Source organism: Commensalibacter sp. M0133 (genome assembly GCF_016101485.1).
Taxonomy (GTDB): Bacteria; Pseudomonadota; Alphaproteobacteria; order Acetobacterales; family Acetobacteraceae; genus Commensalibacter; species Commensalibacter melissae.
Map to the genome: position 1 here is coordinate 1 of NZ_JACFQI010000005.1, position 57503 is coordinate 57503.

At 37.8% G+C, this 57503-nt stretch carries 40 protein-coding genes and 3 tRNA genes; 33 read left to right on the forward strand and 10 right to left on the reverse strand.

Translation table 11 applies throughout. The annotated features are described in order from the left end of the window. Positions 1-278 precede the first annotated feature (278 nt). A complete protein-coding gene (locus H3T46_RS08990) occupies positions 279-1661 on the forward strand; it encodes a glucosyltransferase domain-containing protein (protein WP_255550364.1) in 1383 nt (460 codons plus the stop codon). Positions 1662-1733: 72 nt separating this feature from the next. Here H3T46_RS08990 and H3T46_RS08120 read toward each other — a convergent pair whose 3' ends face one another. Both H3T46_RS08120 and H3T46_RS08125 read right to left on the reverse strand, forming a co-directional pair. Continuing rightward, entirely contained in the window at positions 1734-2921 is a 1188-nt protein-coding gene (locus tag H3T46_RS08120) for an aldose 1-epimerase family protein (protein WP_155566242.1), read from the reverse strand. A 56-nt stretch (positions 2922-2977) separates the two neighbouring features. Continuing rightward, the gene (locus H3T46_RS08125) at positions 2978-4246 is read right to left on the reverse strand and encodes a hypothetical protein (RefSeq protein ID WP_198225993.1); all 1269 of its coding nucleotides are present in this window, start codon (positions 4244-4246) and stop codon (positions 2978-2980) included. 600 nt (positions 4247-4846) lie between these two features. Between H3T46_RS08125 and H3T46_RS08130 the strand changes: the two genes are divergently transcribed. Together H3T46_RS08130 and H3T46_RS08135 are read left to right on the forward strand one after the other, a co-directional pair. Further along, positions 4847-6052, forward strand: coding sequence for a pyridoxal phosphate-dependent aminotransferase (locus tag H3T46_RS08130; RefSeq protein WP_110439508.1), 1206 nt, complete (start codon positions 4847-4849; stop codon positions 6050-6052). Positions 6053-6067: 15 nt separating this feature from the next. Continuing rightward, a complete protein-coding gene (locus H3T46_RS08135) occupies positions 6068-7294 on the forward strand; it encodes a pyridoxal phosphate-dependent aminotransferase (RefSeq protein ID WP_232350034.1) in 1227 nt (408 codons plus the stop codon). A 52-nt stretch (positions 7295-7346) separates the two neighbouring features. Here H3T46_RS08135 and H3T46_RS08140 read toward each other — a convergent pair whose 3' ends face one another. Genes H3T46_RS08140 through H3T46_RS08150 form a run of 3 tightly spaced genes read right to left on the reverse strand, consistent with a single transcriptional unit; the run spans position 7347 to position 10932 of the window. Further along, positions 7347-9230 carry a cobaltochelatase CobT-related protein gene (locus H3T46_RS08140; RefSeq protein ID WP_198198188.1) on the reverse strand — a complete coding sequence of 628 codons (1884 nt, stop codon included), beginning with the start codon at positions 9228-9230 and terminating at the stop codon, positions 7347-7349. Positions 9231-9267: 37 nt separating this feature from the next. After that, positions 9268-10290, reverse strand: a complete 1023-nt coding sequence (locus H3T46_RS08145; RefSeq protein ID WP_198198190.1) for an AAA family ATPase — start codon at positions 10288-10290, stop codon at positions 9268-9270. 48 nt (positions 10291-10338) lie between these two features. Next, positions 10339-10932: a J domain-containing protein gene (locus H3T46_RS08150; protein ID WP_198198192.1), complete on the reverse strand. Its 594-nt coding sequence runs from the start codon at positions 10930-10932 to the stop codon at positions 10339-10341. Between the two features lie 183 nt (positions 10933-11115). Between H3T46_RS08150 and H3T46_RS08155 the strand changes: the two genes are divergently transcribed. Beyond that, positions 11116-11742, forward strand: a complete 627-nt coding sequence (locus H3T46_RS08155; RefSeq protein WP_155568766.1) for an outer membrane lipoprotein carrier protein LolA — start codon at positions 11116-11118, stop codon at positions 11740-11742. Here H3T46_RS08155 and lipB read toward each other — a convergent pair. Beyond that, complete coding sequence (lipB, locus tag H3T46_RS08160; protein WP_370552773.1) at positions 11720-12445, reverse strand: lipoyl(octanoyl) transferase LipB; 726 nt, start codon at positions 12443-12445, stop codon at positions 11720-11722. The genes H3T46_RS08155 and lipB overlap by 23 nt on opposite strands. A gap of 48 nt (positions 12446-12493) precedes the next feature. Between lipB and H3T46_RS08165 the strand changes: the two genes are divergently transcribed. Both H3T46_RS08165 and H3T46_RS08170 read left to right on the forward strand, forming a co-directional pair. Further along, a tRNA-Leu gene (locus H3T46_RS08165) sits at positions 12494-12580 on the forward strand. A gap of 121 nt (positions 12581-12701) precedes the next feature. Then, entirely contained in the window at positions 12702-14984 is a 2283-nt protein-coding gene (locus H3T46_RS08170; RefSeq protein ID WP_198198194.1) for an NADP-dependent malic enzyme, read from the forward strand. 169 nt (positions 14985-15153) lie between these two features. Here H3T46_RS08170 and H3T46_RS08175 read toward each other — a convergent pair whose 3' ends face one another. Continuing rightward, positions 15154-15972, reverse strand: coding sequence for a toll/interleukin-1 receptor domain-containing protein (locus H3T46_RS08175; RefSeq protein ID WP_198198196.1), 819 nt, complete (start codon positions 15970-15972; stop codon positions 15154-15156). Between the two features lie 730 nt (positions 15973-16702). On the opposite strand from H3T46_RS08175, the gene galU reads away from it, so the two are divergent. The 16 genes from galU (at position 16703) to H3T46_RS08255 (ending at position 42726) form a co-directional block, all read left to right on the forward strand. Continuing rightward, positions 16703-17587, forward strand: a complete 885-nt coding sequence (gene galU, locus H3T46_RS08180; RefSeq protein WP_110439516.1) for a UTP--glucose-1-phosphate uridylyltransferase GalU — start codon at positions 16703-16705, stop codon at positions 17585-17587. Continuing rightward, positions 17587-18975: a phosphoglucomutase/phosphomannomutase PgmG gene (pgmG, locus tag H3T46_RS08185; protein WP_198198198.1), complete on the forward strand. Its 1389-nt coding sequence runs from the start codon at positions 17587-17589 to the stop codon at positions 18973-18975. The genes galU and pgmG overlap by 1 nt, the downstream gene beginning before the upstream one ends. A gap of 96 nt (positions 18976-19071) precedes the next feature. Continuing rightward, positions 19072-19920 (forward strand): methyltransferase domain-containing protein, encoded by an 849-nt coding sequence (locus H3T46_RS08190; protein ID WP_155571561.1) that lies wholly within the window; start codon positions 19072-19074, stop codon positions 19918-19920. A 328-nt stretch (positions 19921-20248) separates the two neighbouring features. Beyond that, complete coding sequence (locus tag H3T46_RS08195) at positions 20249-21478, forward strand: argininosuccinate synthase (RefSeq protein ID WP_198198200.1); 1230 nt, start codon at positions 20249-20251, stop codon at positions 21476-21478. A gap of 24 nt (positions 21479-21502) precedes the next feature. Continuing rightward, complete coding sequence (locus H3T46_RS08200) at positions 21503-21985, forward strand: FKBP-type peptidyl-prolyl cis-trans isomerase (RefSeq protein ID WP_110439519.1); 483 nt, start codon at positions 21503-21505, stop codon at positions 21983-21985. Between the two features lie 23 nt (positions 21986-22008). Further along, positions 22009-23022 (forward strand): tryptophan--tRNA ligase, encoded by a 1014-nt coding sequence (gene trpS, locus H3T46_RS08205; protein WP_198198201.1) that lies wholly within the window; start codon positions 22009-22011, stop codon positions 23020-23022. A gap of 3 nt (positions 23023-23025) precedes the next feature. Continuing rightward, positions 23026-23442 (forward strand): secondary thiamine-phosphate synthase enzyme YjbQ, encoded by a 417-nt coding sequence (locus H3T46_RS08210; protein ID WP_198198203.1) that lies wholly within the window; start codon positions 23026-23028, stop codon positions 23440-23442. A 20-nt stretch (positions 23443-23462) separates the two neighbouring features. Beyond that, positions 23463-24194, forward strand: coding sequence for a ComF family protein (locus tag H3T46_RS08215; protein WP_198198205.1), 732 nt, complete (start codon positions 23463-23465; stop codon positions 24192-24194). 90 nt (positions 24195-24284) lie between these two features. Then, on the forward strand, positions 24285-24539 hold the full coding sequence (grxC, locus tag H3T46_RS08220; protein ID WP_198198207.1) for a glutaredoxin 3: 255 nt from the start codon (positions 24285-24287) through the stop codon (positions 24537-24539). A 48-nt stretch (positions 24540-24587) separates the two neighbouring features. Then, positions 24588-25070 carry a DUF2147 domain-containing protein gene (locus H3T46_RS08225; protein WP_198198209.1) on the forward strand — a complete coding sequence of 161 codons (483 nt, stop codon included), beginning with the start codon at positions 24588-24590 and terminating at the stop codon, positions 25068-25070. Positions 25071-25425: 355 nt separating this feature from the next. Next, positions 25426-25767, forward strand: a complete 342-nt coding sequence (locus H3T46_RS08230; RefSeq protein WP_198198211.1) for a DUF6616 family protein — start codon at positions 25426-25428, stop codon at positions 25765-25767. 82 nt (positions 25768-25849) lie between these two features. After that, positions 25850-30913, forward strand: coding sequence for a Hint domain-containing protein (locus H3T46_RS08235; protein ID WP_198198213.1), 5064 nt, complete (start codon positions 25850-25852; stop codon positions 30911-30913). A gap of 93 nt (positions 30914-31006) precedes the next feature. Continuing rightward, positions 31007-32479 (forward strand): class I adenylate-forming enzyme family protein, encoded by a 1473-nt coding sequence (locus tag H3T46_RS08940; RefSeq protein ID WP_198198215.1) that lies wholly within the window; start codon positions 31007-31009, stop codon positions 32477-32479. 75 nt (positions 32480-32554) lie between these two features. Then, the gene (locus H3T46_RS08245; RefSeq protein ID WP_198198217.1) at positions 32555-39097 is read left to right on the forward strand and encodes a type I polyketide synthase; all 6543 of its coding nucleotides are present in this window, start codon (positions 32555-32557) and stop codon (positions 39095-39097) included. A gap of 60 nt (positions 39098-39157) precedes the next feature. Next, positions 39158-41203: an AMP-binding protein gene (locus tag H3T46_RS08250; RefSeq protein ID WP_198198219.1), complete on the forward strand. Its 2046-nt coding sequence runs from the start codon at positions 39158-39160 to the stop codon at positions 41201-41203. A gap of 230 nt (positions 41204-41433) precedes the next feature. After that, positions 41434-42726: an autotransporter strand-loop-strand O-heptosyltransferase gene (locus tag H3T46_RS08255; RefSeq protein WP_370552774.1), complete on the forward strand. Its 1293-nt coding sequence runs from the start codon at positions 41434-41436 to the stop codon at positions 42724-42726. Between the two features lie 142 nt (positions 42727-42868). Here H3T46_RS08255 and ubiG read toward each other — a convergent pair whose 3' ends face one another. Beyond that, positions 42869-43621 (reverse strand): bifunctional 2-polyprenyl-6-hydroxyphenol methylase/3-demethylubiquinol 3-O-methyltransferase UbiG, encoded by a 753-nt coding sequence (ubiG, locus tag H3T46_RS08260; RefSeq protein WP_155566263.1) that lies wholly within the window; start codon positions 43619-43621, stop codon positions 42869-42871. A gap of 158 nt (positions 43622-43779) precedes the next feature. On the opposite strand from ubiG, the gene H3T46_RS08265 reads away from it, so the two are divergent. From H3T46_RS08265 to H3T46_RS08305, 9 genes are all read left to right on the forward strand, one after another. Next, positions 43780-45039: an aspartate kinase gene (locus tag H3T46_RS08265; RefSeq protein WP_122122905.1), complete on the forward strand. Its 1260-nt coding sequence runs from the start codon at positions 43780-43782 to the stop codon at positions 45037-45039. Next, complete coding sequence (locus H3T46_RS08270; RefSeq protein WP_198185426.1) at positions 45032-46096, forward strand: nitronate monooxygenase family protein; 1065 nt, start codon at positions 45032-45034, stop codon at positions 46094-46096. The genes H3T46_RS08265 and H3T46_RS08270 overlap by 8 nt, the downstream gene beginning before the upstream one ends. Positions 46097-46123: 27 nt before the next feature. Continuing rightward, positions 46124-47323: a helix-turn-helix domain-containing protein gene (locus tag H3T46_RS08275; RefSeq protein ID WP_198198221.1), complete on the forward strand. Its 1200-nt coding sequence runs from the start codon at positions 46124-46126 to the stop codon at positions 47321-47323. Between the two features lie 144 nt (positions 47324-47467). Continuing rightward, complete coding sequence (gene ispG / locus H3T46_RS08280) at positions 47468-48592, forward strand: flavodoxin-dependent (E)-4-hydroxy-3-methylbut-2-enyl-diphosphate synthase (protein WP_110439535.1); 1125 nt, start codon at positions 47468-47470, stop codon at positions 48590-48592. A 36-nt stretch (positions 48593-48628) separates the two neighbouring features. Next, complete coding sequence (gene hisS / locus H3T46_RS08285; protein WP_198198222.1) at positions 48629-49879, forward strand: histidine--tRNA ligase; 1251 nt, start codon at positions 48629-48631, stop codon at positions 49877-49879. A gap of 3 nt (positions 49880-49882) precedes the next feature. Beyond that, positions 49883-50965, forward strand: coding sequence for a peptide chain release factor 1 (gene prfA, locus H3T46_RS08290; RefSeq protein ID WP_198198224.1), 1083 nt, complete (start codon positions 49883-49885; stop codon positions 50963-50965). Between the two features lie 110 nt (positions 50966-51075). Next, entirely contained in the window at positions 51076-51939 is an 864-nt protein-coding gene (gene prmC, locus H3T46_RS08295; RefSeq protein WP_155568784.1) for a peptide chain release factor N(5)-glutamine methyltransferase, read from the forward strand. A gap of 205 nt (positions 51940-52144) precedes the next feature. Continuing rightward, a complete protein-coding gene (locus H3T46_RS08300; protein ID WP_198198226.1) occupies positions 52145-52663 on the forward strand; it encodes a DUF4167 domain-containing protein in 519 nt (172 codons plus the stop codon). Between the two features lie 82 nt (positions 52664-52745). Continuing rightward, positions 52746-52820: transfer RNA gene (locus H3T46_RS08305), tRNA-Met, on the forward strand. A gap of 294 nt (positions 52821-53114) precedes the next feature. Here the strand turns inward: H3T46_RS08305 and H3T46_RS08310 are convergent. Beyond that, a tRNA-Thr gene (locus H3T46_RS08310) sits at positions 53115-53189 on the reverse strand. Between the two features lie 217 nt (positions 53190-53406). Between H3T46_RS08310 and H3T46_RS08315 the strand changes: the two genes are divergently transcribed. Beyond that, positions 53407-54993: an efflux transporter outer membrane subunit gene (locus H3T46_RS08315; RefSeq protein WP_230873006.1), complete on the forward strand. Its 1587-nt coding sequence runs from the start codon at positions 53407-53409 to the stop codon at positions 54991-54993. 93 nt (positions 54994-55086) lie between these two features. After that, positions 55087-56154 carry an acyltransferase gene (locus H3T46_RS08320; RefSeq protein WP_198198228.1) on the forward strand — a complete coding sequence of 356 codons (1068 nt, stop codon included), beginning with the start codon at positions 55087-55089 and terminating at the stop codon, positions 56152-56154. A gap of 1089 nt (positions 56155-57243) precedes the next feature. Here H3T46_RS08320 and H3T46_RS08945 read toward each other — a convergent pair. Beyond that, positions 57244-57503 (reverse strand): hypothetical protein (locus tag H3T46_RS08945; RefSeq protein ID WP_232347582.1); only part of this gene is annotated, 260 nt, incomplete at its 5' end.

A 57503-nucleotide genomic window follows, 5' to 3' on the forward strand; every position in this document is an offset into this window, starting at 1 on the left:
TCGCATGCCCACCTCTCATATACCGTAAAAAAACAAATAAATATCATAACTTAATAAATATAAAAATTTTTTATAGAATAATTAAATTAGATTGGCTTGTTTTCAGATCAAGATTAATATTTTAACATTAAAATAATTTCAACATATGTAATTTAAAAAATAATATTAAACTGATGTCTATAACCATTCATAAAAAACATTATGTTTTATTAACATCTATTATTACTTTTATTTATTCTATTCCTTTTTTATTGTCTCCTTATGATTTTGTTGATGATATGTATCGGGCATCTAATGGTGACCTTTTTGTATGGTTCCTTAATGTAAGACCGTTTTCTGTTTGGTTGATTCGTTTATTAAACGGAAGTGCAATAGTTTCTGACCCTTATCCTTTTTCATTTATCATTGCTTTCTTAGCTTTGTATTTAATTTTTCTTTATACAACAGATAAAATAATTCGATCAGAAAATTATTTATTAAAATTAACTATATTTATTTTTCTTTTATGCAATCCATTTTTTTTACAAAATTTATCATATAAATATGATTGTATAATCATGACATGCAGTGTTGCATTGGCATGTCTATTTGTATTTAAAGAAAATAATCAAAATGTGTGTATTGATTATATAATTCGTTCATGCCTATTATTTTCTTTATATTGTTTTTATCAATGTGCTTTGACATTAGTTATTGGACTATTGGCTGTAAAACTATTGAATGATAGTGATCAGGTAGCATTTTCCGGATTGTTCAGGGAACTATTTCTAAGATTATGCAATATATTAACTACATTTTTCATTTATAAAATATGCGTTGTAAATTTTTTGATTACCAACGATTATGGTCCATTAGGAAAGATTATTGTTTTAAATGAATATATATTCATTCATCTTATTGAGAATATAAAAATATATCTATTACTGTTTTTATTGTATATTCAGGAAAACTATATAATAGTATCTTTGATTATTTCATCTGTATTTTTTTTATATACAGTGATAAAAGATCTTTTCAAGAAAAATTATAAAAGAATTTGTGTTTTATGCCTGTGTTTTCCTTTATTGCTGGTTGCCTTAACGAGTTCAAATATTATATTAAATATACCCAGTGGTAATACACGTGAAATGATGGGTATATCAGCCTTTTTCATTTTTATATTTCTGTATGTTCAAAAGGCTGGTTGTCATTCAAAGATAATGCTTTTGGTTCCAATTTGTTATTTATGGACATCTTTGCTTTTGTCATCAGCATTATGTAATCTGAAAAGAATAGATCATCAGAAAAATGCATTAATAGTACAGGAAATTTTACAATCTATTTATCATTTTGGTAATAAGAAAGTGGAGGGGATTACATTTATCCGCGATGATTTGAGGTTTTCTTCTCAACAAACCATTATGAAAACACATCCATTAACAAGGAAAATTTTTGATTTTGTTGGATTGTCAAACCCTTGGTATGTAAACGGTTTATTAAATGGAGAGTATTACATGCATAAAAATGTTATTGGCAGGGCCTCTCCAGATTTTCCAAAAGATGCTAAAGATATTTTTTCTGGCTGTTATATTCAATCGACTTTATATGGTGTTATTTTGTATGTTAAAACAGGCTCTTATTGCGATAGTATTACCAAAAATTATAATCCAGGAACTTTTTAATCCATATATCAAATATTGGATAAGGATTGATTGAATAAGGGATATGTCAATTAATCCCTTATTTTAATTCTGTTATTCTTGTGCGACTGGTTTTTGATTGATTTGGGTTTCTTGATTGCCCTGAATATTGGTAATTTCCTTTTTCATGATTTCAACAGCTTGCCGATCAAGTAAGGCGTTATATCTCAATTTAAATTCAACTGTTTTTCCGGCATGAAGTTTTTTAAGTCTACCTTGTTCACGTTCAATTGTCATAGGATAGGCAAAATTGGTTCCTGGTTCTATGCCTGTGACATATCCCTGTTTTTCGGTATCTGTGTTCTTCCATAAAGTTAGAAAGGGAAGTTGCTTAGTATTGAATTCAATGGAAACTCCTTTATTTTCGCTTTTATTATGCAACGCGGCCATGGTGCTTCCATCTTTTTTGGTATAGGGAATGATATTAAATACCATTTCATCAAAATCTTTGGTAGGTTCACGATAAGTTTGCCAATTATCTAGTCCATTTTGAGCATAGTTGTTAAAAGGACTTATTTCTTTAACAGGGGCGATAAATTTTGCATCTTTTTCTAATAGAGGTTTACCGAAATTGCTATGGTAAATAATTTGATAGGGATGCGAGTAATCGGCATGATTGGTCAAGCGATCATGAAGGGTAAAACTGTGGGAGCCAGGAATATAGGATAGCTCTGTTAGAACACGTAAATCGGTTTTTTTGAAAGTGCTTTCTTTAATTAAGCCTTTTATCTTGATTTCGTATGGAAATAGAGTATCGATCTCAACAATAACTTCAGATGCTGGTGTATTTGCTGCTTTTCCATGAAGGCTATAAAGCTCACCATTGGTGTCGGTAAAAGGATGCCCAGACCATTCATAACCGCAACGCACCATCATTTCGTTAAAACCTTCCAACCATCCGGTGCCATTGCGACTTTGAAGATTTATGAAAGTGGGGTTGACTATCTCCTTTACAGGTGAATCCCAACCCAGGCGAATGCCAGGAGCTGTTGCTTCAATCACATTCATTCCTCGTGTTGGGCTCAGGGTGATGGTCAATCCATCAGGACATTTAATTATAATCAGTCTAGAACCTTCCTGTTTTCCTCCATGCAGACAAATTTGCTGAATAGAAAATAAAACATCCTCAATGCCAAGCTGGTGATTGTTAATCTCCCAATTGCCTAATTCAATGTTATGGGCTGCGCTGGTTAGTGTAAAAGATTTGGTCTGATTTTGAGATAATGAAAATTCTAGTGTCATTTTATTCTCCCGGATTTACAAACAGCACTCATGCATTATTTTGAAGATTTATATAATTAATGCAATAATAATTGAATTTGTTCCTTAAAATTATTTTCACTGATGTAGGGGGATTGATAATAAAAATCGTTTTTTGATTTAAAATAATTGGATAGATCAAATAAATTCTCTTGATCGATATCTCTTATTACCAAATTTTTCCAGGAAGGGCGTATAAATTGCTCGACAGCTTGTGACAAAGCACATTGATCAATACACCAATTGGTAAAATTATGAGGATCATAAGCCCATTTTATATAATGTCCGATAAAATGAAGAATTTTAGGGGTGATTTCTGAATGGTTTAGATATGTAATTCCGGCTCCCAAACACCAAGGTGCCCCCACGAGCTGATCACCATTTTTATCAAAAGCAAAAAGTCTCAAACCAAAATCATAATTACCAAATAAAGGGAATTTTTTACTGAAAAAATCCTCTGTAACGGTGAGATCAATATCAAGAATAAAGGTTTTTGTAGGATAACGTTGATAAAGTTTTTCCGCAAAAAGAAAACGTAAACAGGTAAAATAGGCTGCATCCCGATAAAGTGAGGAACCATAACCATAGGTAATATGCATATTAGGAATGGTGTTATGAATAAATTCAGAGATCTCTTTTAGAAATTCTTTTTGTTGAGATGATGGATTTTCCAATGCAAGAGCAAGAACGATTTTACTTTGAAAATCTACCCTTTTATGTGCTTTTACAAGAGTAAAGAGAAATTTGGGTAAATATTTTAAATATCGGGAATCACAACCCAGAATGAATAGTAAATCGGCCTGTTGATCTTTTAGATCAGCATATGACCATTGCCATTTTTCCAGATGAAATGGATCATCATGTTTATTAGCCTGTTCAAAATTTTGGTATCTCTTTTCTGTTAACCAACTATATACACCACTATCTTCATTGTCGAAATAAACGGAAGTTTCAGGGGCCAGTTCTTTGGATTTTTGAAAGTGATAATCTGCCGAGGGTCTATTATGGAGAAGCCACTGCAATTTTCCTGCATTTAGATGATACCAGGTTGTATCTCCATTTAATTCATATTCCTCATCCAGTAATCCTTTTAACAGATCTCTAAAATGTTCTTGAAGTCTGTCACAATAATAGCCCAGATAAATTGCATAACGCTGTTGAATTGTTTGATTTGCGTCGTGCATTGAATAAGGAAAAAGATAAAGGTTAAATTCGGAGGTTGGAATTGGCAATTTATATCTTTGTAAGATATTGGGTAAAAAAAACATATAATAATTGGTAATTTCACCTTTTTCCAATTCGGACATGATATCCCTTGTTAAGAGGTCAGAAGAACAAATGAAATTGAGATACTTTTCCAGTTTTTCTAAAGAAGCATCTATATTTTTTTTCAAGAAAAGGATAGTTGCCTTAAAAAAATAGTAGTCTTTATTGTTTGAATCTATCTCTATAAGAAAATTTATTAACGCTTCAGCCAATATATAATTTTTAAAAGTAAGGCAATATTGGCAGAGCTCTTTTAATATTGTTTGGTTAGCCAGGTTATTTTTAAAATTTTCAGTAATTTGCGTTATATTTTTCAATCCGGGATATATTTTTGCTGGAATCGGTTTTGCTTGATTTTTTTTTATGAAATCTAGAACATGATATTTAAGAATAGCCATTTCCATTGGTTTTATAATCTTTCTTGTTTTAATAAATTTGTTTAAATGAGTTCGTTCGATATAGATTTTTCAAAAGAGAAAAATTAAATTCAATGATCGTTTAAAAGTTAAATGGTCTTATAAAAAATAAAATTATTATAATTAATTAAAACATGATCTATATTATATAAAGTTTTTTATAAATATTTTATATAATGATAAGCTTTATATGAATGAATTATTTACGTAACTGGAATGGTAATAATGGATATTCTATCTGCTCGATTGAAAAAAATACAGCCTAGTCAGACGCTGGTGATTAGTGCAAAGGCGCGTGCCATGAAAAGTAAGGGTCAGGATGTGATCAGCCTTTCGGCTGGTGAACCTGACTTTGATACGCCGATCAATATTAAGAACGCAGGCATAGCAGCCATTCAGTCCGGACAGACAAAATATACAGATGTTGGAGGGACCCCAGCTGTCCGCCAGGCAGTTGCCCAACGTTTGAAAGCCGATTATAATATTGACTACCAACCTGAAGAAATCATGGTTTCCAGTGGTGGAAAACAGGTTATATTCAATGCGATGATGGCCAGTCTTAATCCAGGAGATGAGGTTATTATCCCTTCACCTTGTTGGGTTTCTTATCCCGATATTGTAACATTGGCTGGTGGAACACCAGTTATCATTCCTTGTAAGGAGGAGCACGCAGGTTTCAAGTTGCAGCCCGAACAACTGAGTGCAGCAATTACGTCTAAAACGAAATGGCTGATTTTGAATTCCCCTTGTAATCCCACAGGTGCTGTATACAGTAAAGAAGAATTGCAGGCTTTATGTGATGTCTTGATGCAATATCCAAATGTATGGGTTTTGACGGATGATATTTATTCCAAGCTGGTTTACGATGGGGTGGTTGCCCCAACAGTAGTCCAGGTTGAACCACGCCTTAAAGAACGCACAATTACAATGAACGGTGTTTCAAAAGCCTATTCGATGACGGGATGGCGTATTGGATATGCTGCCGCCCCTGTAGAATTTATCAAGGCAATGATAAAGTTGCAGGGACAGTCCACAACCAATCCCTGTTCCATTAGTCAGGCGGCAACCGTTGAGGCCTTGACTGGTTCACAGGATTCAGTTGCCGATATGGTGGCTACTTATCAAAAAAGGCGAAATCTGGTTTTGGATAACCTAAATGGTGCACCGGGTCTATCCTGTTTAAAACCCATGGGGGCCTTTTACCTGTTTGTTTCAATGAAAAATTGTTTGGGTAAAACAACCAGTAAGGGGACAAAAATTAATAGTGATCAGGATTTCGTAACGGCTTTACTGGAAGAAGAGGGTGTAGCCACAGTTCATGGAGCAGCTTTTATGATGGATGGATATTTCCGTATTTCCTATGCGACAAATACAGAGTTGCTTAAGGAAGCCTGTTTACGGATTAAACATTTCTGCATGAATTTGAGCTAGGGCTAGATATTGGTTATGAATAATGAGGAAATTGCAATTGAACCCGCTCTTGCCTCAAGAATGAGCGGGTTTGAAGCTCCTGCAACCATCGCTATGTCAATGCGGGCAAGGGTTCTGAAAGCAGAAGGAAAAAATGTTATTTCCCTAGCCCTGGGACAGCCTGATTTTTTAACACCCAAAATAGCTATTGAGGGAGGTTATCAGGCGGCTTTGGAAGGAAAAACGAAGTATCCTCCTATAGACGGTTTTTTATCGTTGAAAAAGGCCATACAAAAAAAATTTAAGGAAGAAAATGGTGTCGATTATGCATTGGACGAAATTATGGTTGCAAATGGGGTTAAACAGATTTTGTTCAATGCCTTGATGGCGACTTTAGATCTGGAAGATGAAGTCATTATTCCGGCACCCTATTGGACCAGTTATCCAATTATGGTACGATTTCTAGGAGGGAATCCGGTTCATGTTGTTTGTCCTGAAAAAGATAATTTTGTCTTAAAGGCAAGGCAATTAAAAGCCGCTATTACGCCTAGGACTAAATGGCTGATTTTGAATTCCCCCAGCAATCCAACTGGTGCTGTCTGGACAAAAGAAGACTTGCTGGCATTGGTTGAGGTATTGAGGATTAATCCTCAGATATGGATTTTTGCTGATGAAATTTACGAACATTTGATTTTTGACGGGCAACGCCATCATTCATTGGCGGCTTTGGCACCAGAATTAAAAGATCGTATTTTAACGGCGAATGGGGTTTCTAAAACTTTTGCAATGCCAGGTTGGCGTATAGGTTATGCCGGTGGGGTAAAGCGTTTGATTAGAGCGATGCTTAAAATTCAAAGCAATTCAACCTCTGGTGCCTGCAGTGTCAGTCAGGCAGCTGCTACTGCGGCTTTGCAATATGCGCAAAAAGAAGTTGAATCAATGAAACTGGCTTATGATCGACGTCGTAAAAAAATGACGGCCGCCTTTTCAGCAATGAATGGTATAAGCTGTAATATTCCACAGGGGGCCTTTTATATATATCCAGGTATTGCCAGCTGTATTGGAAAAAAAACAGCTCAGGGAAGGTTGATTGCCAATGATCAGGATTTTGCTGAAGCATTATTGGAAGAGACTTATGTTGCGGTTGTTCCCGGATCAGCGTTTGGTTTAAGTCCCTACTTGCGTATAGCTTATGCCGCTGATGATGTCGTTCTTGAAGAGGCCTGTCAAAGAATTTCCCAGTTTGTGCAAGGGTTATCCTGATCGTATTCATTAATGCTCCGGTTTTCTTGAGTATTAATGAAGGGGTTGAAAATTATTTAGATTGAATTTTGTCTTTTTCATCAAATAGTTTGGTGAGTTCGTGAATCATTGTTCCCCCCAATTCTTCTGCCTTGGTGATTGTCACGGCATGTTTGTAGTAACGTGTTACATCATGCCCAATTCCAATGGCTACAAGCTCGATTTCAGCACGATTTTCGATTTTGCGAATCATGCGTTTAAGATGATTTTCAAGATATTCTGATCCATTCGTCGATAAAGTGCTATCATCAACAGGTGCTCCATCAGAAATAACCATTAAAATTTTACGTTTTTCTACACGGGTTTTAAGTCTTTGCCATGCCCAAAAAAGAGCCTCTCCATCAATATTCTCTTTTAACAAGCCATCCTTGAGCATAAGGCCTAAATTACGTTTGGCTCGTCGCCATGGCTGGTCGGCAGCTTTATAAATAATATGGCGTAAATCATTTAACCGTCCTGGATTCTGGGGACGTTTGTCAGCCAGCCATTTTTCACGACTGCGTCCACCTTTCCAGGTCTGGGTTGTAAAACCGAGAATTTCTACCTTAACGGAACAACGTTCAAGAGTTCTGGCCAGAATATCTCCACACATTGCCGCAATGGAAATAGGGCGTCCTCGCATGGATCCAGAATTATCGATTAACAGTGTTACAATCGTGTCCTTAAAATCGGTTGATTTTTCTTGTTTAAAACTCAGAGAATTGGTTGGGTTGGTGATTATTCTTGTTAATTTGCTGGCATCGAGAAGTCCTTCCTCCTGATCAAAATTCCAGCTTCTGATTTGTTGCGACATCAATTTGCGTTGTAAACGATTGGCCAGCTTGGATATGATATTTTGTATTTCCTGTAATTGTTGATCAAGCTGGTTTCTTAGGAAGCCTAGCTCGTTTACGTCGCAAATCTGTTCAGCGGTAACTACCTCATCAAATAATTTTGTGTAAATGTGATAGGATGCATCTTCAACATCAGCTAGGGTATCCGGAGGTTGTTGTGAGGGGCCACCAGCTTTTTCAGATTTATCACTTCCCATGACTGAATCTGGTTTTTCTTGATCCTCCATATTCAGGGGAATTTGTGAAATTTGCTGTTCAAGTTCGCTTTCTTGCTGTTCTTGTTTTTCTTCAGGGTAATCTGGATTGCTATCTTTGTTTTGATTCGCGGTATCTTGAGAGGATTCTTCCTTGCCATTATCGGATTTTTCCTCTTCTCCTTCTAGTAAACTATAGGCTTGAAGCAATTGTTTGGTAGCTTGTGCATAATGATCCTGGTCAGTCAAAGCCTCTTTCATGGCCTTGAGAGCTTTTTCACCCTGGGGTGTTAATTGATTGCGCCATAATTGCAGAATTTTACGAGATGCTGTTGGTACTGTTTTTCCAGTCAATGTTTCATAAACAAGTAAAGAAAGGGCTTTTGCAGGAGATAATTGTTCCGCCTTGTCCATCCTTGCATGCCCTTCTATATGACTGTTATGTTCCATAACTGCCTGTAAATTGGCGGCAACCCCTGCCATCTTTTTGCTTCCTAATGCCTCCACACGGACTTGTTCCAGGGCATTGAAACTATTTTGTGCGTCCCCTGATGTTAAGTCTGGTGGTGAAGGAAGATCATTATCATGATATTTTAGATATAGGGCCAGTGCATCAGCTTGTCCCCTAATGAATTGCAAGGTTTTTGCATCTTGTATTTCTGGTGGTTGTGGAAGATAGACGTTTTCCTTATTGTTTTTGGATTGATATTGACGATTGTTGACCGTGTTTGAACAGAAATTGATATTGGTTGCCGTATAACCACTTAAAGTATGTATGGTACTAATCAGGGCTTGTTTGAAACGTTCAGGATTATAAGCGGTTTGAAAATTGAGTAAATCAGTCTGTCTGTTCTTCTGATTTTTAGGCATTATAATCCTCTTGTTAAATCGGATAATTCAATATTGTTTAAACTGTTTTAGGATCGGTTGTTAAAAGGTCAACATTAAAACAGCGTTGGTAATATTCTGCTACAATTCCGTGTTCTGACAGGTCACATTTATTTAGGAAGGTTAGGCGGAAAGACAATGCAAGATCATGAAAGATTGTATAGTTTTCAGCCCAGCTGATGACAGTGCGAGGAGACATTACAGTAGACAGTTCCCCTTCGGCAAATCCAATTCGGGTTAAATTGGCCAATGCTACCATTGATTCAATCTGTTTTTTTGTTTCTGCGTCCTGAGGCTGTACATTCATTTTTGCCATGATTATTTTAATTTCTTGTGGAGGGGGTAAATAATTCAGTGCGGCAACAATATTCCAGCGATCCATTTGCCCCTGATTGATTTGTTGAGTACCATGATACAGCCCGGTCGTATCTCCCAATCCAATGGTGTTTGCAGTTGCAAAAAGACGAAAGGATGGATCAGGGCGAATAACTCGATTTTGATCCAGCAAGGTCAGTTTGCCTTCTGTTTCAAGCACACGTTGAATGACAAACATAACATCAGGACGGCCAGCATCATATTCATCAAAAATAAGTGCGCATGGATGCTCTAAAGCCCATGGAAGTAAACCCTCTTGAAATTGTGTAACTTGTTTTCCGTCCTTTAGGATGATGGCATCCTTTCCAATCAAGTCAATACGGGAAATGTGGCTATCGAGATTGATGCGAATACATGGCCAGTTCAGGCGGGCAGCGATTTGTTCGATATGGGAGGATTTTCCTGTTCCATGAAATCCCTGTATCATGACCCGTCGATTATATCGAAATCCTGCAAGAATGGCATGAGTGGTATCTAGATCAAAAAAATAGTTTGGATCCAGATCGGGAACCAGTGAGGTTTTTTTTGAAAATCCCTTGACCTCCATATCAAGATCAATATCAAATGTTTTTCTTACGTTAAACAATTTATCTGGTTTTGATAACATAGAAATGTCAGGTAAATCGGTTTTATCGGGATTAGTTAGGTTTGAAGTTGATCTGGACATAGAAATTATCCTGTGTAGAAGAGTTATTTTAATGATCTAAATGATTTTTTATTTTGCTTCAATCATATTTGTCAAATATGTTCGGAGTAGGGAATAAGCTGCATTAATCTTTTTAAATTTTTCTTCCAAATCCGCGTCACCACCATTTGTATCAGGATGATATTTACGGGCAAGCTTGGTATATCTTTTTTTTAAACTGGCCAACGAAAGTGGCCAGCTAATTTCCAGTAATTGCAAAGCTTTTTGTAATTCTTGGGGGATATTGGGTTTCTGTTCGGTATCATGATGTGTTTTTGTTCTTGTTTTTTGAAAAAGCCGTAGCGGATCATGGAATGATTGCTCATTTAAAAGATTTTTTTTTCCTAATCTACCAAGCTTCCACGAAGGTTTATCCCATACAGCGGCGGAACGCATGTGTTCCTCTATTTGCGCAGTATTCATTCCCCTGAAATAATCCCAGTTTTTGTTATATTCCCGAATATGGCTAAAACAGAACCAATAATAGTCATGTAACTGGTGACGGGATTTTGGTGCCCGATATTCTGCTGGTTCTCTGCATCCTGGCATGTCACAATAACGGTGCGGTGTTGTTTTTGCATTGTTGGGATCAAACATTGTTGCCCATTTCTTTTTAAACATCATAAGTATTTTGATTTCATAAGAAATAGAATAGAAAAGTAAGGAACATTGTTCTTGGAAGAATATCACAAGAATTGGGGAAAAATGAATTATATTCCAAAAAACGGTTATAATTCAAAGGGCATATTAAAGATATTTTATAATTCTGATATAGAATTAATCATCTTGATATAAAGAGGTAAGGCGATGAGAATAGATAAAATCATGAATGGGATATGCAAAAAAATAATATTGCTTTTTCCGTTTCTATTAATGGCATGTCAGGCTAATCAGAAAGCAAGACCTACTTGCGAGCTCGTTTCAATTTCAAGGGTTGAAAGTGCCCTGAACGATCCAAGGGGATTTGAGGGACAATTCACGCAAATTTGGTCAAATGGTAATCAATCTGAAGGACGTATCGTATATATACCTGGAAAATTACGTTTAAATTATGAAACCCCTTCCACAATGATCGTTGTTGCAAAGGGTAAAAAAATGGTGGCAAAAAATTTTGACGATCATTCTGTTACACATATTGGATTGGCAAGAAACCCTTTGGGATTAATGCTAAATAGTCCTGTTCATTTATCATCACCCATTCTTGTAACGGCAATACAAAAGGGAACACAGGCTTTGCAAATTTCATTGGCAAGCGGGGATAATCCATCCCAAGGTTTGTTAACTCTACGGTTTCAAGATGTAAATGGTCAGTTAACTCTTGATCAGATGCAAGCTATAGATGTGCGTAAACGGCAAACGATCATGAATATTTCAAATGTTCATATGGGTTTAAGTGTTAAAAATAATTATTTTAACTATCCTGATCAACCATAAGGTCAGAAGGTGGTGACCGCAATTTTAAAGAATAGACAAACACTTGCTGCCAGGCTTGACAGAGGACTTGGTCTACCATATCAAATGAAGTATTAATTCCTAGTTCATGCATGCTCGTAATTCCATATTCCTTCAATCCACAGGGGACTATTCCGGAATAATTTTCCAGTTTGGGATTAATATTCAACGCAATTCCATGCCAGCTGATCCAATGGGATAGCTTAATTCCAATTGCGGCAATTTTTTTCTCTTTTTTTGTAACAGGATCGGTAACCCATAATCCGACACGCCCTTCTTTTTTTTCTGCTGCGATATTGAATTGTTGAAGGGTGAGAATGATCCAGTCTTCAAGTTTGTGAATGAATGCGCGAATATCATGATCGGGAAAAGTGGGATGGGGTTTACGTAAATCCATCATTACATAGATGATTCGCATTCCTGGACCATGGTAAGTCCATTGTCCACCCCGATTAGTATGAAAAACAGGAAAATTCTGTGGATTGAACAAATCGCTCTCTTTTGCCGATGTTCCCGCAGTGTAAAGCGGAGGATGTTCCAAAAACCATAGGCATTCTGCCGCTTTCCCATCAAATATTTTTTGAACGTAATTTTTCATCCATTGAATTGCTGTGGGATAGGGAACAACTTTTTTGCTTTTTTGCAAAAATATTGGTGTGATAGCCATTGCTAGAAACTCTTTCATCGGTTATAGAGAAAGCATATTGGATTGAATTATGAAAATCAATCCCGTGCGACCGTGGCGGAATGGTAGACGCGCAAGCTTGAGGTGCTTGTGGGGAAATACCCCGTGGAAGTTCGAGTCTTCTCGGTCGCACCACATTCTTGTTGCGACTTGAATATAGAACCTATTTTCTTTTCATTTGCCTTTGATATATAATTTTACCAATTTTACAAAGATTTATTTGTAAAAATGTCATGATTGCAATGAAGAGGAAATTATGGATCATAAATTTAAGCAAGATGCGTTGGATTATCATGAATATCCAATACCAGGGAAATTAACAATAACACCAACAAAAAGAATGGCGACTCAAACTGATTTGTCCTTAGCCTATTCCCCAGGGGTGGCGGCACCATGTTTGGAAATTAAAAGGGATCCTAGTTTGGCTAGCAAATACACGGCCAAAAGTAACCTGGTTGGGGTTATTTCCAATGGTACGGCTGTTTTGGGGTTGGGAAACATCGGGCCCTTGGCGGGAAAACCCGTTATGGAGGGCAAGGCGGTTTTATTCAAGAAATTTGCTGGTATTGATGTTTTTGATATCGAAGTTGATGCCAATGATCCGGAACATTTCTGTAATGTTGTCGCGGCGCTTGAGCCAACTTTTGGCGGAATTAATTTGGAGGATATCAAGGCGCCTGAATGTTTTATTATTGAACAGAATCTAAAATCCAGAATGAATATTCCGGTTTTTCATGATGATCAACATGGAACGGCGATTGTCGTAAGTGCGGCTACCATTAATGCCTTGCGAATTCAGAATAAGAAAATTGAAGACGTTAAATTGGTCACTTCTGGGGCTGGGGCGGCAGCTATTGCATGTGTAAATTTATTGGTAACTCTGGGATTAAAACCTGAAAATGTCATTTTAACGGATATTGATGGAGTGGTGTGGCAAGGCCGCGATCCAAATATGCCAGAAAATATGGCACGTTATGCCAAAGACACGCAGGCTCGCCGTTTGGAGGATGTTATAGCGGGTGCGGATATTTTTCTTGGTGTTTCTGTGGCTGGAGTTCTGAAAAAAGAATGGGTGGCAAAAATGGCATCCAATCCTTTGATTCTGGCATTGGCAAATCCGGAACCTGAAATCACTCCAGAAGAGGTTGGTAGTATTCGATCAGATGCGATTATGGCAACAGGTCGTTCTGATCATCCAAATCAGGTTAATAATGTTTTATGTTTTCCTTTTATATTTCGCGGAGCCCTAGATGTTGGGGCAACCGAAATAAACGAGGAGATGAAAAAAGCCGCCGCTTATGCATTAGCAAATCTGGCGACACAAGAAGCCAATGAGGTTGTCGTGGCCGCTTATGGCGGTCAGGCACCTGCTTTTGGTCCTGAATATATTTTGCCAAAACCTTTTGATCCGCGATTAATTTTGGAAATTGCGCCAGCGGTTGCAAAAGCGGCCATGCAAACAGGGGTTGCCTTACGTCCGATTGATGATTTTAATGGATATCTGGAGCATCTGATGCAATTTGTGTTCAGAACCAGTCAGGTTATGCAACCTGTATTTGCAGCTGTTCATCAACATAAAGGACTGCAAAAGGTTGTCTTTTCTGAAGGCGAAAATGATAGGGTTTTACGTGCTATTCAAACTATGGTTAATGAACAGATGGTTTTACCTTATGTTATTGGAGATCAGAAAAGGATTCATGAAAAAATTACTCAATTGGGGTTAAGCTTAAAAATTGGTAAGGATTTAACAGTTTATGATCCCCAAAAGGATAACCCATTTTTGCAAACACTGGAAAAACCTTATCAGAGATTGGTTGAAAGAACGGGTGTTCCTCCGTCTTTGGCGTATGAACAGCTCTATAGAAGAAAATCAATTCTAGCAGCGATGCTTTTAAGGGAGGGGCATGTTGATGCAGCACTTGTTGGTGGATTTGGTGAATGGTATCGTCATTTTAAGGCATTGAAAAATATTATCCCCAAACAGGATGGAGTAAAGGAATTCCATACTATTTCTGCTATGATTCAGTCAAATGTAGCGCTTTTTATGGGGGATACTTATTTACATCTGGACCCTACGGCTGAGGAAATTGCTGAATTAACTTTATTGGCTTCTGAAATGGTATCTATGTTTGGTATGGTACCAAGAGCCGCTTTATTATCTTATTCTTCTTTTGGAACGGGAAAATCTGAATCAGCATTAAAAATGAAAAAAGCCCTGGCCATAATACGCGAAAAGAATCCTTCATTGGAAATTGACGGGGAAATGCAGGGTGATGCTGCGTTAAGTGAAACCTTGCGTTCGAGATTAATTGATGATTCACCCTTGAGAGGAAATGCCAATTTGTTAATTATGCCCAGTCTTGATGCGGCAAATATTGGATTTTCCTTGAGTCGTGTGGTTGGAAATGGACTGCAGATTGGTCCTATAACGCTTGGCACAACAAAGCCGCTTCATGTTCTTACGGAAAATACAACGGCACGAGGTATCGTGAATCTGACAGCTATTGCCATTCGCCAATCATTAAGAAAAAAACAATAAATTTGATTGCAATATTAGGAAAATATTGTAATCTTGTTCAAGATTACTGAATTTACTGTGTATAAAAGAGTGAGAAATCCATTTTTTCACTCTTTATTTTTTCATTAAAAATTGCATATTCGCGATTGCTTGTAAAACACGCATTAAAATTTTGGATAAAATATAAAAATTATAATTCTACAATTAATTGTTTAACTTCAGGGGAAACAGTTAAAATTAGATTTCCGTAAGGGTTAAATGTGCCTGAATGAGATGGTACATTATAATTGAAATGAAAGTTATTGTCGTGTTTGCGTAATTCGTACAAGTGGCATTTTAAAGATTTGTAGCTATAATAAATTAAAGGAACCGGGGGAAGCGTTAATCCCATTTTTGGATCTTTATACATTGTTTTGAGTCTTTCAAAAAAACCGGGATTTATTTTTTTGATTTCCAATAATATTTTTGAAATTATAGAAGACAACGGGCTTCGTTGAGGTTGATCTATCGTATTTTTATTATTTGCTGGAAGATATTTATTTTCAAATTCATTTATTTTTTTAAATAATGAATCGAAGTCTATGATAGGTAAACGGTTAAAGCCGATTTCATTTTTAATGATCTCAAATATATCTGTTATCTTATTCTTATCTGAAATGTTGCCGCCCTCAAGCAAATTTAATGGGCTCGGTAAGGTGTCAACGGTTAATCCAGAGTGACAAAGTGGAATAACATTGATATTTTTTTGCCATCCTGCCCCACATTCAAAACTGATCCAGGGACGTTGAATACTTTTGGGACTGCAAAATACAATCATGATGGCACTATTTTTTAAATTTTCTTCAATTTCATCAAACCATCTTTGACCCGGTTTTATGGAGAAACTGGACGTGAAAACATGGACTTGTCCAAAAAAACTGTCTTCGATTAATTGTTGAAATATACATGTAAGTTCTTTTTCTTCTGTAATATGACTTAGGAAAATCGTTTTTTTGATTAATTCTGGCATTTATAAAGTGACCTTGTTATAAACCCTTTTTTAACATTATGATTAATAATGACAAATTTAGGAAAGTATACATTAATATTAACAAAATGAAATAAAATAAATTGATCAAGTGGAAGCTGATAAATTGTGTAATAAAATTATACACATGAACTAATATAAATTTTATAAAATATGATTTTCTTCATATGACCAAAAAATTGGCTAAATATATCCAGGATTTTATTCCATATATTGTTTTCACGATAGATTAGCTGTAAAAAGAAAGTATATTTAAATTATTTAAGCTTTTTTAAATAATATTATTTAAAAATAATTTAAGTTATTTAAATAGTAATGGTTTTTTAATTAAGTATAATCTTCCAAAGATGTGTATTTTATTCATCTTTGGTTTTTTTGATTCACATTATATTTAAATATTATCAATTAGATAAATTTAATTTGATATATTTGTAATAGCAATCATTTCTGGGAAGTTTGAAAAAACAAATTTTTCTGTTAAAATTTAGTTTTACTATGGTAGCATTATTGCGCGTAAATTATTAGACATAATTTGATTAAGATTCACATATAGGTATTTAATTAAAAGGGAATTCCGCGCTTAATTATTGAATGTGGCCTCCTTATCATAATTTTTACATATTCTTATCAAATTGTGAAATAATATTTGTTTTGTTCTAAATTAGACATTAACATATTTGTTTTTTATTATTAAATTTCAAGGTAGAGTTCTGTGATTAAACCTTTAAAAAAAGCTGTATTACCTGTCGCTGGCTTAGGAACCCGTTTCTTGCCTGCAACAAAATCAATGCCAAAAGAAATGTTGCCTGTTGTTGATCGTCCATTGATTCAATATGCACTGGATGAGGCGCGTGCGGCAGGAATTGAACAGTTTTGTCTGATTACAGGTCGAGGAAAAGATTCTCTAATTGATTATTTTGATGTTGCTTATGAACTTGAGGATACACTGCGACAAAGAGGTAAAAAAGAGTCTCTAGAGGCTCTCTATCCATCTAGTATCGAGGCAGGTTCTTTAACCGCTTTGCGTCAGCAGTCTCCATTAGGGTTGGGGCATGCAATATGGTGTGCTCGTACATTTGTTGGCGATGATCCATTTGCCATTTTATTACCGGATGATTTGATTATGGCGACGCCAGGATGTTTGGCGCAAATGGTTGAAGTTTATAATGAATATGGTGGAAACGTCGTCGCTGTTACCGAGGTTCCTCGTGAAAAGACATCCAGTTACGGTATTGTGGATATTGAAAAGGATGATGGAAAACTGGTCACGATTTCCGGGGTTGTAGAAAAGCCGGAGCCCGAACAGGCTCCCTCTAATCTTTCAATTATTGGACGTTATATTTTGTCACCTGAAATTATGAAATATCTTTCTAAAATGGAAAAAGGTGCAGGAAATGAAGTTCAATTGACAGATTCTATGGAAAAATTGATTGGACAAATGCCTTTTCATGGGTTGAGATATAATGGGGTTCGGTATGATTGTGGAAGCAAATCTGGATTTCTAGAAGCTCAGGTTGCCTTTGCTTTGAAACGTCCCGATCTAGCTCCGGCCATGCGTAAGATAATACAGAAATATGCCCATGAAGAGGTTAAATAATGGAACATCAACGTGTAATTAATTCGACAATCCTGCGAGAATATGATATTCGCGGCATTTATGAACAGACTTTTTTTGTCGAGGATGCCTATGCGATCGGACGGTCCTTTGGCAGTTTGGTCGCAAGGAAAAATGGAAAAAAAGTTGTTGTTGGTTATGATGGTCGGGTTAGTTCGCCTGATTTAGAGGCCGCTCTGGTAAATGGATTAAAGAAAAGCGGTTTGGAAGTTGTCCGTATCGGTCGTGGTCCGACCCCAATGCTCTATTTTGCTTCAACAGTTATGCAGGCTGATGGTGCTGTTATGGTTACGGCCAGTCATAATCCCAAAGAATATAATGGGATGAAATTCATGCTGGGTGGCAAACCGTTTTTTGGTAAGCAGATTCAGGATTTAGGGGCACAGGTTGCGGCTGGTGATGTGGTTCCAGAGGGTAATGGTACGGTTCGCAAGGTTGATGTTTCAGAAGATTATATTAATCGGCTTTTGGAAGATTTTGGGGGAACTGAACGGAAATTACGTGTTGTCTGGGATAACAGTAATGGGGCTGCTGGTGATATTCTAACCCGTTTGGTTCAGAAGTTGCCCGGTGAACATATTGTTCTGAATGGAACGATAGACGGCGATTTTCCCGCTCATAGTCCAGACCCTACTGTTCCCAAAAACCTTGTTCAGCTTCAGAAAGAGGTGGCCAATCGCAAGGCTGATATTGGTATTGCGTTTGATGGTGATGCCGATCGTATTGGCGTGATTGATGACAAAGGTAATATCCTTTGGGGTGATCAGCTTATGGTTATTTTTAGTCGTGATATTCTTGCAAGTAATCAAGGGGCAACAATTGTTGCCGATGTTAAAGCAAGCAAAATTCTTTTTGATGAAATTCAAAAAGCGGGTGGAAATCCTTTGATGTGGTGTACTGGACATTCCTTGATCAAGGCCAAAATGGCTGAATCAAAGGCTGTTCTCGGTGGGGAAATGTCTGGTCATATTTTCTTTGCAGATAAATGGTACGGGTTTGACGACGCATTATACGTTGCAGTCAGAACGCTTGATATTGTCGCCCGGTTAAAGGGTCCTTTATCAGAAGTAACAGAGTCTTTACCCAAAGCAATTTCTACTCCTGAAATTCGTTTTGATTGTTCCGATGAGCGTAAATTCACTGTTGTCCGTGAAGTGGCTGAACGGTTAAAGGAAGAGAAGGCCAATGTCGTGACGATTGATGGTGTAAGGGTGAATACAGAAGATGGATGGTGGCTTTTAAGGGCTTCCAACACTCAAGCTGCTTTAGTGGCACGAGCGGAGAGTACATCTGATGAGGGATTGGAGCGATTGAAAAATGCTTTAAAAGCTCAGTTAAAGGCTTCTGGTGTGGAATTTCCAGAAGTATAAATTGAGATTAGAATTTTAACTGGTTTCTATTTTTTTATAAAAAGGATACAGTCTAGCGATTGTATCCTTTTTGTTATCTATCAAATGATATATGCCATGAATGTTCCATTATTATTTAACCGTTCTCTTCTGAAATTGCATCGAGATAGATCTGTTTTATATCATTTTGAAATACAGGATATCTTTCAACAATGTACGGATCGGTTACTGGAACGACTTGACGATATAAATCGTTCCTTTGAATTTGCCTTAGAAATCGGAGGGCGAGGGTATGTTTCTTCCTATTTAAAAAATAGAAAAATAAAGGTGATATCGGCTGATTTGTCGGCAGGTCTGGTTTCAATGAATGTAAATTCGAAAATCTGTATGGATGAAGAATTCTTGCCTTTTAAATCAGGATGCTTTGATCTGGTTATTGCGAATTTTAACTTGCATTGGGTTAATGATTTGCCTGGTACTTTATTACAAATTCGAAGAATTTTGAAGCCTGATGGTCTTTTCCTGGCGGCAATTCCTATACTTCCGACTCTTTCTTTATTACGAACCGTAATGGCTGAAGTTGAAATGGAATATTGTGGTGCTGTTTTGCCGCATATTTCTCCATTACCTGATTTAAGATCATGTGCAAGTTTGATGCAACGGGCTGGTTTTGCCTTACCCACTATTGATAAGGAGGCGATTGAAATTGTTTATCGCTCTTCATTGGCTTTATTTCGGGATTTGCGTTGGGCAGGGGAAACAAATTCCTTGCAAATGCATCAGGCTTATTTTGCAAAAAAAACTTTATTTGCCGAATTTATTGCACGTTTGGAAACTTTTAAACCTATTAAAGTTGATATAAATTTTGCCATTTTAACAGGTTGGTCTCCCGACGCGTCACAACCTCAACCTTTAAAACCTGGTCAATTCAAAATGTCTTTGGAAGAAGCGTTGCGAAATAAATAGAATCAGTTTTAATTTACGAATAATATAAAATTTTTATTTTGGAATTTAATTTTTAGATTATATGAAAAAAATCTGATTGTTAATTTTTTTAGAATAAGAAAAAGTTCTGCATAATTTTAAATTTATTGATCTATTTATTATTGAACAATAGTTGTAATAATTTAAGTTATATAAATCAAATAGTTATTAAATATACATTTTTATTCATAATATATTTTTTTTAAAATTTTAATTTTAGGGTTCTTGCAAAGAATGATGATTTAAAAAGCTTTATATTGATGATATAACCGATCGTAATTGTAGAATTTTGATATGAAAAGTAAGCGGTATGGCACATAAGAATGTAAAAAAAGTTGTTCTGGCCTATTCGGGAGGGTTGGATACTTCTGTTATTTTACGGTGGTTACAAAAAACATATGAATGTGAGGTTGTAACCTTTACGGCTGATTTGGGACAAGGGGAAGAATTGGGTCCAGCCCGTAAAAAAGCGGAAATGTTTGGTGTAAAAGAAATTTTTGTCGAGGATTTGCGTGAAGAATTCGTAAGGGATTATGTCTTTCCAATGTTTCGTGCCAACACGCTTTACGAAGGACAATATTTATTGGGAACCTCAATCGCGCGTCCACTTATTTCTAAAAGACAAATTGAAATTGCCGAACAGGTGGGGGCTGATGCCGTTGCGCATGGGGCAACGGGTAAAGGGAATGACCAGGTTCGATTTGAGCTGGCCTATTATGCATTAAAACCCGATGTCACTGTTATTTCGCCTTGGCGTGAATGGGATCTCACTTCTCGTACCCGTTTATTGCAGTTTGCTGAAGAAAATCAGATTCCGGTTACGCATGACAAACGTGGGGAAGCTCCCTTTTCGGTCGATGCCAATCTTTTACATTCATCTTCGGAAGGGAAAATTTTGGAAGATCCTTCCCTTCCTCCTGATGAAGCTGTTTTTCAGCGAACAATTTCACCGGAAGATGCTCCAGATAAGGCGACTGAAATCAGTATTGATTTCAAAGCTGGTGATCCTGTAGCGATTAATGGAATTGTAATGTCCCCGGCAACTATACTGGCCCGTTTGAACGAGTTGGGTAAGGCCAATGGTATCGGGCGTCTTGATCTGGTTGAAAATCGTTTTGTTGGCATGAAATCCCGTGGAATTTATGAAACACCGGGTGGAACGATCTTATTATTTGCCCATAGAAACATGGAATCGATCACTCTTGATCGTGAGGCCGGGCATTTAAAGGATAGTATTATGCCTCGTTATGCGGAATTAATTTATAATGGTTTTTGGTTCTCACCAGAGCGCCGAATGCTGCAGGCCCTGATTGATGAAAGTCAGCATTTTGTTACCGGTCGTGTAAAATTGAAGCTGTATAAAGGTAATATTATCTTGATGGGACGTGAAAGTCCGAATAGTCTCTATGACATGCGTGTTGTAACATTTGAAGATGATGAAGGTGCATATAATCAAATGGATGCACAGGGCTTCATTAAATTAAATGCGTTACGACTACGTTTGGGAGCACAGGCAGGTCGACGTGGCGGTGCCTTGTAAAATTTGAATTATCAGGAGTTGAAAATGAAAAAGATGCTTTCTTGGATAGTTCCTGCGGTTTTGGCAATTCCCTTGGTTGCTTGCGCCGGTAGTAAAAAGGAGCAACTAACCCCCGAACAGTTTATGCAAAAGGTTGAGGCTGAACCGGGAGTGAAAACATTACCCAGTGGATTGGCTTACCGTATTATCCAGTCTGGAAACCCTAAGGAAGCCTCTCCTGCTCCAGGGGATCTAATTTTGGCGGAATATGAAGGGCGTTTGCCAGACGGTGTCATATTTGATTCATCAGATCGGCATGGTGGTGGTTTAATGCAAATGCCTGTCGAGGGATTAATACCTGGCTGGATGGAAGCCCTGCCTAAAATGCATCCTGGCGATGTTTGGCAGCTTTATGTTCCGCCTAAATTAGGGTATGGAGAAAAATCTATGGGGATTATTCCTTCAAATAGCCCATTAATTTTTAAGATTCATCTTGTTGGGGTAACCAAAAACCAACCGGATAACTAATAAATAAAGGATCAAGGTGATTTATGAGTGTCAAGCCGTCAGGTAAGCGCGTATTTTCAGGAATTCAACCAACTGGTATCCCGCATTTGGGAAATTATCTGGGGGCCATTCAGTACTGGGTTGATATTCAACAGGATAATGAATGTATCTATTGCCTGGTTGATATGCATGCCTTGACGGTTTGGCAGGAACCCGTATCCCTACGAAAACAGACTTTGGAACAGACAGCTGTTTTATTGGCTGCTGGTATTGATCCCAACAAGCATATCTTATTTAATCAATCAGCTGTATCCGCTCATGCGCGTTTGGCGTGGATTTTCAATTGTGTTGCGCGAATTGGCTGGATGAACCGGATGACACAGTTTAAAGATAAGGCGGGCAAAAACAGGGAGGCCAATTCTGTAGGATTGTATGTTTATCCTAATTTAATGGCCGCTGATATTTTGGCATATAGGGCAACGTGTGTACCTGTAGGTGAGGATCAGCGTCAACATCTGGAATTAACAAATGATATTGCCCAGAAATTCAATCATGACTACAAAACTGGTTTCTTTCCTGTTGTCGAGGGATTTATTCCAAAAACAAGCGCCCGTGTAATGAATTTAAGGGATGGTAGTAAAAAAATGTCCAAATCGGATCCTTCCGAACAGGGGAGGATTGAATTACTGGATGAGGATGATGCAATTACGAATAAAATTAAACGGGCAAAAAGTGATTCTGAACCCTTACCGTCTGAACAGGAAGGGTTGTCACACCGTTTAGAGGCGTTAAATTTAGTGTCAATTTATTCGGTTTTAGCCAAGCAATCGATTGAACAGGTGCTCCAGGATTTTGGCGGACAAGGATTTAGTCCTTTTAAATCCGCATTGTCGGATCTTTTAATTCAAAAAATTGCACCAATCAGAGAGGAAACAAAGAAATTGTTGGCAGATAAACAATATCTACAGACAATTTTGAAACAGGGTGCCGAGAAGGCATCAGCAATTGCTGATCCTATTGTGTCTGAAGCGGAATATATCGTGGGGTTTTTAAAATAAAGAATGAAACAGCAGGTTGGTAAATTGAGTGTTAAAACGCAAGGTCAGGGATTAACCATGATTACGGCTGACCTGTCCAGTTGGATTTTGCGATCAGCCATCAATACTGGCCTGTTAACGATATGGTGTAAACATACTTCAGCTTCTTTAACCGTTCAGGAAAATACGGATATTTCGGTAAGAAATGATATTCTAAATTATTTTAATGATCTCGTTCCAGAAAAGCGCTCCTATCAGCATGCTGATGAGGGGAGTGACGATATGCCCGCCCATTTAAAAACGATGTTGACCGAAACCTCCTTGTCTATTCCTGTCATTGAGCGGAAATTAAGTTTAGGGCCATGGCAGGCCGTTTATTTGTTTGAACATAGAAAAAGGCCACATATTCGAGAACTGGTTTTACATGTAATGGGGAACTAGAGAATGATGATATTAAGAAAATGCTATCGAAAGCTTATCTTGATATAATTGATTTTTTATTTCCGCCACGCTGTATTTTATGCGGTGTTCATATTCAACGATCTGGATATTTATGCTCTGACTGTTTCAAACAGCTTGAATTTATTGTGGAGCCCTGTTGTGAACAATGTGGAACGCCTTTTCTTTCTGATTCAGAGGCGGGAGAGGATCATCTTTGTTTGAGTTGTCGGGAAAAGCCATGTTTATGGGAGAAGGGGCGGGCAGCTTTTGTATATAACGAAGGGATTAAAAAGTTGGTTTTACCCTTAAAATATGCAGATCGGTTGAATGGCTTGAACTTTTTAGCAGGTTCTATTTGGAATATTGCCAATCCCTTTTTTGATAATGCTGCATATATAATTCCTGTTCCGTTATACAAGAAACGTTTGCGGCATAGAAAATACAATCAATCGGCCCTGCTGGGAAAAAAATTGGCCAAAAGATCAAATATTCCCCTTTTATTATTGGCCTTGAAAAGAATTAGGGATACACAGTCCTTGGGACATTTGAATAAACAGGAACGACAAGATTTACTGGAAAATGCATTTCAGGTTAATCCAGCCTATTCAAAAATTCTTCAGGGTAAGACAATTATATTGGTGGATGATGTTATGACCACGGGCAGTACCCTGATGGCCTGTAGCAGAATATTACTGGAAGCGGGTGTAAAACGCATATTTGTGGTTGTTATTGCAAAAGTAAGTTATTTCTGAAAATAAAATTATTCATTTATAGTTTATAAATTATAGATTATCATAAATAAGATATATTATTTGTAATTAAATGTTTTTGGGAGAAAAACTATGGCAAAAGTTGAAATATATACACAACCAGGATGTCCTTTTTGTCAAAAAGCTCTGACGCTCTTAAATTCAAAAGGCGTGAAATTCAATCAGATTAATGCTCCTAAAGGTACGGCAGAACGAGAAGAGGCAATAAAACGTTCGGGGGGTAAGATTACTGTTCCGCAAATTTTTATAAATGGTCAGTCAGTGGGTGGATGTGATGATTTGTTAAGGATGGAAGAGACCGGGAAGCTTGATGCATTATTGAAATAAATCAATAAATATTGATTTATTTATTAATAAATGGAGATAATTAAGCAAGTGTTAAATAAAAATAAAGTTATAACCAAGATTTTAGGTGCTGTAATAGGCGGAATGTTCTTATGTTGTCCCTTTTATGTAAATTATGCGCAGAATCTGAATGAAACTAGATCCATGCCAGAAATTGGATTATGGACAACCAAGGCAGAAGACGGTGTTTTTCAGATATATAAATGTGGTGAGGGTCTTTGTGGCAAATTTGTAGGGATGCAATATAAAGGACCTGTTGCTCCCGTGAGTTCTAAAGGAACTTCCCAGTGTAATTTTTTAATGTTGCGTAATTTTATGCATAAGGAAAAAAGTAAATATTGGGTAGGAAAAATTATAGATCCCCGAAATGAAAAAATTTATGATGCCAAAATCTGGATAGACGATCATGATCAATTAAAAATCCGGGGTTTTATGGGGATCAGTCTATTTGGTGAAACACATGTTTGGCATCGGTATAATCATGTGATCGATAGAGGTTGTAGAATTAAATAATATTATTTTATTTCTACAAATAATTATTTTTTATTATTTCAATTGTTATCAAGAGCGTAATTAATAAATCGTAATGATTTATAATAATTACGCTCTTAATTATTATTATATTTTATATTTCGAATAAATTATTATTAAATCAAAGAATAGATTTTATAAATATTCGTTAAATTATATCAATAATAAATAAATCGTATTAAATTAATGATTTATTCTTTGTATTTTTATTGATATTATTAAAGATAAATTTTATTTGTTGAATCAATTACATATTTTTTATCTTATTTAAAAAATTTTTTATATAAAGATTAGGAAACTAATTTTATATAAAAATGGCGAATTAAAAGGAAATATTATGGCCTATGTATTTACCCAGGTTTTTACCGGTAGGGAAAAATGGATAAAGCTTACAAAGGCAATCAAAGAACAAGTTTTGCAACGCATGATTTCAAGTCTATCAACCTTGGCAGGTGAAAATCGGGTCCAGTTAATCGCTATTGGTCAAATAGACGGAAAAGTTCCTTGTGCAGTGGATGCGGAATTTTATGTAACCTGGTCTGTACCAATAAATGAATTGACCTCATATATAGTTAGGCATTTTCAAGAAAGTGAATGGAATGAATATTTTGAATTGGTCAATATTGGAGGAAAAGCTTTGACTATACCTCAATTTGCGGAAGTTATTTTAAGAGAATAATGCCAGATATATTTAACTAGATCATATTAATCAATTGAACAATATTTAAAAATACCATTGACTTTAATTAAGGATGAAATTAATGCAGCCTACACGTGTACAAGATGCAGCCACATTAAGAAGTGGTGAAGATTCAGTTCCCGTATCTGACGATTCTTCAGTAACTTCCTCCTTAATTTCTTCCTCAAGTTTTGATCATACGTCAACGTTTGCCATGCTTCAGCCAATTCCCGGTGCTACAAGCAACTCTATTGAATATGATCCATCTCAGGCGCATCCTGAATGGGGATCGGGTTATGAACCTGATCCTAATGGGTTTAATGATAATACATTTGCCTTTAATTTTACATCTTTGACATTTTCCATGACAGATCCTACCGACATGATGAGCACGATTGCAGCGGCGGCTGGACAAGGCTGGGATTTGTTTGCAAACGCACTTGATCCTGATTCCTCCAGGATTGTTATCAATGATCCGGGTCAAGGTAATGACCTGTTGATAGGTGATGGATTGCAACTTGTTGTTGGAGCCACGCTTAGGGATCTATTAAAAAAGAATGGGGTTGATATCACTAATCCCATCGTCAGAAAACTTATAAAAGAACAGGATTGGGGGCAAAAATTTCTAAGCCAGATTGATAATTTGATCAGTGCCCAGAATGGTCCAGGACACATGATTATCTGGAATAAAACCGGCGTTATGGTTAGTGCGGGTGACAACAAGGCAACCATGGAAGTGAGGGCTGGCAACAAACTTTATGTGGGAGACACAAACAGTTCAGGATATGATGCCTTTGGAACGGGAAATTTACAGTTAGGTTATAATGAAAAAAGTGCAACGGGTTCCGCATCGCTGATCCTGGATGAAGGGTCATATCTAAGTGTTAATGGATTTTTGGGTGGAGCGGCGGATAAATCCTATGCAGGTCAATCCATTGGTTCAGGTATGGAAAACCAGAGAACAGGTGCTGTTTCAACCCAAAATCATGTAAAAATGGATGTTGATGGAAATTGGGGGCTTGTTGGTGATATTCGACCCGATAAACCAGCCAATTGGACACGTGTAGGCAATAATAACAAGATTAATGTCGGAGGCACGTTGGGGGTTTATATGTTGGCCTCCATGACAATTGGAAGTGATACAGAGATAAGTGTTGGATCCAATGGTTGGGCCCATACAGGAAGTGGTGTGTTTGTCGGTTCAGGTGGGTATATGTCCACTGGCTTGGGAAACAGGTTTACCATTGCTGGTGGTATGGGTGCCGGTTATATGGATCTGTCCGCTTCGGGGAAGGCGGCGCAGCTGATAATTGGTGATGATAATGTCATTCATCTTACCAACAGAAATGCCGGCATATTTGCAGCTGAGGCAGGGGCATCCGTTACAGTGGGGGATAGTTTGACCCTAACAGGGGCTGAAATATCAGTCGGTTATGGTCAAAATAGTATGGACCGAATTATTGATGAGGATTCCAAGTACCGTACTGCCTATATGTCTATCGGTAACGATGCCAACATTTCTCTAGGTTATGAGAATTTGTATCCGATGGCCAATGCTCCATCCTTTGCGGAGGATGGTGTGATAAGATTAGATGCCAGTAATTCACTTTTACAGTTTGGAACAGGACTTGCACTTGAAGCGAATATAATTTCCCTGGGACATTATTTAAAAGATACTTCCAATTCAAATTTTATAGACAGTGATGGTAATGCCCTGGCTGAATTCAGGGTTGGTTCAAATAATAGCGTTGTCATTGGCTCAGGGGCAAATATCAGTTTGGGTTCTGGTATTGTTATTAATGAAAACCAGGGATATGTCGATTTGCAGGGAGGTGTTCTGAATGCTGGATACATTCGTATGGGTCGATATTACATTGAAAATCTGGAAGTTCCCATAAACGGATCCAGTTATATATACCGGAATAATTCAAGTGCGTCGATTCATATTGGGGACGGTTATCAAGTTAGCTTGACCCAAGATATTACCATTGATGGCAGCTTTGATCGGTTAAATATTGGTGATAATGTCGGCATTCAAGGAAACGGGATGTATCTTGGTGATTTTAGAGGGATTGGTTCAGAAACCAATCATCCTACATCAAGATCATTGATTTCTGCCGGCAATCTAACCTCAATGACAATAAGTGGTGACATCAATCTGAATGGTAATGCAAATTCAGTGATGTTGGGGAGCCAATCTTTATTGGAAACTACTGACGGCAATTTAAATATAGATGGAATAAACCAGCTGTTGACTATAGGAAATGGGGGGATTTTATCCGCTGCAAAAACGCTACTTCAGAATGGTAGTAAAAGCATTATTTCTATTGGCAATGAAGGTAGGATTGTCGCGAGTACTGTCCAGCTAATAGGTAATGGTGAAACATTCACTATCGGAGATAATGCTGGTATTTCTGCAGACCGAATTATTATCGGTTATCGCGGGGGTTCTTTAACGATAGGAAAAAATGTTGATTTTGATGTTCACTATTTTGATGTTAATGTATCCCGAACGGTAACATTAGGGGATGGAGCTACAGGATATATAGGTGATACAACCACGGTTGATAAAACGGTTTTCAATACTGGTAATGCGAATAATCTTGAGTTTGGCAATATATCCCTTGGCGATAATAACAAATTTAATGTTTCAGGATCAATCAAGGGAGCTGGTATAAACCTAGGTAGCAATACATCGTTTACAGCAGCAACAAATGCATCGGTTAATTTTGGTAGTGGTAATGTCACGTTATCGGATAAAAATAATAGTTTTAAATTAAATGATAATGTTACTTTTACGGCTGGAACAGTCACTGCTGATTTGAATACGAACAATTTTATCCTAGGATCGAATGATTTTTATGATCTAAGAGGTTGGAATTTATCAAATACGTCAGGCTCTGCAAAAACTTTCACTGTCGGGAATGGAGCTACCGGTAATTTTGGTAATATAAATTTATTGGGTGAAAATGTCACCTTCAATACAGGTAATGCGAATAATCTTGAGTTTGGCAATATATCCCTTGGCAATAATAACAAATTTAATGTTTCAGGATCAATTACAGGAACTGGGATAAGTCTGGGTAGCAATACATTATTTACAGCTGTAACGAATGCATCGGTTAACTTAGGTAGTGGCAATGTCACGTTATCAGGTACCGGTAATAATTTTATACTAAATAATAATGTTGCTTTTACGGCTGGAACGGTTACTGCTGATTTGAATACGAACGACTTCACCCTGGGTTCGAATGATATCTATGATGTGAAAGGATGGAATCTATCGAATTCATCAAGTCTAGCCAAAACATTTGCTGTCGCGGATGGTGCTACCGGCAATTTTGGTGACGTGAATTTAACGGGTACGGTTAACTTTTCTACTGGTTTGGCAAACAATCTTACCTTAGATACAGTGATGTTGAACAAGAATGCATCCATTAATCTGGATGGGACGTATGTCACTGTTCATAACTTGGACATGAGTAATGGTGGTGTCGCTAATTTGAACTATAACAGTGCAGAGTCCAATGTTGTTTCTTTATCCCATGTAATATTGAGCGGTAATGGTCGGATAAAAATCGCACAAAATTCTGAAGTTGATATTGGTTCTCTAACAATGGACGGTATAAATCCGGGTGTTATAGAATTGGACAATGATGCAGTTTTGAATATCCGTTCAATCAATGCCACCAATGTTGGTACAGATATGCCGACAATCATTATTCATAATGGTGCCCGTGTTATCGTTAATGGTCAACAAATAACAAGGTCAAGTTCTTCAAATGATTTGATTGCTGATTTTAATAATGAAGCCAATGGTGTTTATGAATATCATGGTAGCATTGAAGATGTCGATGGTCATTTGGTGATCAAGAATTTTAAACTCGATGATCATCTGTTATTTGAAAATGATACTGGGTCATCGGATGTTAACACTTTTTATACAAGTTATAAGGACGGTATTTTATCCATTATTCACAATGATGGAAAAACATCCAAAACTATTGCCTCTTTTCGTTATGATGCAGGGGACAGCAATCAGGCATTGCCTAATGTAAATATTGTTCGGGGTTCTGATGGCAATTCCTATTTTGATATAACAAAATGCTTCCTATTGGGAACAAACATTCTTACATCTAAAGGTGAAAAACCGGTAGAATCTCTTTCCGTTGGTGATGAGGTTGTGGCTATTTGTAATAATGGAAGGATAAACCGTAAAATTGTTTGGATTGGTAAAATGGATATTTCCGTGGATCAAGGTAAAAATAGATACGATTTGTATCCAGTTTGTATCAAAGCACACGCATTTGGTCTGAATAAACCGCATCGTGATTTATATTTAACCCCTGAACATACCGTGTATATTGATGGTGGTTTGATTCCTGTCCGTATGTTGGTTAATGGCCGTTCGATTGTTATTGATAAATCCCGGGACAAATTCCAGATTTATCATGTTGAAACAGAACAACACTCGATTTTGCTATCAGAAAATCTGATGACTGAATCTTATTTAAATACAGATGATAAGTATCTATTTGATAACGATATTGTTAATTTTGGTCTGGAGTTTAATGAGCATGCAGGTCATAAAAGCTGGGAAAATGACGCAGCTGCACCATTGACTGTTTCCAGAAGTAAGGTTGAACCGATTTGGAATCGTTTGGATCGCAGGGCAACTCAGCTGGGGTATAAACCTGTCATAAAAAGAGCAATAACCCGTAATCCTGATTTATGCCTTATTACTGATAAGGGGAAAAAGATTAAACCTGTTCATTTCAAGGATAATATTTACAGTTTCTTTATTCCTGATGGTACTTATGTTGTAGCCATGAATTCAAAAACATCTTTACCTTCAGATGTTATTGGACCCTTTATTGATGATAGACGGACACTAGGTGTTTTGGTTTCGAAAATTAGCGTGATTTCTAATAGAACCCTGATCATGTTCCCGACTGATATTTCGGAACTTTCAGGTTGGCATGGTATTGAGCCCGATAGAACAGATCGTTGGACAATGGGATTGGCACAATTGCCAATTGAGATAACAAGATTTGGCACTGGGAAAAAATTGATCCGGGTTGAGCTGACAGATACAGCTTCTTATTTTGTTGAAGATGATATCAGTGAAATGATGAAACTGGCATAAAGCAATTTGTTGATTATCCAGTTAAATAGGGTTAATAGAGCTTTCCTTTTATTATAGCTAAAAGGGAAGCTTTTATTTAAGGGAAAAACAGACGTGTTTGATCGCTTCATAGATTATGTTGCAAAAGTTGCACCGGATAAAATTGCTATCCGTTCATTCGAAGGCTCAATTACTTTTGCGGCAATGAATAGAGACATAAATCGGCTTGCACATGCTTTATTGGACGTTATTGATAATAGTTCCAAAATTGTGGCTGTTAATTATAAGCAAGTACATATTCACTGGATGCTTTTAATGGCGCTAAGCCGAATTGGTGTCGCTTCAGCGTCAGTATCCAGTAATAGCGAGGTTGCTGAAAAGGAGATTGCCATATTGCAGCCTGATGCAATTATTAGCGATACGCTTTTTGATATTGATACGGCAGCTAAAATACACGTGCTTGATTTGAATTGGTATGATCAGGCTATGAAGCGTTTCAAACCTGACCCTATTTATACGCTCTATGAACAGGATCGTATTGTACGTGTTTCAATTGCGGCTGGAACGTCTTACATGCGGCATAGAATTGATTATACAGCCTCAATGATTGAATCATCTGTCATAAGGATGATTACCCAGGAAAAAATCAGCTGGTCTCTTATGTCGGAAATTCCGAAATATCCAACATTGCTACCCACATTAGCTTTTGGCAGTTTTCATGGATTTTTATGCTATCTAAGCATCTGGTCAATCGGCGGGACAATTATTATGGCTGATCGCGAGCAGTATTTTGCCGCTATTGCCATGTTGTCACCTGATTTGATGGTTATTTCGCCTGCACAGCTTCAATTGATTGCAGAAAATTTGCCAGAAGATATACCCAGACAGGATCATTTAAGATTAATTGTCGTTGCTGGTAATTTTCCTAATGGTTTACGTCATTTTGTTCAGCAACGTCTAACAAAAAATCTGAATGTTACCTATGCGACAAGTGAGGCAGGGGTTATCGCTTCGATCAATATTGATCAAATCAACCATGATGACACTGCGGGGTGGATCATGCCATGGATTGATGTGCAGGTTGTTGATGATCAAGACCATCCACTAAAATATGGTGAGATAGGTAATATCCGAATTAAAAGTCCAAATATCGTACAGAAATTTTTCCAAAATATTCAGGATACTCATAAACAGTTTAAAAAAGGTTGGTTCTATCCCGGCGATTTAGGAATATTGAATGAGGAAGGTCTTTTAAGGCTGATTGGTCGTGTGGATGAACTTTACAATTTTGGAGGTGATAAATTTTACGCCAATAAAATTGACGCAGTAATTTGCAGTATAGAAGGTATAAAAGATGCGGCTCTGTTTTCTATGCCTGATAACGATGGAATTCAGCAACCCTGGTTAGCTATTGTTCGCGGAGATAATTTTGATATTGATCAAATTGCCAGGCTATTGGAAAAAGAATTTTATAACCTGCCCGATATAAGTGTCTTATGGGTTAATTCCATTTCGAGGGATGAAGAGGGACATGTATTGCGCAATCATCTAGAAAAGCTGGCAATGCAATATATTGAAACCATTTAATAAAAATTCGAGATAGAATATTTTATTAATGAGAAAATATAATAAATAATTATAGAAAAAAGAAAGTGTTATTTTATGGGAAGACTAATAAACAAATATAGTAACGAAGAAATTGCAATCGTTGGTATAGGCTGTAGATTCCCAGGAGATATTTTCAATCTTTCAAGTTTTTGGGAGGCTATTTGTCAGAAAAAAGAAACGGTTAGCCGTATTTTGCCTGATCGTTGGAACTGGCGGACGGCCTATGATCAGGATAATTCAGTTATTGCCAAAAGTTTTTTTTTAAACGCCAGTTTTCTGACACAGCCTATAGTCGAATTTGATCCCTTGTTTTTTGGTATGTCTCCTAAAGAGGCTGTACAATGTGATCCACAACAAAGAATATTACTTGAAGTTGCGTGGGAGGCGCTAGAAGAGGGGGGTCTTGTTCCATCATCCTATGCTGGACAAAAAGTGGGCGTATTTATAGGTGTTTTTGCGACGGACTGGTTAACAAAACATTCTGTTAGCGAAGCGAAAGAAGGGGATATAGAAAGAAATTTTCTTCCTACAACTTTGCCGATTACTATGCTTTCTGCCAGACTTTCTTATTTTTTTGATTTTTGTGGTCCCTCGCTTGTTCTTGATACAGCCTGCTCATCTTCTTTAACTGCAATTCATCTGGCATGTCAAAGTCTGAGAAATGGCGATAGTGATATGGCCTTGGCCGGCGGTGTTAATTTGATGATCACAGACCAATCCGGTGCTATTGTCGCCAAGGCCAATTTCATGGCCAAAGATGGAAAAAGTAAAAGCTTTGATGCTTCTGCTGACGGATATGGCAGGGGCGAGGGTTGTGGTATTGTTGTTCTTAAACGGCTGAAAGATGCTGTGCGTGATGGAGATAAAATTCATGCTGTCATTAGCGGGGTTGGAATTAACCAGGATGGGCATAATGAAGGATTAACCGTTCCAAATGCGCGTGCACAGGAAAAACTAATTCATCAAGTTGCTCAACAGGCCAATGTACAATTGGGAGATATCGCTTATGTTGAGGCGCATGGAACAGGGACACCTGTGGGAGATCCTTTAGAAGCTCAGGCAATTTCAAATACAATTGGTAAAAGCCGACCGAACGGACAACCTGTTATCATAGGATCTGTAAAGGCAAATATCGGGCATTTAGAAGCGGCGGCAGGTGTGGCCGGATTGATTAAGGCTTGTTTGTGTGTCAAGCATAGAGCCGTGCCACCACAGGCAAATTTAAAAGAGCCAAATCCTAATATCCCTTTTGCTGAGATGAATTTACGCCTGATTCAGGATAAAGTTGTTTCATTAAAATCCTTGTCAGATGATTTATATGTTGCGGTTAATTCCTTTGGTTATGGTGGATCAAACGCAAATGTTATTTTACGGGCTCCTCGTCAAAATGAACAATCATCAGGTATCTGTAGTAAAACTGCTTGTTTACCTTCAAATCGGTATATTTTATCGTTATCAACGAAACAATTGCCGTCTTTAAAATTGATGGCACAAAGTTATTGTGAGTATTTCGAGCAGGGAACCGATATATCCCTTGCGGATATCTGTTATTCAGTGGGAAAGCATCGTTCATTTTTTCAGAAACATCTGGTTGTTGTTGCAAAAAACAAAGATGAATTTATTCAAAACCTTCAGGATTTTATACAGGATAAGGTAAATTCGGATGTAATAATTGGAAATCAGCAGGTTAAAACACAAAGCAGGCCTGTTTTTGTTTTTTCTGGCATGGGTCCACAATGGTGGGGAATGGGAAAGTGGCTCTTATCGAAGGGGCCTGCTGAATGTATAACAATCGCTGGGAAATGTGATTCTTATTTTAAGAAATTGTCAGGTTGGTCAATTCTTGAAGAGATGCGGAAAATGGAAACTGAATCTCGTATTCATGAAACGGCGGTGGCTCAACCCGCCATTTTTGTAATTCAAGTTTGTATAGCGACAGCCCTGAAAATTTATGGAATTGAACCATCTGCGATTGTAGGACACAGTGTTGGTGAAATTGCCGCTGCCTATATTTCAGGTGCTTTAAGTTTGAAGGATGCCGTTACCGTCATTTACCATCGTAGTCGATTGCAACAAAAATTTTCTGGTCAGGGGGCAATGCTGGCCGTCGGTCTGCCACCTTCATCGGCGGTCAATTTAATTGAAAAATATGCTGGAGACGTTACGGTCGCCGCGATTAACAGTACGCGTTCTTTTACTCTATCTGGATCAAAAGAAAATCTAGAAAAAATTGCACTTGAACTTGATAGGCATTCAGAATTCAATCGTTTTCTTAGGGTGGAACTTGCCTATCATAATCCCATTATGGATCAGATCCGGGAAGAATTTGAGGCGTCAGTGCAAGATATTTGTCCACAAATGCCTGTAATCCCCTTGTATTCGACGGTTACGGGGCGTATTTGTGATGACACCTTCTTTCATGATGAGAATTATTGGTATCGTAATTTACGTCAAACAGTTTTGTTTGCCGAGGCGGTATCCTCTCTTATTCATGATGGACACAATCTATTTTTGGAAATAGGTCCTCATCCAGTTTTATCTTCTTCTATCAAAGAATGCGCTGCAACATTAAACAGTTCGATTGCTGTTACTTATAGTTTGCACCGTTCTGAACCTGAAGAAAAAGCCATTATAAAAACGCTTGCCAATCTTTCCGCAATAGGTCTTGATCTTGACTGGGGAAAAATCACGGGTGGAAAACGGGTCGATTTACCTTTTTATCGTTGGGCACGAGAAATTTATCTTTTTGAGAGTAAACATTCTAAAGCGACACGGTTGGCGGAACGCGTAAATCCAGTTCTAGGCAATGTTGATTGGGCCGCATCACGGGGCTGGTTGTCCGAGATGAATATCAATTTTATGCCATGGTTGCCCGACCATAAGGTTGAAGGGATGATTGTCTTGCCTGGGGCAGCGTATGTTGAGGCCGCGTTGGCAGCTCATGCTCAACTGGCAATTGATGCACCTAAAGAAATGCAGGAGCCTGCCATTATCGAGGATCTGCAATTAAAAAAGGCAATGATTATTGACCAGCATTTTTATCCGTATATGACTTGGTGCCTTGATGATTTAACAGGGCGATTACTTGCTTTTGGGCGAGTCAAAAATGATTCGCATGAATGGGAATTATATGCAACGGTTGCTCTGCGACGTACTATGCCATGGTCGGAAGATAAGGTAATTGATCTCCAGATATTAAAAGAGAAAATGTCTGAAGATATTCAGATTGAGTTCTTTTACCAGAAATTACGTGAACATGGACTGGAATATGGCCGGACTTTCCAAACAATTAAGAGGTTATATCACAATTCTGATGCCGTATTGGCCTATCTTGAAATTGCTGATACTGAACAGAATAGTATCAAGGATTATTGTATTCATCCAACCTTGTTGGATGGGGCTTTTCAACTGTTTGGAATTTTATGTGCAAAACAACAGGTAAAAGATACCATTTTCCTTCCCGTCTCTATTGAGCGGGTTATGTATTATGGTCGACATGAGGGCAAGTTATATGCTTATGCCAATAATCCGGTAAGAGATGAAGACTTATTCACTGGTGATATTGATCTTTATACTGAAAAGGGAGAATTGATTGCTTCTATCAAGGGGTTGACTGTTAAAGAAATAGCCAGTCAAAAGCAGAAAGAGGCCAGACAGATGGGATTGCTTTATCATCGTGAATGGCAAAAATCAAAACCTTTATCTCTGCTAGGAGAAATTGCTAAGATTGCGATATTGACAGATAGTGATCAATTTTTGGAACTCCTGAAAAAAGAACTTGAGATGCAGGGGATAACTGTTCTTGTTGGAAAGATTGGTCAGCAGTTTGGAAAAGAGACCGAAGACCTATTTCATATTCGGGAAGGTCAGGTAAAAGATTATCAGGATTTTTTTTCTTTTGTTAATATTCATCAATGTCGTGCGGTTGTTTATTTTTATACCAGAAACAACGAATTTGAAGATAGAATTGGATTGTCTCTGGTGCAAGAAGCTCTGGTACTGTCACATGGATTACCGGTAATTGAAGAAAAGAAAATTTCAGAGAATTTTCGTTTCGTGATAATTACTAATGGATCAGAACAAATTAATGAAAATAATAAATCAATTAATTTGGATCAGTCATCATTAAGAGGATTTGCGAGGGCTTTTTCCTTTGAACGTCCTGAACTGAAATTAAAATTGATTGATATTGATGCGGATCTTAAGACAGATTCAGCTATCCTTGCAGCCGAAATCCTGGATGAGGAGATGGAGGATGATGTTGTCTTGCGTGATCAGGATCGCTACCTATCCCGTCTAACACCAATGACAAGACGTGAGGAAGTGCAATGTGTTCCTTATGAACAATTTGATTCTCAAAAAATTGGATTTCGGCTTGTTTCTGGTTTTCCGGGTATTTTGGATAAAATCCGTTATGATGCATTTGTGCGTCAACCACCGCCTCCAGGTCATGTAGAACTTGAAATTATTGATGCTTCTTTGAATTTTAAAGATGTATTGAAAGTTATGGGCCTGTTACCGCGTTCTGTCATGAAGGATACATTTCACGGTGATGGACTGGGAATGGAAGCATCTGCAAAGGTTATCGCCGTTGGTAAAGGGGCAGAGGAGGCTGGCTTTTATGTTGGAGATCGCCTTGTCATCACGTTTAAGGGATGTTTAACTTCACATGTTACCCTGGCATTGAAGGATATTTACGCGGTCCATTATTCCACGCATTCCTTGTTAAGGGAATCAAAACGATATCAGTTGACCTCTGATGAAATTGATAAAATCAAGGAATATGATCAACATAAAATCCCTGATGCAGAAGCGGCTACTGTGCCCATAGTGTTCTCTACAGCTTATCATACAATGATCAATTTGGCGAATTTACAACAGGGTCAAATAGTTCTTATTCATGCTGCGGCAGGAGGTTTGGGACTGGCAGCAATTCAAATTGCAAAAATGCGGGGAGCCAGAATTTTTGCAACGGCTGGAAATGAGAAAAAACGACAGTATTTACGGGATTTGGGATGTGAACAGGTTTGGAATTCGCGGAATCTTGAATTTGTCGATGGGGTTAAACAGGTAACTTGTGGAAGGGGAGTGGATGTTATCCTGAATTCCCTATCAGGAGAAGCATTACATCACAGTTTGGAATTGTTAGCCCCATTCGGCAGTTTTTGTGAGGTGGGAAAGAAAGATATTGCCGAAGAACGCTGGATGCCAATGAAGGCATTCAATAAAAATATTAATTTCTTTTCTATGGATTTGGATCGGATGGGAGCTGTTTGTCCAGAAAAAGTTCTGGATATTGTGACAAAAATTGTGCGGGATATAATGAATGACAAAATTATTCTGCCACCCTGTAAGGTCTATCCTGCTGCCAAAGCGGTTGAGGCGTTCAGGACATTAGCTTCTGCCCAGCATATCGGTAAAATTGTAATCGATTTTACCGATACAAAAGATGTAATGGTTAATCCTCTTCAAAAAGAAGTTACCTCGATTGAAGCCAATGCGCTTTATTTGGTGACAGGCGCTTATGGCGGTATGGGGCTTGAATTGGTGCAATGGCTGGTTGCAAAAGGAGCCAAACATCTTGTCTTGATAGGGCGCTCACTTAAGAAAAATGATTCATCAATTCAGAAAATTTTAAGCATCTTACAAGAGAATGAAATCAGTTTGTATCAAATGCAGTGCGACCTCACTGATCTTCATGCCTTACAACAAATAATTGGAAAAGTGCAACAGTTGCCATATCCCCTAAAGGGAATATTTCATTGTGCTGCAATTATTGATGATGGAGTGGTTGAAAATCTTGATAGGGAACGGGTTGCAAAAGTTATGTTACCCAAGGCGCAGGGTGCCTGGTATCTGCATGAGCTGACCAGGGATATTGCGTTGGATCATTTTGTTTTATTTTCATCTGCGACTCATTTGTTTGGCAATATCGGTCAGGCAGCCTATATTTCCGCAAATGCCTTTCTGGATGCTTTGGCGCAATATCGTCAAAGGATTGGTTTGCCTGCTCTATCTATTGAGTGGGGCGCTATTGATGGTGGCAATATGCTGAAAAAGGATAGTCATGTTGTCAAAACATTTCAGAATTTTGGAGTGAATCCTCTACCTGTCAAAAAGGCACTCGATGTAATGCCATTATTATGGAAACTTCACAAACCCTTCTTGGCCGTCCTTGATATTGATTGGTCAAAATGGTTCAGCGCGTTTCCTGTTACGCGAACTTATGGTCGTTTTCAGCCTTTGACCGCATTAGGGGTGTCAACAGGTGAACAGACTGAAGTTATGAAACAGTTAAATATCTTGCCCTTAGAGGGGCGTTTACCTTTTGTCATCGAGAATCTAATTCATATTTTGGAAAAAACGTTGCAATTGCCAGCAGATACAATTGATGGAAATACTCGGTTAACCGAGCTGGGAATTGATTCTTTGATTGGAGTGGAACTGCAGATTGCGATCAGTAATCAGTTGGGATGTGAAATTTCGTTGCTACAGCTTATGAAAGAGGAAAATCTTCAGGATGTTGGACGGGTATTGCTTAGAAAGTTAAAAGTTCCTTTTGAAAGTAATGAAATTTTAACACTGGAAAATGTTTGAGAATAATTCAAGTAAAAATTTGAACGTGTAGATACGAGTGATGGTATTGGTAAAGAAAAGATGGTTTTGATTATCCCGAAAGACCAGACGGAAGACCGAACTTGTAAGCGACATAACGTTGTTGATTGGCGAAACGATACCCTTGTTGAAATGGTGCGGCATCGTGCATGCTCATCACCCTCAATGGTTATTTATACGCTGTTGAATGACCAATGTGATCCTGTTGACACTCTGACGGCCATTCAACTTGATCATCAGGCTTCGGTTATTGCGGCAGGACTGCATCATTTTGGCAAGGAAAAAAACAGGGTTTTGATCTTATGTGAAAATGATTTAAATTATGTTTTGGCATTTTTTGGCTGTATATATGCCAATATGATCCCTGTTTCAGGAATTCATGTTGATGTTATTCGCAGTGATGAACGATTTGCAACGGTTTTAAATGATGCGCAACCAGATTTTGTTATTGGTCCACGTCATTTACTGATCGAATATAAGGATTATTTTCGGAAACTGGATTGTAATCCTGTCTGGATTCCCCTGGAGGTTTTATTAAATGTCAGGGATAAATTGGTTAAAAAGGGTGATAATAAGGATGTTGCTCTAATTCAGTACAGTTCAGGGACGACACGGAATACGAAAGGGATTTTGATTACGCATCGTAACTTGATGTATAATGTGCGACATCAGCCAGCAAGTGAAAAAATTCTTGAAAGTGAATGCAACGGATTGAGTTGGTTACCTTTCGCCCATGATATGGGGTTAATCGGGGGGATTATTGTTCCAGTAGGTTTGGGACGAAAAATTTTTCTGTTGCCTCCAAAATATTTTATTGAAAAACCGGTAAGATGGTTACAGGCGATTACCAGATATAAAATACAGGTTTCTGGCGGACCAACATTTGCCTATAATCTTTGTTTAAGGGAAACCACGGAAAATGAGATCAGGAAATTAGATCTATCGTCATGGCAAATAGCAGTGAATGGGGCAGATAATTCTCAGGCTGAGACAATAGAAAAATTTTGCAAGAGATTTTCCTCGGCAGGGTTCAGGGCCAGGCATTTCATTTTTGGATATGGTCTTGCCGAGGCAACGTTAACCGTTACCAACAGCAAGGCAAATGTTTCCCCTAAATTCAGGAATTTTTCACGTAAAGCCCTGATGACAGGTTTCGTTAGGCAGGCTTCTGATGTTAATGATCAACGTATTTTGGTTTCATGTGGTTATTCTTTGGATGATCAAAAGATTGTTATTGTGAATCCGGAAAACGACCAAATCCTACGAGATGGACGGGTCGGAGAAATTTGCGTTTCTGGACCCAGTGTTGCGAGAGGATATTTCAATCGTCCAGAAGAAACAGAGGATGTATTTCATTCGAAATTATCTGGTTCCAAGGAATTTTATTTACGGACCGGTGATCTGGGGTTCATTTATGAAAATGAATTGTACTTTGCTGGAAGGATCAGCAACGTCATAACATTAGGCAACAAGAAATATGATCCTGGTGATATTAGTGGCACATTGGAAAATTCCTGTCCTGATATCCGCATTAATGGAACAACCTTCTTTCTTGAAAATTTAAAGGATCTAACATCAATAACCATTCTTGCGGAAACCATACGAAATCCCGTCAAGTCATATGAAGAAATTGCCGGATATATTTATGAAAAGGTAACCAAGCTTTATATGATTTGGCCTCAGACAATTGTATTGACACGTCCGGGAGGGGTCTTAAAAACACCCAGTGGCAAAATTCAGATTGCGCGTACGCGAGAGGCTTTTTGCGAGAAGAAACTTCCTGTTATTAAGGAATTTCGATATCAGGTTCCGATCATTACAGCATTTTTGTCTTTTAAAGAGGCATATAATCAAGTAGAAGAATGGATTGGAAATGTAACGAAAGATTGGAAGGGGAATGTAAAGCAATTAACACGCAACAAATTGTTGAACAAAGAGGTTAATTATGATCTTTTGTTAGACTTACGTTATAAATTTGAAGAAAAATTTCACGTTGAGATTGACCCATCTGATTTTATGACTGCATGTCAAACATATACGGATTTATGTCATTTATTAGCAAAGCAAATTTGTAATTCTGAATTATAAAAATAATTTTAATTCTACATTGAAAGGGAACTATCTTGACCCAGAATGATAAGGTGAGAGTAGAAGGGTTTGAAAGAGTTAAATTAAAAGTTAAAGGTGAAGACAATTTATCAAGTTCTCTGGAAAACAAGCAGACTCAGGAAAGTGAATTAATTAACAAAATAAATAATTTATCACAAAACAGGCAGGTCCAAGACGCCATTCAAGCATTGGATAAACGATTTTCACCTATGATTGGTGGTGAAGAGGTGAACAATCAAACAGAACAAAAGCCGGCAAATAGCACCAAAAATCTGGTAAATCAATTTATACAGGCTTCTCCTAAGCCTACCCAAAAAGGACCCATGGGTATTTTATACGATTTTAATTTTGGAATACGCGTATATGTTCCAAAACCAGCTGCAGGGGAGGGATGGCGCGTTTGTTTAATGGATCTTGATACAGAGGTTGTCTTGCTGGATCAAACCTGCCAGGATCAGGGATATGCAACCACTGCCAAACATCATTATATGAATGGAAAAATCATTGTTTCAAAGATTCATAAGGATGGAAAGCAAGAAGAGGTTCTTGTTCATGAATATAATGCTCGGGGCAAGGAAGTTTTAATTGCCTTTCCGGTCGGATCCTTGGGGGATTCACTGGGTTGGGTGCCCTATGCAGAAAAATTTAGAAAGAAACATGACTGTAAACTGACATTGGCTTTGGGAAAAAACCTTATTGATTTGTTTGAAAAAGCCTATCCGGAAATCAGATTTGTTGACGCTTCTGTTTATGCTCAACAGAAAATTGAAAACAAATTTTATGCAGGATATTATATAGGCCTGTTTTTTGAGGATGAACAAAATAATTGGCAACCTCGTGATTTCAGGTTGGTAGGATTACATCGAACGGCAGGATATATTTTGGGTGTGGATCCTGAAGAGGTCCCCCCTCGTTTGGTTGCAAGTGAAGATACAAGACCTATTCCAGAACCTTATGTAGTCATTGCTACACAGGCCTCGACACAATGTAAATACTGGAACAATCCTTTTGGATGGCATTATGTTATTGATTTTTTGAAAAGCCTTGGATATCGTGTAATTTGTATTGATAGGGACAGGGTTTTCGGAAAGGATCTTGTTTGGAATCATATTCCAAACGGTGCGGAAGATCAAACAGGTCCGCGTCCTTTGACGGAAAGAGTACGCTGGTTGAAACATGCCGAATTTTTTGTCGGATTATCTTCTGGCCTTGCCTGGCTTGCCTGGGGCGCTGGCATTCCAGTTGTTGTTATTTCAGGATTTACCAATCCATTAACTGAATTCAATACGCCTTATCGTGTGTTCAATACGCATGTTTGTAATGGATGTTGGAATGATATTCGATATTTATTTGATCATAATAATTTCCTATATTGTCCGAAACATAGCAACACTTCCCGACAGTTCGAATGCACCAAGGCAATTTCTCATCAGCATGTTATCAAAACCATTTTGTCCATTCCAGGTTGTCGTCAGAAACCAGTAAATGAAAAAGGCAAGTAAGGTTTAATAACAGTTGGATGTAAGGGCAACGGGCAAAATTCTTTTAGGGATATGATTAAGTCAATCCAATAATGGTGGAGTGAGAGAAAAAGCTTCTAGTTTTTTCTAAAAGCTTTTTTTAATTTATTTTGTAGTTAACAAATTATGAGTTTGTTAAGCAGGCAATATAATTGATTTTTACATTCTGGGTCAGTTTCCATCCATTTGGATAGAAAGTCATTCCGGTAATAGATTTTATGCGTAATCCGGCAGAATGTGCCATTTTGCCCAATTCAGAAGGTGTGATGAATTGTCTCCAGTTATGTGTACCGACAGGCAACTTGCGTGTAATATATTCAGCTGCTACCTTGGCAAATAGAAAGGCCGGTAACGTACGGTTGATTGTTGATACAAAAATCATACCATTGGTTTGTAACAACTGGGAGATATTATGGATAAAGTTCTGAGGATCATTAACGTGCTCAAGTAGCTCTAGGGCCGTAATGACAGAAAAATGTTGATTTTCGTGAACAAGTTCCTCAATGCTCCCCACCTTATAGGTTAATGAGCCGCCATTAGGGAGCAAGGGTGTTGTATCTAGATGATATTGTGCGGCTTTGATAACTTTTTCTCCGGCATCTATTCCCAACACATTGTATCCCATATTTGCCAGGGCTTCACTGGCCAAACCGGCTCCACATCCGATATCCAGAATATTGCTGGATTTATAATATTGGTTATTATGTCTCAAGTTGCGGTTGATCCATTCAATACGAAGATCATTCATGTCATGAAGGGAGCTCATGGGCCCTTTTCGATCCCACCACTGATCTGCGAGCTGATTAAAATGATCAATTTCATTCGTGATAATTGAATTATTTTGCTTATTGGCATTATCTGTAGTATCGATAGGCATTTATTTCACCCTCGGTGGAAGAAAAGTAATAGAAAAGTCAATTATTTGCTTATAAATGATAATTGAGTTAATTATTGAATGATATTAGAAAAATGAGATTTATGCTTTATTATATCATATTTAAATGCTGAAAATAATAGTTGTGGAGTTTATTTTTTATGTCTTGTGATATTCCCCGGATCGTAATGAAGTTTGGTGGGACATCGGTTGCTGATTTGGACAGGATTCGTAAGGTCGCTCAAACAGTCAAAAAACAAGTTGGCGCAGGATGTGAAGTAGCCGTGGTTGTGTCAGCTATGTCAGGGGTCACAAATCAGCTGGTTGAATATTGTCAAACCCTCAATCCCCTATATGATCCTTGCGAATATGATTCAATTGTAGCAACAGGTGAACAGGTAACCAGCGGGCTTTTGGCTATTGCTTTGCAAACAATGGGGATTAAAGCACGTTCATGGTCAGGTTGGCAAATTCCCATAATTACAGATGATGCGCATGGTAGGGCCAGAATTAAACAGATTGAATCAGCAGCCCTGATAGAATGCATGCAGGCTGGAGTTGTGCCTGTTATTGCCGGATTTCAGGGAATAGATGAAAATAAGCGTATATCAACTTTGGGACGAGGTGGATCCGATACTTCGGCGGTTGCGTTGGCTGCAAGCTTGAATGCTACAAGATGTGATATTTACACGGATGTAGATGGAATTTACACAACTGATCCCAGAATAGTAAAAAAGGCAAAACGAATAAAGGCAATCGCATATGAAGAGATGTTGGAATTAGCCTCTGTCGGTGCAAAGGTCTTGCAAACCAGAAGTGTAGAATTGGCCATGAAGGAACAGGTGCGTGTTCAGGTTCTTTCAAGTTTTGAAGATCATGACCCGTCAAAGGAGGGGTCTTTGCCAGGTTCTTTAGTTGTTAGTGAGGATGAAATTGTGGAAAAAGAACAAGTAACAGGAATCGCTTATTCCTTGAATGAAGCAAAGGTGGTTGTAAAAGGTATTCCCGACTTTCCTGGAGTGGCATCTTCTATTTTCAGGCCCTTGGCAGAGGCCAATATCAATGTTGATATGATCGTGCAGAGTAGCGGGACAAATCAAACCACAGATATGACATTTACAGTGCCTAAAACGGATTTGTTACAGGTTCAACAGCTTTTGGAGCAGGCAAAAGATACAATTAAATTCTCACAATTGCTGACCGATGAGGATGTTGTAAAAATCAGTGTGGTTGGAATTGGGATGCGTTCTCATACTGGTGTCGCAAATATTATGTTTAAAACATTGGCGGAACGTTCTATAAATGTTCAAGTGATTTCCACAAGTGAAATTAAGGTTTCTGTTATTGTTGCTGCGGAGTATGTGGAATTGGCTGTACGTGCTTTACATACAGCTTATGGATTGGACCAAATGAATGACTGATAAAATGAATATGGATTTAGTTTCATATGATCAAGCAAAAAGGGAATTGAAGCGTCTGTGGAAACGTGGCACTGATTTTTTGGGAAGTGAGGTTGCCATTCTTGGCGGAGCTATGTCCTGGGTCAGTGAGCATCATCTGGTTTCAGCCATTTCCAATGCCGGGGGTTTTGGCGTGATTGCATGTGGAGCAATGGAACCCGAAATGCTAGCTGTCGAAATCGAGGCCACTCAGGCACTGACAAAAAAGCCTTTTGGGGTAAATCTGATTACGATGCATCCCAAATTGTCTGAATTGATTGATGTCTGTCTGCGTCTAAAGGTTCATTATATTGTGTTGGCAGGGGGTATTCCTTCGAGTATAGCAATCAGGCAAATTAAAGATGGGGGAGCTAGGGTTATTGCGTTTGCTCCAGCCTTGATTTTGGCAAAACGCTTGCTTAAAATGGGTGTTGATGCACTGGTGATAGAAGGGGCAGAAGCAGGCGGACATATAGGTCCTGTTTCTTTGACTGTACTTGCTCAAGAAATTTTACCTGTTATCCGTGATATACCTGTTTTTGTTGCAGGTGGACTGGGTCGTGGCGATGCCATTGTTTCATTTCTTGAATTGGGTGCCTCTGGCGCACAGTTGGGCACGATGTTTGCTGCAGCGGTAGAAAGTCAAGCCCACGAGAGGTTTAAAAAAGCGTTTATTCACGCTTCGGCACGGGATGCAGTCGCTTCAGTACAGTTGGATGATAGTTTTCCAGTTATTCCCGTGCGTGGTCTTTCCAATCCAGGGACAAAAGCGTTCATGAAGCATCAAGCCGCCGTAATTCAAAAATATCGTAATGGTGAATTAAGTAAAGAAGATGCCCAACTGGACATTGAACATTTTTGGGCGGGGGCTTTGCGTCGTGCGGTAAAGGAAGGTGATGTGGAATATGGCTCGGTTATGGCTGGTCAATCCGTGGGAATGGTAAAAGAAATTTTACCTGTTGCCGATATCTTTCATACACTTATGCAACAGGCAATTGAGGCTTTGGTAAGACGACAACAACGTATATCAGATATGTGAACATTCTATATAATGGGTTTTAAGCAAATGAGTAATGGACCTGAACAATATGCGAATAAACAATCTATTGGCGAAATGCTTCGTTCAAGAAGAGAAGAATTGCACTTGAGTTTGGAGGATATTTCTCAGAGGCTGAGAATCCGGTTGGTTTTTTTAAAGGCTCTGGAGGATGGGCAGATCGATCAGTTGCCCGGTATAGCCTATGCAGCCGGTTTTTTGCGTTCTTATGCAGAGTTTCTGGGACTGAATGTTGACGAGGTAATCAAGCGCTTTCGTTTTGAGCATCAGGGAACAGAATATAAACAGAAATTACTGTTTCCTGCTCCTGTCCCTCAATCTGGCGTTCCTGCCGCTGTAATTATTTTTGCAGGTTTACTGATTATTGCTGGGGGATATGTTGGCTGGTACAAAATGACTGATCATCGAAAGGTTCCTGCCGAAACTATTCCATCCATTATGGATAAAAATGGTAAAGATCAGGCGCAGGAAAAAATTTCACCACAGATTGCATCTGTTATGCCCTCTCAAAACGTAAATAATGCAAAACCGGATCAAAATGTTTCCAATGCTATCCATAAACTTGAATCACAGGTAGCCCAGTCTCAAAAAACAAATGAACCGGCTTCGGAACCGGCAAATTACTCGCAGGGTGATAAAAACAATTTTTTACAAGAAAATAAGTTGTCTCCACAAAATTCATCTATAGACAATCAACAGAAACCACAGGAACCCTCTTCTATTCAAACCAGTAAAGCATCTGACTCATCAGGTAAGGTTGATCAACAACATCCTGATTCGGTAAAAAATATTGAAAGCAAAGATAATGAGACAACAGAAAAAGTTGATAACAATATTATTATCAGGACATCCGGAGCCAGTTGGTTAAAAGTTCAGGATCAACAGGGTCGTATTTTATTGCAAAAAACATTGCAAAAAGGTGAAAGCTGGACTGTTCCATCAGATCATGCAAGGGTTGTTATGACCATTGGCAATGCCGGGGCTGTCATTATTGAAAATAATGGGAAGCAGTCAAGGCCTCTGGGTGAAAGGGGAAAGGTTTTACGGCATTTTGTTATAACGCCTGAGTTATTGGAAACGATTGTTACAGAACCTGTAGATAATAATTCGGATGCAATGCCTGAAAAAAATAAGAAGAAAACGGTCAATGAGAATGGCTTGAATTTAAATAATGATCAGGAAAAGACTGAAGGATCTGATAATCGTTAGGACAAATATTTTATGTTTAAGCGGTTATATATTGCATATTTTAATGGGGTTGGTTAGTTAAAAGAAGATGGTGTAAAATTGATCTTTTAAGATTGTTTCTTTTAAGGTTAAAGGCATTACCATAATTAACTTGGAGAAAAATTAATGAGTTTACGCCCATATCAGCAAATTATTCGTCGCAAAAGTCGACAAATTAATGTGGGGTCTGTTCCTGTTGGCGGGGATGCACCGATTAGTGTTCAAACAATGACAAATACGCTGACCAGTGATGCACAGGCAACGGTTGCACAAATTAAAAAAGCTGAAAAGGTGGGGGTTGATATTGTTCGGGTTTCCTGTCCTGATGAGGATAGTACCAGGGCGCTGAAAGAGATTGTCCGTAATGTGGAAGTTCCAATTGTTGCGGATATTCATTTTCATTATAAGAGGGCGATTGAAGCTGCACAGGCAGGCGCTGCTTGTTTAAGGATTAATCCAGGAAATATTGGTAATGCGGATCGTGTTCGGGATGTAATTAAGGCGGCAAAAGATTATAACTGTTCAATTCGTATCGGGGTTAATGCGGGTTCTCTTGAAAAACATCTTTTGGAAAAATACGGAGAGCCTAATCCTGAGGCTTTATTGGAAAGTGCGATGGAGCACGCGAAAATCCTAGAAGATAATGATTTTCGCGAATTCAAAATTAGTGTTAAAGCTTCAGATGTTTTTTTGGCGGTTGAAGCTTATCGTTTATTATCTGAAGCTTGTGACTATCCATTGCATATCGGTATTACTGAAGCGGGCGGGAAAAGAGCGGGAACTGTAAAATCCTCCATTGGATTAGGTTCACTTTTATGGGCAGGTATTGGGGATACAATGCGCGTTTCCTTATCGGCTGAACCTGAAGAGGAAGTCGTTGTAGGTTGGGATATATTGAAAACGCTTGGTTTGCGTCATCGGGGGGTAAGGGTTGTTTCCTGTCCTTCCTGTGCACGTCAAGGTTTTAAGGTCATTCCAACGGTTGCAACATTGGAAGAACGTTTGGCTCATATTGAAACGCCAATTACGCTTTCTGTCATTGGTTGCGTTGTTAATGGTCCAGGTGAAGCCACCATGACGGATGTGGGTGTTACCGGGGGTGGATCAGGACGTCATATGGTCTATGTTGGTGGAAAGCAGGATCATACGATTCCGGCTGAAGAAATGATTAACCATATTGTGCAATTGGTTGAACAAAAAGCCGCACAGATTGAAGCGGAAAAAACTGCTCAAAAAAAAGAAAAGAATTAATTTTAAAATATAATTTCAAATATAGGATAGTTTAAAGTGAGTGTGGTTAAACCCGTTCGTGGAACCCATGATTTGATTGGTGACGAGGCAAAAAATCATCAATATGTCATGCAAACCGCAAAAAATATTACTTCATTATATGGGTTTGAAGAATGGATAACACCGGTTTTTGAAGAAACAGGTGTTTTTGCGCGCTCTTTAGGGGATACGTCGGATATTGTTTCCAAGGAAATGTATACATTCCAGGATCGTGGTGGGGATTCTCTCACCCTGCGTCCCGAAGGAACAGCTGGAATTTGCCGTGCCTTGGTTACAAATGCTTTGACCCAAACCCTTCCTCAAAAGGTTTTTTATGCCGGCCCAATGTTTCGTTATGAGCGTCCTCAAAAAGGCCGTTATCGGCAGTTTTATCAGATTGGTGCAGAATTGCTGGGTACGGCAACCCCTTTTGCAGATGCGGAAATGATTGCAATGGGGCAGCATATTCTTAATGCCCTGGGTATTTCAGATAATGTTGTTCTTGAATTGAACACGCTGGGGGATCTGGCCAGCCGTCAAGCATGGCGAGAAGCTTTAGTTGCCTATTTTAAAACTGTTAAATCTGAATTATCAGAAGATAGTCAAAATCGGTTGGAGAAAAATCCCTTGCGTATTTTGGACAGTAAGGCGGCACAGGATAGAGTGTTATTGGATCATGCTCCGTTAATGAAAGATTATATGACTACAACAGCACTGGAATTCTGGGATAGGTTACGAAAAGCACTGGATCAGTTTAAAATTCCATTTAGAGAAAATCATTATATTGTTCGTGGATTGGATTATTATAGTCATACGGTTTTTGAATTTGTAACGACAAAGCTTGGATCACAGGGTACCGTTCTGGCGGGCGGACGATATGAGGGGTTGGTTGCAGAAATGGGGGGACCTTCTGTTCCTGCTATTGGATGGGCAGCTGGGGTTGAAAGATTGGCTCTTTTATTGAATTCGATACCCGTCCAACCTAAATCTGTAGCAATCATTGTATTTTCTGATGCGGTTCATGAAATGGCATTTACGGTTTTACAGCTATTGAGAACGCATAAAATTGCTGCTGAAATGACCTATAAAGGGAATTTCCGTAAACAAATGGAGTGGGCTAATAAAAGGAAAGCGTCTATTGCATTGCTTATTGGTGAGGATGAGGCGACCAAACAAGTTGTTCAGTTGAAAGATTTGAATTCTGGTGAACAAGTCGAGGTTGCCTTGCATGATTTGGTTTCTCAGCTTATTTTGAAATTGGCGAAATAATTTATGTCTTCTGAAGAATTTTCTGCAAGTTTTAATGATCGTCTGGATAAAATTATAGCTCGGTCAGAAGAATTACAACACTTGTTATCCACTGAGATATCCGGGGATGAATTTATTGAGGCTTCACGTGAATATGCTGAATTGAATCCGCTTGTAGCCTTGATTGAATCTTTAAGGACGGCAGAAAAGGATTATCAGGCTGTTCAGGAAATGCTTGATGATCCTGAAATGAAAGATTTGGCACAGGCCGAGTTACAGGGGTTGCATGAAAAACTTCCGGAAATAAGACATCAGATTCGTTTGGCAATGTTACCAAAGGACAAGGCCGATGAACGAAGTGCAATTTTAGAGCTACGTCCAGCAGCTGGGGGTGATGAGGCGGGTCTGTTTGCGGCAGAACTTTTCTCTGCTTATCAACGTTACGCGGAATCTCGAGGCTGGCGCTTTGAAATTCTGGAATATGGTGATACTGGATTGGGCGGTCTTAAAGAAGGGATTGCTTCAATCACGGGAACGGGAGTTTTTGCCCGTTTGAAATATGAATCGGGTGTTCATCGTGTACAACGTGTTCCAGCTACCGAAAGTCAGGGGCGTGTTCATACTTCAACAGTAACCGTTGCAGTATTGCCTGAGGCAGAGGAAGTGGATGTCACAATTGATGAAAGTGATCTGCGGATTGATGTCTATCGTGCTTCTGGGGCTGGTGGACAGCATGTTAACAAAACGGAAAGTGCGGTGCGGATCACTCATATTCCGACAGGTGTGGTCGTGGCGATGCAGGAGGAAAAAAGTCAGCATAAAAATAAGGCGAAAGCCATGAAGATCCTGCGTGCACGTTTATATGAACAACAACGGTTGGCCGCTCATGAAAATCGTGCGGCAGACCGTCGTTCTCAGGTGGGAACAGGAGATCGTTCTGAACGTATTCGTACATATAACTTTCCACAAGGACGTGTTACTGATCATCGGGTAAATTTGACGTTGCATAAGATTGATCGTGTTATGTTGGGGGAATTTGATGAAATTATCGATTATTTAATCCAGGAAGAACAATCCCGACTATTGGCTTCTGAAGAGAATACCTAGGAAAAAAATTCTGGTTTTGCCTTTTATTTCTGTCTAATGCTTTAGTTATATTATCGTTTAAAAGCATTAGTTGTTTTTATATTTGGATAAATTGATTTTTACTGGATTACATGGATAATAGTGTACAAATACCGTTGGCCTCATTAATTCAGGAAGGCGAGATGCTTTTTCAAAAGGCAGGAATTGAAGCACCGCGACGAGAGGCAATGTTATTAATAGCTGCGGCGTTAAAAAAAAGCAGAACCGAATTATTCTTGATGGATAAAACAGAATTGATCGATCCTGTCCTAATTCGTTCATATTTTTATAGACGAAGTCAGCATGAACCTTTCGCTTATATTGTGAGGGAAAAAGGATTTTGGTCGTTAAATTTGGAAGTGTCAGAAGCCACTTTAATTCCTCGCGCTGATAGCGAGACTTTGATCGAGGTTTTGTTGAAATTATTCCCGAAACGCCAAACTCGTTATAATTTTCTGGATCTGGGTACCGGCACAGGTTGCCTGTTGCTTGCCGCCTTGTCTGAATATACGAAAAGTTTTGGAATTGGGGTCGATTATAAAGAACAGGCTGTTAGATTGGCAAGGAAAAATGCGGAAAAATGCAAATTGGCCGACCGATCTATATTTTATACAGGTTATTGGGGTAATGCCTTAAAGGGAGAATTTGATATTATTTTATCCAATCCACCTTATATTCGTGAACATGAATTATTAAATTTAATGCCAGAGGTCAAAAATTATGAACCCATGTCAGCTTTGGCTGGGGGAAGGGACGGCCTTGATGCATATCGTTTAATCTGTTATCAAGCCGCGGATTTATTAACGGAACAGGGAGTTTTGATTTTAGAACTAGGAATTGAACAGGAAGAGCATGTTACAGAGATTGGAAGGGATGTAGGGCTGCATGTTGTGCAAAAACAACAGGATTTAAATGGTTATACAAGAGCCCTTGTTTTTTCTAATATAAAATTGTAAAAGCTTATCATATAATTTTATTTTAATTATAGTAAGAGAAGCTACTAACTCAATATAATGATTGATAGCTGTATAAATTATAGTATTAAATTGCAATTTATTTATTTCATTTAGTTTACTTGTTTCATATTAATCATTATCTATCAACCAATCAAAATGTAACCTTAGTTTCATATTTACTAATAGGAAAGTATAACAATAACTTATGAATACAAAACGTATGCGAGGTCGTTATTACCGGTCAGGCAATAACGGGGGGGCACGGCATCAAAACGGACAGGTTTCTTTTAATCGAAATCATGTGTTTGAAAGTAACGGTCCTAATGGACGTATTCGTGGAACTGCTCAACAATTACATGAAAAATATCTTCAACAGGGACGGGATTCCATAAGTTCAGGGGATCGGGTCAATGCTGAAAGTTTTTTTCAGTATGCAGAACATTATTCTCGTATTGTTAATATGATTAACCAGTCTAATCAACAAAGACATCGTCCCAATAATTTTCAGGAAACGGCAAATAATACAGAGCCTGCAAAAATGATAGAGGATGAACCGGAAACAACCGAGGCTGTCGAAATTAAGATTGATGAAACTGCAAATGAAACTCCTGTTGTTCAGGAGATAGAGGCTGAACAGCCTGCACCGGTTCGTGTGCCCCGTAGAGGAAGGCCTCCTAGAGCGCTGTCAGCAGGAAAAAAAAAGCTTTCGGAAGAAAATAGTTAAAATATTATAGAAGATGAGTGAAAAATACTTGACTTTGTCATTTAAATAAGGGTAATTAAACTCGTCTTTCAATGATTGATAAGGCGGCGTAGCTCAGTGGTAGAGCAGGGGAATCATAATCCCTTGGTCGGTGGTTCAAATCCGCCCGTCGCTACCATCTTTAAAATTTGGTTTAAATCTACAGATGGTTGTTAAAATTCAAAATCCTTAAAATCGAATAATTCTTAACAACTTATTTTTAATTTTGTCTTTAAGTTGGTATTTTGTGATTTGATTGTAATTTTATTATGATCAGACTGATGGTATGATTATTGTTGAAGTGATCAGAGTCATTGAATATGAAAATACATTTTGTTGGGAATGGAAAAATAGAACGATCTTGTAAAAAAATTTTTTTAATAATTTAACGAGATTAGATGTGATATATTAAATTGTCATACATAATCAGAAATGGTGCTGCTGGCGAGGATTGAACTCGCGACCTCTCCCTTACCAAGGGAGTGCTCTACCACTGAGCTACAGCAGCTTCGATTTGCTTTATTTAGTAGCTTTTCATTCAAAATGATGCAACAAAAAAATTTATCTTTTTGCATATTTTTTATATGGCTTGCAAATCAAGGATAAATTGTTCAAAAGTTAGATGAAACATTTATACCAAATCCAAAATTCAGTTCGATTAATATTATTTTTGTCTTCTATGTAAATTCATCAAAGCGTATCTTAAATAGTATTAAAGAACCATCATGGTTCGAAATGAAAACGCCCGTTTAATGCTGTATATTAAAATAGGATATCAGGTTGTAACTATGAAATATAGCTTTTGTTTTTTATCACTTTCCTTTTTGAGTATTGCATTGACCAGTTGTGCGGTTGGACCTGATTTTAAAAAACAGACACCTTGGTACCCTTCAAAATGGTATCCAAACCATAATTCAATCCACGGTAATGTTACAAGTCAAATCAGTAAGAATAAACTGGATCCGAATTGGTGGGAATGTTTTCATGATCCGATATTATCTGATCTGGAACGTCGCACTATCGCAAATAACCTTGATATTCAAATGGCTACACAGCGAATGATTGCCAGTCGTGCCCAGTTAATCATAACAGGATCGGCACGCTTTCCCACCTTGAATGCAATGGGCAGTTACAGCCGAGCACAACATAGTAGTAAAATGGCACGTCGAATTATTAACCGTGTCGAGAATCAGAAACCTGAGTTAGGTAAAATCGTTGACCCCAAGGATATTGATATTCCTACTTTTAATGAATGGGCTGATGCTCTGGATTCAAGTTGGGAAGCTGATATTTGGGGACGTGTTCGTCGTCAGTACGAGGCTGGTAAAGCTTTATGGCAAGTTTCCGAAGAGGAGCGACGAGATATTTTAACCCTCCAGTTGGCTGAAGTTGCCAATGATTATATAACTTTACGTGGATTGCAGACACAACTGGATATTGTTCGAAAAAATGCGAAAATTGCTCAGGATTCACTTGATCTAGCTCAAAAACGTTATACGGGGGGATTGGTAACAGAACTGGATGTTCACGATGCCCGTGCTCAACTGGAACAGACAAATGCACAGATCCCACAATTGGAAGAGCAGGTCATTAATTATATGAATGCCCTTGCATTGTTAATGGGGGAACCACCCCGCGCCTTGGATCAAACTTTGTCACAACAAAAACCAATTCCTCCAGTTCCCCCGCAGATTCCTGTTGGTTTGCCCTCTGAATTGCTGCAACGTCGTCCAGATGTAAGAGAGGCTGAAGCCGCCTTACATGTTGCAACCGCAGAGGTTGGTGTGGCAGAAGGGGATTTTTATCCAAAAGTAACCGTGGATGCAAAAATGGGCTTTCAATCTTTATCGATCAAGGATTTGGGATTTTGGTCAGCACGGGCATGGAATGTTGGACCGACAATATCAATTCCCATTTTTGAAGGGGGGAAATTAAAGGGTCAATTACAATTAAAAAAGGCGCAGCAGAAAGAAGCGGCTCTTGCTTATCGTAAAACTGTTTTGCGTGCTTGGCAGGAGGTTGATAACGCTCTGTCTGCTTATCAAGCCGAACAGTTAAGAAATGATAAATTAAGGGAAACTGTCAATTCAAACCAGCAATCTGTTTTTTTGGCACAGGAACAATATCGTGAGGGGTTACAAACTTTTATCAATGTTCTGGATGCAGAACGTCGACTATTGCAATCTCAGGATGATTTGGTAAAAAGTACAACACGTATTTCAACCAATTTAGTACAACTGTATAAAGCACTTGGTGGAGGATGGGAAACAACCTTTCCCGAACATACTGAATCGCTTCAAAAGAAAAGTTGATTATAAAATTGCTAGCGCATAATCAGAATAGTTGATCATTACGGTCAAATTATTTATTTCCTTATAAATAATTTATATTTTGGAGCCGTATTATTGCCAAGGAAATTTTATACCCTTCAAATGTTAAGAGGGCTTGCCGCTTTATCAGTTTGTTGGGCGCATTTTTTATCGATTAAAATAGAAGTTAAACCCATATTCGCAACGATATATACGTTTTCTGGACCTTTCGTGCGATATGGGGTGGATCTATTTTTTGTTATAAGTGGTTTTGTCATTGCGTTGAACGTTCTTGAAAACCATGAAAAAGCATCATTTAAGGAAGGATTGAAATTTTTAATTAAAAGAATTTTCCGGATTTATCCGTTATTTTGGATTACCATGATTTTCATTATCATTCTTTTTCACTGCAATGGTATTAAAACAGCTGGTTTGCATAAAATAGAAAATATTTCACATTTTTTCCTTTTAACTACTGATATGCCATTACAGAATGCTGCATGGACATTGCCCTTCGAACAGTATTTTTATCTTGTAATGTTCTGTTTTATTTGTTTGTTTCCCAGAAAATCATTGCTTCCTTTTTTTATAATCTGGGCAATTTTACATTTGATCATTTTATATGCTTATGTAGAACATTGGATTCATCATGTTCCATTTTTTCTCGGAGATAATCAGATTTTCAACTTTTTTTTCGGGTTATGCGTTGCTTATATCTTTTTTAAAATAAAAAAACATACTGTAATGGATAAGTATATTGCTTTGTGTTTAGGTATATTGATCGGTGGTACAGGTTTTATATTAACTTATAAGAAATTATATGGATTACATTTTAATGAATGGGCCAATTTATTTTATAATGGATTATCACCAGCTCTGATTTTATATGGATGTATAGGTCTTGAAATAAGCAATCATATTCAAGTTGCGAATTTGTTTAAAAAACTAGGTGATATGTCATATTCCATTTATTTGTGGCATTGTCCTATCCTTTATATTTTTATCACATTTTATCAGTTACGATTTTTTTCTAACGCTACCCATCCTTTCTTGCAGATTGCTGTAGAATTAATACTTGTCTTAATTGTAAGCTTTTACAGTTATAACTGGATTGAACGTCCGTTTATTCATTTATCAAATCGAATTGTTAGAAAATGGTTATAAAATAGAATATTTGGGTATTATCATTGAACATGATGCAATTAATAAGGTTAAAAAAAAAGGATTAACATGGCAGAAGCATTAACCCTTTTAAACTGAAATTTAACTATTTTACTAATATAACAAAATAAAGTAAATTTAAAAAATGATTAATGTTGTTATACGGTCTCCTTAAAACAATAAAGTAAAAATAAAATATCTAACAAACTAACACTTTTACTTTTTCGACATACAGAAAATGGAGAAAATTGGGGTAATTTCTGAATAGGGTTTTTATTCGTAATCATTAGTGTAAAAGTTAATATTATGATACGAGTTTACCTTAGTCATTTCAGAATTATCCTAAAAAGTCCCAGTTTGTCAAACATATTGTTATTATATAGTCAAAATTACGTTTTGAAAATAAAATTTTAATAAAATTAACTATATTTTTATAAACTATATTTTATATTTCTTAACAAGAGGATGTTTTTTCTATTTATTTATTATCCTATTATATTTTTCAAATAAATTTGAAATTAGGTTATTAGACAGTAATTCCTTGAATATTATTTCAATTTTTTGAAAATGAAATTGAACAAACATTTTATGATCAGATGAATATACTTGGATGGCAGTTTGAATTTGTAATTGAGTGATATAGATCAATAAAATATCAGAATAAGTAATAATAATTCCAATCTTAAATCAGTACAAAAATATCAAGTCTAATTTAGATAAAACCAGATGCTATTGGAAACATTTTTTATTTTACTGTTGATGAGGTTGATATAGCGAATGATTAATTTTGGTTAAGTTATTGAAATTGTGCTGGTTGCCACCATATAAGGTTTGCATCGAGAAGGTGGGATGTTTCTTGTCTTTGAGTTGTGAATCGCTATTGATACCTTTCTTAATTTTTTCTTTCTTATTAAATTTTAATATTTTTTATTTAACTTAGCTTTGTGACACTTCTTTTCAGGGGTGAATTCGATATTTGGTAAGGTATCCTGTTCTGCTGATTATGGACGGGATACCTTATTTATTGTGATTGGGATTCTGTTTTTTGCGGAATCGGAGATTTGGATGTATTGTTGGCTGGGTTATGGTTATTTAAGGTGTAAGGTCTTGATAACCTATTATTTTTGTTATTGGCGAGATTTTTTTGGATAATTTTGAGAGAAATCGGTTGACTGGCATGAGAGATTTCTGTAGAAGGACATTCACGGAGCGACGAGCTTGAAAGTTCTTGACTGGTTGCTTTGTGGGGATTAGATTGTAGGGCTCATTTTTGATGTGTTTTACGGTTTTGTTCATTGACAATTGTATAGGATGAGAAGGGGATATGCTGGTGGCGTATTGGTTGTAGTGTT

Excerpts from the sequence above, each read along its gene's own strand:
- H3T46_RS08990 (WP_255550364.1), top strand. The coding sequence starts at position 279 with ATGTATCGGGCATCTAATGGTGACCTTTTTGTATGGTTCCTTAATGTA.
- H3T46_RS08120 (WP_155566242.1), bottom strand. The coding sequence starts at position 2,921 with ATGACACTAGAATTTTCATTATCTCAAAATCAGACCAAATCTTTTACA.
- H3T46_RS08125 (WP_198225993.1), bottom strand. The coding sequence starts at position 4,246 with ATGTCCGAATTGGAAAAAGGTGAAATTACCAATTATTATATGTTTTTT.
- H3T46_RS08130 (WP_110439508.1), top strand. The coding sequence starts at position 4,847 with ATGGATATTCTATCTGCTCGATTGAAAAAAATACAGCCTAGTCAGACG.
- H3T46_RS08135 (WP_232350034.1), top strand. The coding sequence starts at position 6,068 with ATGAATAATGAGGAAATTGCAATTGAACCCGCTCTTGCCTCAAGAATG.
- H3T46_RS08140 (WP_198198188.1), bottom strand. The coding sequence starts at position 9,230 with ATGCCTAAAAATCAGAAGAACAGACAGACTGATTTACTCAATTTTCAA.
- H3T46_RS08145 (WP_198198190.1), bottom strand. The coding sequence starts at position 10,290 with ATGTCCAGATCAACTTCAAACCTAACTAATCCCGATAAAACCGATTTA.
- H3T46_RS08150 (WP_198198192.1), bottom strand. The coding sequence starts at position 10,932 with ATGATGTTTAAAAAGAAATGGGCAACAATGTTTGATCCCAACAATGCA.
- H3T46_RS08155 (WP_155568766.1), top strand. The coding sequence starts at position 11,116 with ATGAGAATAGATAAAATCATGAATGGGATATGCAAAAAAATAATATTG.
- lipB (WP_370552773.1), bottom strand. The coding sequence starts at position 12,445 with ATGAAAGAGTTTCTAGCAATGGCTATCACACCAATATTTTTGCAAAAA.
- H3T46_RS08170 (WP_198198194.1), top strand. The coding sequence starts at position 12,702 with ATGGATCATAAATTTAAGCAAGATGCGTTGGATTATCATGAATATCCA.
- H3T46_RS08175 (WP_198198196.1), bottom strand. The coding sequence starts at position 15,972 with ATGCCAGAATTAATCAAAAAAACGATTTTCCTAAGTCATATTACAGAA.
- pgmG (WP_198198198.1), top strand. The coding sequence starts at position 17,587 with ATGGAACATCAACGTGTAATTAATTCGACAATCCTGCGAGAATATGAT.
- H3T46_RS08190 (WP_155571561.1), top strand. The coding sequence starts at position 19,072 with ATGAATGTTCCATTATTATTTAACCGTTCTCTTCTGAAATTGCATCGA.
- H3T46_RS08195 (WP_198198200.1), top strand. The coding sequence starts at position 20,249 with ATGGCACATAAGAATGTAAAAAAAGTTGTTCTGGCCTATTCGGGAGGG.
- H3T46_RS08200 (WP_110439519.1), top strand. The coding sequence starts at position 21,503 with ATGAAAAAGATGCTTTCTTGGATAGTTCCTGCGGTTTTGGCAATTCCC.
- trpS (WP_198198201.1), top strand. The coding sequence starts at position 22,009 with ATGAGTGTCAAGCCGTCAGGTAAGCGCGTATTTTCAGGAATTCAACCA.
- H3T46_RS08210 (WP_198198203.1), top strand. The coding sequence starts at position 23,026 with ATGAAACAGCAGGTTGGTAAATTGAGTGTTAAAACGCAAGGTCAGGGA.
- H3T46_RS08215 (WP_198198205.1), top strand. The coding sequence starts at position 23,463 with ATGCTATCGAAAGCTTATCTTGATATAATTGATTTTTTATTTCCGCCA.
- grxC (WP_198198207.1), top strand. The coding sequence starts at position 24,285 with ATGGCAAAAGTTGAAATATATACACAACCAGGATGTCCTTTTTGTCAA.
- H3T46_RS08230 (WP_198198211.1), top strand. The coding sequence starts at position 25,426 with ATGGCCTATGTATTTACCCAGGTTTTTACCGGTAGGGAAAAATGGATA.
- H3T46_RS08235 (WP_198198213.1), top strand. The coding sequence starts at position 25,850 with ATGCAGCCTACACGTGTACAAGATGCAGCCACATTAAGAAGTGGTGAA.
- H3T46_RS08245 (WP_198198217.1), top strand. The coding sequence starts at position 32,555 with ATGGGAAGACTAATAAACAAATATAGTAACGAAGAAATTGCAATCGTT.
- H3T46_RS08250 (WP_198198219.1), top strand. The coding sequence starts at position 39,158 with ATGGTTTTGATTATCCCGAAAGACCAGACGGAAGACCGAACTTGTAAG.
- H3T46_RS08255 (WP_370552774.1), top strand. The coding sequence starts at position 41,434 with ATGATTGGTGGTGAAGAGGTGAACAATCAAACAGAACAAAAGCCGGCA.
- ubiG (WP_155566263.1), bottom strand. The coding sequence starts at position 43,621 with ATGCCTATCGATACTACAGATAATGCCAATAAGCAAAATAATTCAATT.
- H3T46_RS08265 (WP_122122905.1), top strand. The coding sequence starts at position 43,780 with ATGTCTTGTGATATTCCCCGGATCGTAATGAAGTTTGGTGGGACATCG.
- H3T46_RS08270 (WP_198185426.1), top strand. The coding sequence starts at position 45,032 with ATGACTGATAAAATGAATATGGATTTAGTTTCATATGATCAAGCAAAA.
- H3T46_RS08275 (WP_198198221.1), top strand. The coding sequence starts at position 46,124 with ATGAGTAATGGACCTGAACAATATGCGAATAAACAATCTATTGGCGAA.
- ispG (WP_110439535.1), top strand. The coding sequence starts at position 47,468 with ATGAGTTTACGCCCATATCAGCAAATTATTCGTCGCAAAAGTCGACAA.
- prfA (WP_198198224.1), top strand. The coding sequence starts at position 49,883 with ATGTCTTCTGAAGAATTTTCTGCAAGTTTTAATGATCGTCTGGATAAA.
- prmC (WP_155568784.1), top strand. The coding sequence starts at position 51,076 with ATGGATAATAGTGTACAAATACCGTTGGCCTCATTAATTCAGGAAGGC.
- H3T46_RS08300 (WP_198198226.1), top strand. The coding sequence starts at position 52,145 with ATGAATACAAAACGTATGCGAGGTCGTTATTACCGGTCAGGCAATAAC.
- H3T46_RS08315 (WP_230873006.1), top strand. The coding sequence starts at position 53,407 with ATGGTTCGAAATGAAAACGCCCGTTTAATGCTGTATATTAAAATAGGA.